Raw genomic sequence first — 55,088 nt, 5'->3', positions numbered from 1 at the left:
GGAACGTACGGGCTTACACAGTCGTGCAATCGACGACAAGCGCGTGGTGACGGCTGAATACGATCAGTACGTGACTGACTTGGTGAACTATATGGTGTACATGGGTGAGCCAGCATTATTGAAACGTAAACAGATCGGTTACGGTGTGTTGATGTTCTTGTTGGTGATCATGTTGCCTTTGGCGTACTTCCTGAAGAAAGAATACTGGAAAGACGTTCATTAATTAGATAAAGAGTATAAATGGAAGATCTGTTGCACAAAAGTTCGCTTTTGGCGCCGCAAGCTTCTGAAGCTTTAAAAACTCTGGTTCACACAAAACGCGAGCAAACGTCTGCTCGCGTTTTTTTACTGGATCATGAGGGGGAAACGCTCATTATTAAGCGCCTATCACGCGCTCGTTTCTTAAGGCTCAGACGCTGGCTGTCGCGCTTGATTTATCGACGTTTGGACCCGGCAGGGGCTGCGCCCACGCCGGCACCAAGAGGTGAAGAAGCGCATGAGGTTAATCGTTTGCTACAGCTGGCTGCGGCAGGGGTGAAGGTGCCCCGCGTGGTTGGGGTGGGCGATGATTGGGTGGCGATGACGCACGTTGGCGAACCCATCGAGCAGCAGCTATCAGAGGCAACGCCTGAAGTGCGGTGGGCAACTTTAGAGGCGCTGACTTTGGATTTGGCTCAATTTCATCAGCGTGGTTGTTGGCACGGTGGCGCCCAAATTCGCAATGTGACCCAGCAGCCTGATGGGTTTTATCGCTTTGACTTTGAAGAAGACCTTGATCGAGAACTGCCTTTAAGTGCGCTGCAGGCGATTGATGTATTGATGTTTTTTAGCTCGTTAATGAAGGTGAAAACCGACGCCGACGTGGCACCGCAGATAGAGCGCTTGCGTAGCCTGTTGGCGCTTTATCAGTCGGCTGCGCCCAATGATCAGGTATTGAACTTAACCGAAAAAGGGGCGGGTTGGCTCAAGACCATTTTGCCTTTGCTCAAGCGCATGCCGCGCCAAGGCGGTAAAGAGCGTTTACGCGTGCTGGTGCTGTTGGGGCTGTTTTTGCCACGCCGCTAAATTCGTCATAGTTTGTTTTAATACAGTCACTTATGTTCGATTTGTGGCTTTGTGTGGCCATTTTTGTTATAATGGTCGCTTCTGAAATTATTCTTAGGATGTTGATTATGATGACTTTGTATTCAGGGATTACCTGTCCTTTCAGTCACCGTTGCCGTTTTGTGTTGTTTGAGAAAGGCATGGATTTTGAGGTTAAAGATGTAGACATCTTTAATAAACCTGAAGACTTGGCCATTATGAACCCTTACAATCAAGTACCGGTATTGGTTGAACGTGAATTGGTATTGCATGAGTCCAACATCATCAATGAATACATTGATGAGCGTTTCCCTCATCCGCAGTTAATGCCTGGTGATCCGGTCATGCGCGCCCGTGGCCGCCTATTCTTGTATCGCTTTGAGCGCGAACTGTTCTCTCACGTGGTGACTCTGGAAAACCCAGCGGCCACTAATAAAGAGCTAAACAAAGCCCGTGAAGCGATTACGGAAGGCTTAACTGTGATTGCCCCCGTATTCGCGAAACAAAAATACATTTTGGGCGAAGAATTCTCGATGATTGATGTGGCTTTGGCGCCGCTGTTGTGGCGCTTAGACCATTACGGCATTGAGTTGGGTAAATCGGCTGCACCGATCTTGAAGTACGCAGAGCGTATTTTCCAACGTCAGGCCTTTATTGATTCTTTAACCGCTGCTGAAAAAGCGATGCGTCGTTAAACCCAAGGCCACGCATTAGCGTGGCTTTATTGTTTGGATGAGCTTTATGAAAACCAGTACCAAACCCTATTTGATTCGTGCCCTGTATGAATGGTGCGTCGACAACGAGCAAACGCCGCATATTGCGGTGTGGGTAGATGAGCAGACTAAGGTGCCGATGCAGTTCGTGAAGGATGGCGAAATTGTGTTGAATATTGGCCCCAACGCTTGCCAAGGCCTAAACATTGCCAACGATTGGGTGTCTTTTTCGGCACGCTTTGGTGGCGTGGCTCACGATGTGTGGTTGCCAACCGGCAATGTGTTGACGATCTTTGCTCGTGAGACGGGTGAGGGCATGGGCTTTGAGCTTGAGCAGTCTGTGCCTGAGGCAGCGTCAGAGCCTGAGGTGGCGGCCAAAGAAGAAGCGCCCACTTTACCCAGCCATTTGAAAATCATTAAGTAAGCCAATGATTGACGCCCCTGCATGACTTAGGTGATGCAGGGGCGTTTTGCGTGGTTAGGTGGGCTGTTTTAGCCAGCGCTTCAGTTCGCTGAGGGTGTGCCAGGCGCGGCGTTTGTCGGCAGTGTGGCGCAATAGTTTGGCCGGATGCGGCACAATGAACGTGGGTAAGTCTTGATAGGTCAGCCCTTGTGGTGTGATGGCGCAGTGCTTGGTCAGGTTTTCGCCTAGAAACAATAGGGCGCGGGGCCGACTGGCCTGAATTTGGGCATTTAAATAAGTGAGGCAGTTCTTTTGGTATTCTGGCTGTACCGGTACGGTGAGGCTGGGGCTACACTTAATGCTGCTGCTTAAAAATACCTCATCGATCGATAGGCCGATGCTGGCCAGCATATTGTCTAGCAGGGCGCCGACGGTGCCGTGTAGCAGCTGGTTGTGTAAGTCATCGTCTTGTGACGGTGCGGGCGACACCACCATCAGGGGGCTATTGTCTTGGCCGCGCCCTGGCAGTGCTTGTTTGCGGCTTTGGTGTAGTGGGCAGGCGGTGCAGACGCTGATGTGTTTGTGTAGGCTGCGCAAATCTAAGCCGTCGGCGAGCACGATTGGCTCAACTGTAGGAGTCTTGGCCTTTTCTGCCGCGGCGCTGGCTGCTTCTGCTGCGGCTAGTTCAGCCTCGCTAGGCTGCGGTTTGATGGCCAATGTTTTAAATAAAGAGGCGCGGGTAGCCGCGATGCGTCCTTGTGGTAGTGCAGTTTTGGTGGTGGCCGCCGGTTGGGATGTTGCGGTGGGTTGTTCTGAGCGGGCGCTGTGCTCTTGCGGCTGTGGCGTAGTAGGGGTGGGCAGTCTAACCGTCGCAGGGGTATCGATGTGGTTGTCTGCACTGGGTTCGTTAGGCACCAGCGTAGCCGCCTGGTTGACCCACAGGGGGCCTAAGCCTAAGGCATCATGCAAATGAACGTAGCGCGTGTCTAACATGTTTTTTCCATTAAAAGGGCGTCTTCTCTACCGGTGGCCGTTTGGTAATAACCTGTGCGTTGGCCATTCACCACAAAGCCATGCTTTAAGTATAACGCTTTTGCCGCCTGGTTGCCGGCACGCACGTCTAAGATGATGCGATGGATGCCGACGCTGCGACAATGAGTAACCAGTTGGCTCAAAAGTTGGCTGGCCAGTCCTCGGCGCAAGGCGGTGGTCGCCACGCCAAAATGATGGATTTCTGCTTCGTCTAATACGCTGTGCCACAGTAAAAAGGCTGCAACTTGATCGTTTTGGGTTAACACCCAGAGCGTGTCGTTGCCGTTGAGGGCGCTGGCAAACTGCCGCTCAGACCAGGTAGACTCCTGCCCAGCTTGGTTGATGGCGACAATGTCGGCTAAGTCGTCTCTGTGGGCGGGCCGAATGTTGATCTTAGCTGTTGTGGCCATTTTGTTTTCTCTGCGCCTGTTCTTTGGCGGTCAGGGCAATTTTATTACGCACATACAGTAAGTCTGCCGCTTGGGCGCCGGATGCCTGATAGCGACCGCTGAGGGCGAGCTTAAGGTAATCTTGAGCCGTGGGCATTTGGCTACTGCCTGTGGGTAAAATGTCGGCGTAGAGCTCGAGCGCATTGCCCACGGTGAGGGCATCAGGGGCTAGGGGCTTAATCTCAGTTGGTTTGGCGACGCTGTAGTCAGACAGGCGCGTCATATTGGTGGTGTCATACCAGGCGTAAAATACTTCACCCATGCGTGCGTCGATGGCGGCCAAAACGTGGGTATGGGCCGGTGCCATGCTGGCCACTACGTCTAGAGTAGGAATGCCCATTAGGGGAACGTCTAGCGCCATGCTTAAGCCTTGGGCCACGCCTGCACCAATGCGTAAGCCGGTAAAGGAGCCAGGGCCTTGGGCGTACACGATTAAATCCAGCTGGTCTAGGCCGTGGCCTTGGGTGTCTAATAGGCTTTGAATGGTGGGGAGGATGAGTGCCGACTGCTGGGCGCCAACCTGCTCATGATACAGCGCCGATTGCGTCTCGTTGCCTACAGCAACGGAGAGAAATTGAGTGGCGGTGTCCATTGCCAGACAGCGTGTATAAGGGGTGGGGGCAACCATGTTTTTGTGCTCTTCCAATAACGGCGTAAAATAGGTCTTTATTATAACTGATTCAACGATGAGATTCAGAAATGAGCATGGATTATATTGGGCGTTTTGCGCCTAGCCCAACTGGGCGTTTGCATTTAGGCTCACTCTTGGCTGCTGTTGCCAGCTATTTAGCGGCTCGGTCGGTAGGGGGGCAATGGTTGGTGCGGATGGAAGATTTAGATCCGCCGCGCGAGCAGCCTGGTGCCGCTGCCGATATTCTGGCCACGCTGAAAACGTTTGGGCTGGATTGGGATGGCGAGGTGGTGTATCAAAGTCAGCGCCATGCTCTGTACCAGGCGGCCTTGGATGATTTATATGCGCGAGACTTGGTTTATCCTTGCTACTGTAGCCGTAAAGAGGTGATGGCCGAGGGGCGTGAAGGCGCCGACGGCTGTGTCTATGCCGGCCATTGCCGCAGCGCTGTCAGCCCGCGTGATCCGCGCAAGGCACCGGCTTGGCGCTTGAAGGTGCCTAATCAAGACATAGGCTTCGTAGATGAATTGATGGGGCCGTATCGGCAAAATTTGGCTCAGGACATCGGTGACTTTGTGCTGAAGCGGGCCGATGGCGAGTGGGCCTACCAGCTTGCGGTGGTGGTGGATGATGCCGATCAGAGCGTGAGCCACATTGTGCGTGGCCGTGATTTGTTGGTGTGTACGCCGCGCCAGCAGTACTTGCAGCAGGTATTGGGCTATCCACAGCCGGCGTATGCACATTTGCCGCTGCTGACCAATGCACTGGGGCAAAAATTATCCAAGCAAACCTTGGCGCCAGCTCTGGATGGTCAGGCCGTCATGCAACAGCTACAGGCCGTCTTGGGTTACTTGGGGATTAGGTTGGTAGCGGCAGATTACGACACGCCGCAGGCGCTGTTGGCCGCGGCGGTGCCGTTGTGGTCACCTCAGAAGGTGGGGGCAGACAATATCGTGGTGATGCCTTAGCTGGGCTCGGCGGGTTTTTTCTTCTTGGCGCGTGGATGAGCCTGATCATAGACGCTGGCCAGATGTTCGAAATCCAGCTTGGTGTAGATTTGGGTGGTGCTGAGGCTGGCGTGGCCCAGCAGCTCCTGCACCACGCGTACGTCTTGGGCGCTTTGCAGCATATGGCTGGCAAAGCTGTGGCGCAGCATATGAGGGTGAATGTGCTGGTCGCTGCTGCTTTGATTGGCCCAGCGGTTGAGGCGGTTTTGGATTTGCCGCATGCTCAAGCGGTGGCCTTTATTGTTTAAAAAAACCGCCTGCTCTTCCGGGTTGCTGTGTTCGATGGGTGTACTGTCGATGTAGGCTCTGAGGGCGGCTTCGGCTTGGCTGCCAAAGGGAACGATGCGTTCATTGTGGCCTTTGCCTAAGACCCTCAATAAGTGTTGCTCGAAGTCGATGTCATAGCGGTTGAGTGCGGCCAGCTCTGATAGGCGCAGGCCCGATGCATACATGAGCTCAAACATGGCCTTGTCGCGCAGGCTTAAAACGTCGTTGGCCTCTGGTTCGTCTAAGAGGTGTTGCATGTTTTCTTGGGTTAAAGCCTTGGGGAGGCGCGCCGGTGCCTTCGGTGGCTTGAGCCCAAGGCAAGGATTGAGTTCTATGTGGCCTTCGGCTTCTAAATAGGCGAAAAACTGGCGCCAAGCGCTGAGGGCGCGGGCGAGGGTATGGGGGTGTTGGTTTTTACCTGACAGGCTTTTCAGTGCGGCAATCATGTGGCGCTTGATGGGCACGACGTCGTCGGCTAGGCCTTGTTGCTGCAAAAGTTCGAATAACCGCCGCACGTCTCGCTCATAGGCGGCGAGGGTGTGCGGTGATTTATTGGCTTGAGTGAGGGTGGTGAGATAGCGGCTTAGGTGTTGCGGTAGCTCACTCAACAATAGGGTGGTCATTATTGGCTAACGGCGATTTCTAGGTCGGTTAAGTCAATTTGCCATTGGTGCATGATGTGCTGGAACAGTGCCAGTTCGGCATTATTTAGGGCGTGGTCGCCTTTGCAGATGTTTAGGGCCGTCGCCAGAGCGATGAGGCGATATTTACGCTCGGTGACCTGGGCCAAAATGGCGTCGACGCGCTCTGGCGCTAATAGCGACACACGCTCTTCAGTCTCAGCAACCTTGGATAGATCTTCCAGATAATCTTTTAAAATAGTGGTGAAGGCTTCTTGCTGTAGGCCCAAAACATCATAGAGCTTAACTGCTTCCATGGCCTCAAATTCAGAGGCATCTAGGTCACTGTCGGCCAGCATGCACATGGCGATGACGTGGGCAACGGCTTCAGGGCTATTGGGTTGATATGTTTTCATTGTGTTTCCTTATGTTCTGCTGATTTGAGCAATAAAGCCAGCAGGGGTTTTTTGCACGCTTTGCGTGGTGTAATCGAAAAAAACCAGGCCGGTTTTGACGCGGGCCAGCTCTTTTTGCGTGTGCTTGTGTTGAATCAGGGTAAACAGGGCAAAGCCTGCGCGGCTGATGTCAGTGACTGCTATTTTTAATATTAGTTCGTCGCCGTGGAAGCCTTGGCTGATGAATTGTATGGCAGCATCGGCCATGATTAAGCCAGCGCCCTCAACGTTCATCTCAGTGTACCCTAAGTGGTGCAAGAAGCGTATGCGCGCTTCGTGGGCGAGGCTGAGGACTTTGTCGTTGGCCAGGTGGTTGCCATAGTTTAAGTCGCTGACTTGAATGGCTAACTCTGTTTCAAATAGAAAGGTTTCTGGCACATTTAGGTGTACGCGAGTCATAGTAAGAGGTAAGATAGTATTAACGGATGTCAATGATTCTAACATTATTTTTGCCATGGGTGCGTACACGTGCGAATATGCTAGTATGCACCGTAGTGTGACTCTTCAATCAGTCTGATAACAAAGGAGTTCGTATGTACAAGAAAATATTTGTCCCTGTCGACGACAGCGCAGCCTCATTAAAAGCCTTAGAAGAAGCCTGTAAAATTGCTGAATTTTCCAAAGCTGCTTTGCGTGCCGTACACGTAGTAGACTTGGCTCAATTTAGCTGGGGCGGTACCGGTTACTTGCAGTCTGCTGAGATTCATCAGGCGAGTAAAGAAGTGGGCGAAAAAGTATTGGCTCACGCTAATACCATTATTGCTGGCCATGGCTTAACCGCCGAAGTGGAAATTCTTGAAAGCGTGGGCGACAAGATTGCGACTTTGTTGGCTACTGATGCGAAAGACAATGGTTGTGATCTGATCGTGATGGGTACGCATGGCTGGACCGGCGTGATGCATTTGCTGATGGGTTCTGTGGCGGAAGGCGTGTTGCGCCAAGTAGACATGCCTGTGATGCTGGTGCGTAAAAAAGCCGAATAAGCCAGACTAGGCCGGCCTAGCCCTAAGCTTTGTCTTAGGGCTTTTTAGTGCTTAACGCAAACGGCAGGCATAAAAAAAGACTTGCTAAGCAAGTCATGATAATGGGGTGGATGATGGGGCTCGAACCCACGACAACTGGAATCACAATCCAGGACTCTACCAACTGAGCTACATCCACCATAAAGCTTTTGGCGCACCCGACAGGAATCGAACCTGTAACCCCCGGCTTAGAAGGCCGGTGCTCTATCCGGTTGAGCTACGGGCACTCAAACCAACTGTCGGTAACACTCATAATTGTGGTCGGGGCGGTGGGATTCGAACTCACGACCCTCTGCTCCCAAAGCAGATGCGCTAACCAGGCTGCGCTACGCCCCGACTGAGAATCGAACTATACCCAGCTCTGATTTTTCTGTCAAGCGTATGGTGTTAAAATAAGTCGACTTATTGCCTAGATGCTGGAATCATCAGGGAAAATAGGTTTTGAGTCAGGGCGTGTCTTGGGGCAGATGGGTCTGTTGCTTGTTTGTTTATTGCTTAGGGGGCAAGGCTTGGCTGCTGTTTTGGGTGGCTGGTTGCGGCAGGCAATATAAGTCGGATGCTTTTTGAAGCTCGGCTGTGGGGCTATCGTTATGATTTGAGTGCTTGCGCGTTTGATTGTGTTAAAGGGGATGGGTTGGCTAGAATCGACGGGCATAAAAAAAGACCTGCTTTAAGCAAGTCTTAGGATAACTGGGGTGGATGATGGGGCTCGAACCCACGACAACTGGAATCACAATCCAGGACTCTACCAACTGAGCTACATCCACCATAAAGCTTTTGGCGCACCCGACAGGAATCGAACCTGTAACCCCCGGCTTAGAAGGCCGGTGCTCTATCCGGTTGAGCTACGGGCACTCAAACCAACTGTCGGTCACACACTAGAATTTGTGGTCGGGGCGGTGGGATTCGAACTCACGACCCTCTGCTCCCAAAGCAGATGCGCTAACCAGGCTGCGCTACGCCCCGACTGAGTGACGAACTATACCGATGAGGGATTGGTCTGTCAATGATGATTTTGGCTTAAATTGAATTTAGTTATTTAAGGGGCTGTTATTGTGCGGTTTTTAATTTAGGCGTGACGGTTATTTTTATTTTTAACTGCGTTTGTTGGTCGCTGAAAGCCAGCTGCATTCAAGGGTGTGGCCTTTTGTATGGCCGCTTTATGTAGGCATTAAAGCATCACTGAATGGGATTTAAAGGTGCATTAACTGCTAAAAAATGAGAGAATACGGGGCTTCATATTGTTGTTTATTTAAAGTGAGTTTTAGGAAAATCATGGCTGCTCAATTAATGGATGGTAAGGCTGTTTCTCAATCTCGTATTGAATGGGTAAAGGAACAAGTGGCAAAACGTGCTGAACAAGGGTTACATCAGCCAACATTGGCGGTGGTTTTGGTGGGCGATGATCCTGCTAGCGCCGTGTACGTACGCAACAAAAAATTGGCCTGTGAAAAGGCCAACGTTCGTTCTTTATCATATGAGTATGATGCAAGCCTGACGGAAGAGGCTTTGCTGCAGCTGATTGATGAGTTAAATGACAATAGCGAAGTAGATGGTATTTTGGTGCAGCTGCCGCTGCCAAAGCACATTGACAGCCAAAAAGTATTAGAGCGTATTTTGCCGCATAAAGACGTGGATGGTTTTCATCCCTACAACGTTGGCCGCTTAGCGGTGAAAATGCCCTTAATGCGTCCGTGTACCCCACGAGGCGTGATGACGCTGTTGGATCATTACCAGATCGATCCTAAAGGCAAGAAAGTGGTGATTGTGGGCGCGTCCAATATTGTCGGCCGCCCTCAGGCTTTGGAAATGCTGTTGGCGCGCGCTACTGTGACCGTGTGCCATAGTGCGACACAAGATTTAGCGCACGAGGTACGCCAGGCTGACATCGTGGTGGCCGGCGTGGGCGTGCCAGAGATGGTTAAAGGCGAGTGGATTAAGCCAGGTGCCGTGGTGATTGATGTGGGCATTAACCGTTTGGAAAATGGTAAGCTGTGCGGTGACGTTGAGTTTACCGTGGCTAAAGAACGTGCGGCATGGATTACGCCTGTGCCAGGTGGGGTGGGGCCGATGACGATTGCGACCCTGTTGGAAAATACATTGGATGCCGCTAGGCTACATGATTAATTAAGACTTGAAGGGCCGAATGCTCTGGGAGTTTGTTGGGGCTGTCTTGGTGGTGTTGGGCTAAGGCAGCCTCTTGTGGATGACGTAATTAAAATGACAAATCAAGACACACAAAAAAAGACCGCCACTTTGTTTATGGCGGCGCCTGATCAAAAGGGCTTGGTGAATGCCGTAGCCCATTTTTTGTTGACCTATAATGCCAATATTTTGCATGCGGATCAGCACCAAGATGCGGTTGAATCTTTGTTTTTAATGCGCGTAGAGTGGGATTTAGCTGATTTTGAGCTGCCTATGGCGCAGTTTGACGAGGTTTTTGGGGCGATTGCGGCCCAGTTTAACCTAACCTATCGATTGACTTTGTCGCATGAGCTGCCGCGCATTGCGATTTTTGTGTCTCAGTATGAGCACTGCTTGGTGGATTTACTGCACCGTTACCGCATTGGTGAGCTGGGTTGTGAAATTCCTTTGGTGATTTCGAACCACAATACCTGCCGCCACATCGTGGAGTTTAACGGGATTCCTTTTCATAAAATTGAAGTCAATAAAGACAATAAAGCTTTGGCTGAAGCGGAACAGATGCGCTTATTAAAAGAAGCCAATGTCGATACCGTGGTTTTGGCACGCTATATGCAGGTGCTGTCGCCTGATTTTGTGTCGGCTTTTCCTGACCGCATCATTAATATTCACCACAGCTTTTTGCCGGCATTTGATGGTGCTCGGCCTTATCATCGTGCCTATGCGCGCGGTGTGAAGTTGATCGGCGCCACCAGCCATTATGTGACCAATGAGCTGGATGAAGGCCCGATTATTGAGCAAGAAGTGGTGCGTATCTCTCATCGCGATGAGGTGGATGATTTGGTGGCTAAAGGGCGTGATCTCGAGAAAGTGGTGTTGAGCCGTGCCGTACGTTGGCACGCCGATAACCGCGTATTGTCTTATTGCAACAGAACGGTGGTGTTCGATTGATGCTGAATTTTCTTAATGATGCGTGGCAGCTGCTGCGCTTACGCTTAAAGCCTGTGGCCGAGTATCGCTACCCTGGTTTTGTGGTGGTGGCCATCTTGCTGATCTTGGGCGTGGTGAATGCGCAAGCGTTTATGCCGATTTTGGGCTTGGATCAAAACGGTACGGTTGCGGTGTCTTTAGCCTTTACGGTGCTTAATTGGGCGGTCTTTAGCCAAACGATGCGCCTGTATTTTCGCTGGCGCGGCGCACCTGATTTGCCGTTGGCGCATTTTGTGCTGTTGACTCAGGCATTGATGATTCCAGCGATGGCGTTTCCTTATCTGCCTGCGGGCGTGGCTGTAGTCTTAAGCTTGGTGTGGCAGTTCTGGACGCTGTGGGTGCAGATTCATGGTTTTGCCCGCTTCAGTCAGCTGTCGGGCTTGAAGATTTTGCTGGGCTACGTGCTGTATGTGGTGACTTTGGTATTGGCGTCGACGCTGTTGATGCTGGCCTTGATCAGCTTTGGCGTTTTGGATGCGAATGTGATCGTGGATAATGTAGAGGCGATGCAGCAGGCAGTTGAGCCTTAATTGACGTCTGTTGTGAAAAAGCCGCCCCAGTTGTCTGGGGCGGCTTTTTTGTGCTTAGCCGAATAGCTTGTGCCAGCGTTTGCGGATGCTGTTTTGCCATTTGTGTATTTTACTGGGCTTCTTTTTTTGGCTGTGGTGTACGTCGACGAATCGATCGCCGTGGTAGCCGGTGAGCGATTCCTTGGGGACGTTGCCAAAGGGGGTGACGCGGTATTGCTCTAAGGTATAGCCGGCGGCCAGTGCCTCTTCGTAGTATTGAGCGAATAGGGCTACTAGATCTTCGCGCCAGTGCGGTTTGGTTTGGCCGTCGTACCAGTGTTGGCTGCCTTCGGCCTTTAGGCGAGGAATCGAATAGGGGTGAGAGAACTGGGTGTCGATGTCGGTGTAATGGAGGATTTTGATGTCTTTAAGGGCCAAGTCTTCCCCGTCTAGGCAGTTGTAGCTGTCGTTAAATGGGGTGATGAGGCTGGGTTGGGCTTTAATCTGGTCGACCATGCTGTAATGGTTATCTGGATTGCGTTTAAAGGCATCCATGCTGGGGATGACTTCACGAGCCTTGGCACAGTCCCATAGGGATACGCACAGACGGTTGATGAGCGGTGCGCCTTTGGCGGCCACCATGGATTCAGGGTTAATGGGGTGGTGCCAGAGTTCGCTGATGTCGCTGAGCACTAATACGTCGGCGTCCATGTAAATGGCCTTGCCGGCGTAACCGCAATAGGCGGGGATGCCCCAGCGAAAGCCAGAAAAAGTGGTTACCCATTTACTGCTGTTCCAGCCCTCCTGGGTTTCAGGGTTGGCATACCAAAAGCTATTGGGATCGCGCGACAGCTGCATCCAGACGATGTCGATGGTTGCTTGGGTGTGTTTGCGGATGCTGTATTCCAATACCATCATTTGTTCTAGGTCGCAGTTGTTGGGGTCGCAGCCAACGAATATTTTAATCACGTCTTGGTTCATGTGGGCTCCTTAGTGAGGTTAGGTGTTTGGGCTGTCGGGAGGTCGATAAGGTTAAAGCGATCATCGCAAATGTGTTCATAGAGGTGGCGAATTTTGGGGTGTAGCGAGGCTGAGGTGATGAGGTGGTTGGTGACTTGCTCGCGGTGGGCTAAGTTGAGCTGTACGGTGCTGGCGAAACCATACAGTTCGACATGTCGTCCGGCGGCGATTTGGGTTAAAACGTATTCTTCTGCCAGAATGTCGATGTGCTGGGCATTGGGTAGATGATGGGTGTGCTCGCGCGGATGGGGTAGGTAGGCGTCTATTTTTTGGTCATGGAAAAGCCTGTGTAGCTGCGCCATGAGTGAGGTTAAGTCGGTTGAGCGCGTGAACATGTCGCTGAAGTAGGCGCCAATGAAGAGCTTGATGACGGGGCGTGGTGTCAATGTCGAGTGGGCAGGGGTAGGAGTGAGTGCCTGTAGTTTTAGGGGGCGAACAGCACTGATGATGTTGGGGTGTTGCGGGAAAATAGTGTAGTGGCGCTTAATGTTTTTGAGGATTTTTTTAGGGTGGGCGCGTAGCTGGTATTTTAAACGGTAGCGTAAGCCATATTTTAAGGCGTAGCTAAGGCGTTGGCGTTGGGTTTGATGATGAAACTGGTGTAGCGGTGACAAGGGGTTGATGTTGTCGGCGCCATCATCGAAGGAGTATAAGGTCTCGAAGGGTAGGTACGACAGTAAGAAAGAGTAGAACAAAATGGTGTAGTTGGCGATGAAAACGTTATGTGGGTGGCCAAGCTGTTCGGCCAGTATTTTGGCTTTGCGGCTGATGGTGCGTTTCTTGAGATGCTGTAGCTCATGATCGATCCAAAAGCGGGTGATGCTGGTATTGGGCGCAAAGAGAGCAAGGTAGTGCTTGGCCTTGGGATGCTGAGGGTTGCCTAGATATAAGATGGCGGCATTGTGTATGCCTTCGGTGCGAATGATGTTTTGGGCCAGGAAAAGCTGAAAGGGGGTGCCGCAGATAAAGAGGGTATTTTTGAGCATAACTGCCTTGCTGAGTTTGGGTGTGTGGGTGCCTCGATAGGGGGATTGGTCATTGTAGCATATAAATGCCGCATAAATAATGCTGTTTCATTATTTAGAAGGTTGAGGCCGCTGTGCGCATTAGGCTGACGCGAGATGCCTGCATGAAATGATGGGGATGAGTGGATTTAGCGGTGAGAAAGTGAGGCGAAAGCTTGAATGTGGGGCAAAAGTGTAGGGCAAAATAAAAACCCTTCGCCGAGGCAAAGGGTTTGTCGAAATAAAATTAGTTTATTTTAATTTAGTTTCTTTATAAATCACATGTTTGCGAACAACAGGATCGAATTTTTTGATTTCGAGCTTGCCGGGCATAGTGCGTTTATTTTTAGTAGTGGTGTAGAAGTGACCAGTACCAGCAGATGATTCTAGTTTGATTTTATCGCGCATTATCGACTACCTTCTTAATTAAGATTTAAATTAAGCTTCGCCGCGAGCACGCAAATCAGCCAATACGACATCAATGCCTACTTTATCGATGGTACGTAAACCAGCGTTAGAAACGCGTAGACGAACCCAGCGGTTTTCACTCTCTACCCAAAAACGACGTGATTGCAAGTTAGGCAAAAAGCGACGTTTGGTTTTGTTGTTGGCATGTGACACATTGTTCCCTGCTACGGGACGCTTGCCAGTCACTTTACAAACTCGTGCCATTGTTAGACTCCAAAGACCAATTAGGAAAAGAGAGTTTATACCATAAAAAGACCTTCGAACTCAAGCTTTGTTTGCTTTTAGTTGTGTCTTTGGCCTAGGGTGATGTTGTATTCCTGTTGTGCCCTGTGGGTTGTAGCGATTTTAGTCGAAATTTAGAAAAAAAGCGTGGTTGTGGTTTTTTTGGGCTAATTGAGAATGGCGGCGGCATGCTGGGTTTTTATTTGCTCGGGAACGGTCCTAGGCCTTTAAATTTACCCTGTTTCAAGGTAAAATTACGAATTCTAATAGAGTAGTTATGCCATGACTAAGTTTATCTTTGTAACAGGCGGTGTTGTTTCTTCTTTAGGTAAAGGCATCGCTGCAGCTTCTATTGCTGCCATTCTCGAATCGCGTGGTCTGAAAGTGACCATGCTCAAATTAGACCCCTACATTAACGTTGACCCAGGCACCATGAGCCCATTTCAGCACGGTGAAGTATTCGTGACAGAAGACGGCGCCGAGACGGATCTGGATTTGGGTCACTACGAACGTTTTATTGACGCCACCATGTATAAGCGTAACAGCTTTACCGCGGGTCAAGTCTACGAAGCCGTCATTGCAAAAGAGCGTCGCGGCGACTATCTAGGCGGTACCGTGCAGGTGATTCCGCACATTACCGACGAAATCAAACGTAAAGTACATGCTGGCGCCAGTGGTTTTGACGTGGCCATCATTGAAATTGGCGGCACCGTGGGCGACATTGAGTCTTTGCCGTTCATGGAAGCCATTCGCCAAATGCGTAGCCAGCTAGGCCGTGCAAATTCTTTGTTTGTACATTTGTCTTACGTGCCTTACATTGCGGCGGCGGGCGAAATCAAAACCAAGCCGACCCAGCATTCGGTTAAAGAGCTGCGCGTCATCGGCATTCAGCCTGATATTTTGGTGTGCCGCATGGATCGTCCTTTGCCGGATGAAGAAAAGCGCAAAATTGCCTTATTCTGTAATGTGGAAGAGCGTGCAGTCATTGGTTGCTACGATTCAGACAGCATTTATAAAGTGCCTGAAATGCTGCATGGCCAAAAAATTGACACCATCATCTGTGAGCAATTGCAGCTGAATGTACAGGAAGCTGATTTGACTGAGTGGAAGAAAATCTCCATGGCCATCGAAGCGCCGAAACACCATGCCAAAGTGGCGATGGTGGGTAAATACGTTGATTTGACTGAATCGTACAAATCACTGTCAGAAGCCTTGAAACACGCCGGGATTCACACCGAAACCGACGTAGAGATTACCTACATCGACAGCGAACGCTTAGAAACCGAAGGCACTGATGCCCTTTACGGCATGGATGCGATCCTGGTGCCAGGCGGCTTTGGTGCGCGCGGTGTGGAAGGCAAAATTAAGGCGGTTCAATTTGCTCGTGAACACAATATTCCTTACCTAGGCATTTGCTTAGGCATGCAAATTGCGCTGATTGAGTACGCACGTCACGTAGCCAATATGCCTGCGGCGAACTCAACCGAATTTAATGCCCAAACGGAATTCCCCGTTGTGGCTTTGATTGACGAGTGGCTGAATGAAGATGGTCGCGTAGAAACCCGTGACGAAAACGCTGACTTGGGCGGCACCATGCGTCTAGGCGCACAGCGCTGTGAATTGAAAGAAGGCAGCTTAGCCGCCCGTATTTACGGCAGCACGGAGATTTCTGAGCGTCATCGCCATCGCTACGAAGTGAATAACCACTACGTTCCGCGCTTGGAAGACGCAGGTTTGGTCATCGGTGGCGTGTCTGCTGGGCATGAGCGCCTAGTGGAAACCATTGAGTTGCCAAACCATCCTTGGTTCTTTGCGTGTCAATTCCATCCAGAATTCACGTCGACCCCAAGAAAAGGTCATCCACTGTTTATTTCTTTTGTTAAAGCGGCTTTGAAAAACAAGAAATAATGGCTTTTAAGGTGATGGGTATGCATGTATCTGGCTTAGCGTTTAGACAAAGCCTCTCCTTGATGGAGCGGGCTGGGGTCAGTGCGAGCCAGGGCTGTATCCCGTTGCCTATTCAGCCTAGTGGCTATCTTTTGGGCGCCGTTTGTGTGCTCAAGCGTTTGCTGGAGCGCGCTTTAGCTGCGTGGCCATTAGGTAAAATGAGCTGTTTAATGAGTACACAGATTCAGCTGGGCCGTTTGGTACTGGCCCAAAGATGTGTGAAACAGTGTGTGTCGCTTAATCGTCTGCTTACCAACCTAAGCAGACGATTTTTCATGCTTAAGGGCTGACTATGGATGTGGCATTTATTAACCCAGAACACTTGGTGCATTTTTTGCAGCTATTGGCTTTTGATGATGAAAGCGTGGTGCCTGGGGAGTTTGAGCAAGTACGTGAACGCTTATTGAGTGACGACACGCCCTTGCATTTTGTCTTGACCGAGGTTTTGCCGCCAGAAAAAGCGTTTCGCGTCGATTGGAAAGATTTCGACGGTTTCATGGCTGGGATTGAGGAAATGACAAATCGGCTGGGCTTGAGCGAAGAATTGCTGGCCGAGCTGGTGTTTGATGATGATTACGTAGAGGCGGCCATGCCTCAGGTGCAAAGCGCATTTGAAGCCTATGGTTTAACCCTTTGGCGCATGGAGACGTCGATGGATGAATACATCGTCTTTTTAAGCCAAAGCGCAGATGATGCCCCATTGAGTGGGCTGTTGGCGGAGCTTGGCCTGATGGCCAGCGCCAGCGAAACGTTTTTTTGATTGTGATTTTTGTCGGGGCAGAGTGGGAAACGCTGCCCCACAAGCTTATTTAATGATTAGGAGATGAAATGAGTGCGATTATTGACATCGTGGCACGCGAGGTTTTGGATTCACGTGGTAACCCAACCGTAGAAGCGGATGTACTGCTTGAGTCTGGTGTGATGGGCCGTGCAGCGGTACCCTCAGGTGCCTCTACCGGCGCTAAAGAAGCCTTAGAATTGCGTGACGGTGATTCAGCTCGTTACTTAGGTAAAGGTGTGCTGCAAGCGGTTCAAAACGTGAACAATGAAATTGCGCAAGCCTTGATCGGCGTCGATGCTTCAGAACAAGCTTATATCGATCAAACCATGATTGAGCTAGACGGCACCGACACCAAAGGCCGCTTAGGCGCGAACGCCATGTTGGCCGTGTCTATGGCGGTTGCCCGCGCAGCGGCTGAAGATGCTGGCCTGCCTTTATACCGCTACTTGGGTGGTGCTGGTCCAATGGCCATGCCTGTGCCGATGATGAACGTCATCAATGGTGGCGCCCACGCCAATAACAGCTTGGACATCCAAGAGTTCATGATCATGCCTGTGGGCTCTGAATCTTTCCGCGAAGCCCTACGCTGCGGCGCTGAGATTTTTCATCACTTGAAAAACATCTGCAACGATAAAGGTTATGCCACGACTGTGGGTGATGAGGGTGGTTTTGCGCCTAACTTGCCTAGCCATGAAGATGCGATTAAACTAATTATTGAAGCAATTGAAGCTGCTGGTTATGTAGCAGGCCAAGACGTGATGTTGGCTTTAGACTGCGCGTCTAGCGAGTTCTATAAAGATGGTCAATACCACTTGAGCGCTGAAGGCATGGCCTTGACTTCTGAGCAGTTCACCAACTACTTGGAAAGCTTGGTGGATAACTATCCAATCATCTCTATTGAAGATGGCATGGCTGAAGACGACTGGGATGGCTGGAAGATTTTGACCGATCGCTTGGGTAAAAAAATCCAACTGGTGGGCGACGATTTATTTGTGACCAATCCTGCTATTTTGGCAGAAGGCATTGAGCAAGGTTTGGCCAACTCATTGTTGGTGAAGGTTAACCAAATCGGTACCTTGAGCGAAACCTTAAAAGCAGTTGATTTGGCCAAACGTTCACGCTATACCAGCGTGATGTCTCACCGCTCTGGCGAAACAGAAGACAGCACCATTGCTGACTTGGCCGTGGCCACCAACTGCATGCAAATCAAAACAGGCTCTCTGTCTCGTTCTGATCGTATGTCGAAATACAACCAACTATTGCGGATCGAAGAAGAGTTGGGCGAAGCCGCTTACTATCCAGGCCAAAAAGCTTTTTATCAATTAGGCTAAGCATTAGGATGACTTTATGAAATGGGTGACCGTTTTGCTATTGGTGGTTTTGGTGTGGTTCCAACAGCGCCTCTGGCTAGACAAAGGGGGGTGGCAGGACGTATGGCGTTTGCAAGAGAACGCCGTCATTCAAAACGAAAACGTGGAGAAACTCACCCAGCGTAATAAAGAAATCGAAGCAGACATTCAAGATTTTAAACAAGGTGAAGACGCCATTTCTGAAGTAGCCCGTGATGAAATGGGTTATATTGGTCAAGGTGAAGTATTTTACCGAATCAAAGAATAATAATGTTGTGAAAAAGTCACCCACACGTGGGTGACTTTTTTTACGAACGACACAAACAGGATAGAGGCATTAAAAACATGAAGGCCATAACGTTGGGTTCTGGATGGATGGTGGTGACGGCGATTTGTTTTTCGCTGATGGGGGCTTTTGTTAAAGCCGGTTCGGCTTATTTTGGCCCTTTTGAACTGACTTTTTGGCGTACGGCTTTTGGGGTGCTCTTCTTGGGTGGCCTGGCCTTGATGCGCGGCTATACCTTTTATACGCCGCATGTCAAAGCGCACATAGGCCGTGGCGTAGCCGGCAGTTTGGGTATTTTATGCTTTTTTTATGCCCTGGTGCATCTGCCCTTGGCTACGGCGGTAACGCTGAACTATACGTCGCCGATGGCTTTGGCCATTTTGTCGGTGATTGTACTGAAAGAGCGGCTGTCTCGCGGTGTGATTTTGGGTTTGGTCTTGGGCTTTATTGGCGTGGCTTTATTGTTACGCCCAACCATGGGCGAAGATCAGCTCTGGTATGGCTTAGTGGGTTTGGCGGCGGGCTTTTTTGCCGGCTGGGCTTATTTACAGGTACGCGAATTGGCCAAAATGGGCGAAGAAGAATGGCGCATTGTGTTCTATTTTTCGGTGGTGTGTACGGTTTTGGGCGCACTCTTGGCGACGTTTGATGGCTGGCATGCTGTGACTTGGGAAAACGTGTGGTATTTGTTGGGTCTGGGCGTGACGGCCACGGCGGGGCAGATGTCGATGACGCGTGCTTATAAGGTGGGGCGTAAGTATTTGGTGGCGGCGCTGTCTTATTTGAACGTGGTGTTCTCAACGCTGCTGGGTGTTTTGTGGTTAGGCGATGGGATCAGTGTGCCAGAAGTGGTGGCGATGGTGATTATTGTGCTCAGCGGCATCATTACCGGACGCAGTCGCGGCTAACGGTGATTTATTGACACCATAAAAAACCCAATCGAAAACGATTGGGTTTTTTTGCTTAACCAGCGATCTTAGATTTTGCTGCTTTTTTTAGAGTTTTATAAAGATCTGGGTTTTGTTCTTTCAGCAAGTGAGAGATTTCTAAGTCTTCACGGCTGGCTTTTGCCAAGTCAATGCGCTCAATGTGCACCAAACGTAGCAATTCGCGAACGGGTTTAGGGATATTCCGGCCTGACTCATAACGAGAACCACCTGATTGAGTCACACCGATTTGGCTCCAGAACTCTTGTTGGTTCATGCCAAGACGTTTGCGTATGTCTCTTGGGTTTTCGATTTTATCAAAAGCTTTCATGCTTGTTTTCCTTTATCATATTAATAGAAAGTATGTGTGTAGTTTTCAAATATACGCAATATATATTCAAAAATGAGAGAGTAATAATATAATATTATTTATTGTTAATTTAGGAAAGAACTTTTATCAAACAATTGGCAATTAAGGTTGCTGTGTCATTGGGCTTATGGTTAAGATTTCATAGCCTGTTTCTGTCACTAAAACCATGTGTTCCCACTGTGCTGATAAAGAGCGATCTTTCGTTACTACTGTCCAGCCATCCGCTAAAATACGCAAGTGTCTCTTGCCCTGGTTGATCATTGGTTCAATCGTGAAGATCATGCCAGGTTCTAGCACCATGCCCGTCCCTTTTTGGCCATAATGTACCACTTGTGGTGCTTCGTGGAAATTAAGACCAATGCCGTGGCCACAAAACTCTTGAACAACTGAGTAGCCACTGCTTTCCGCGTGTTGCTGAATCGCGAAACCTATGTCCCCAAGCGTTGCGCCAGGCTTAACCTGTTCAATCCCCAGCATCATGCATTCGTGCGTAATGCGGGCGAGGCGTTCAACGTGAGGGGCAACTTTGCCCACCAAAAACATGCGGCTTGAGTCGCCGTGCCAGCCTTCTTTGGTAATGATGGTAACGTCAATATTCATGGCGTCGCCATTTTTTAATGCCTTGTCATCGGGAATGCCGTGACAAATAACGTGATTGACCGAAGTGCACATTGATTTTGGAAAAGGTGTACAGCCTTCGGGCGTGTAGTTCAACGTTGCAGGCGTCACGCCTTGTACGTTAACTTGATAATCGTGGGCCAGCTGATTTAATTCATTGGTGGTGACGCCCACCTTCACAAAAGGGGTGATGTAATCTAGCAGCTGCGCGGCAAGCTGGCCGGCCTCGCGCATTTTTTCAATTTCAGCCGCTGTTTTTATGTGTACAGACATTGATGAAGTACCTATTTCCTATTTGGCTTGACCATGAGGTGCATGATCAAGCCATAAATTCGGTGCTGGCCATTCATGACGACGCAATAATTAAATGTGGCGTAATTATGAAATATGGCAATAAACACCTGCAAAAATTTGATTTAAGTCAATTTTGCGCCAATTAAAGCAGTTGTGCAACTGCTTCTCTTATATATGGAGATTTCATGAAAGTCTCACCGATCAAGAAGGTCTCCACGCCATGACGTCGCATTAAATCAACATCGGACTTAGAGCTGATGCCGCTTTCGGTCACCACAATGCGATTTTGAATGTGCGGTAAAAGCGCTAAAGTGTTGTCTAAACTAACGTCAAATGTACGTAAATCTCGGTTATTAATACCCAATAAAGGTGTGGTTAAAGGGGTACACTTTTGCAATTCTGTCATATTGTGTACCTCAACCAGCACGCTCATATTTAAGGCGTGAGCAGTGGCCTCAAAAGCCTGCATTTGTTCTGTGCTGAGGGCGGCGGCAATCAAGAGGATGGCATCGGCGCCCCAGTAACGTGCTTGATAGATTTGATATTCATCTATAATAAAGTCTTTACGCAGCACTGGCAAACTGCAGGCTTGGCGTGCCGCCTGTAGGTATTCAAACGAGCCTTGAAAATATTGCTCGTCGGTCAACACCGACAGGCAGGCTGCGCCAGCCGCTTCGTATTCTTGGGCAATCCAAACGGGATCAAAATCAGCGCGAATCAAGCCTTTAGATGGGCTGGCTTTTTTGATCTCGGCAATAATCGCGGGTTGGTCTGCTGCATGCTTGGCCAAAATGGCCGCGGTAAAGTCACGCGGTGCCGGTTGGGCTAGGGCTTTGGCCTTTAGCTCGGCTAAGGGCAGAGATTCTTGGTCGCGGGCGACCTCTAAGGCTTTGGTGGCTAAGATCTTTTCTAAAATATCTGACACAGCAGACTCCTCGTTGGTTATTGTTATTAATTAGGCCAAATGGAAAAATTTCAAGATGGTTTGGGGCAACCAATTGACATTTCCGGGGAAGGGGCCGCTGGCAAAGCCCACATGGCCCCCTTCTGGTGGCTGCAATAAAGTGACGCTGTTTGAGACCATGGCCGCCGTGGGTAGGGCGGATGCGGGTAAAAACGGGTCATTTAAGGCATTTAAAACCAGAGTGGGTTTTTGGATGTGTTTTAAATAGGGTTTGGCGCTCGACTGAGTCCAGTAGTCCACGGCGTTTTTAAAGCCATGCATCGGTGCTGTGACCAGATTATCAAAGGCACTGAGGGTTTTAACTTTCAAGACGCTGTCTAACTCAAAGAGGTCGGGATGGGCCGACCATTGAATTTTGGCATTGCTTTTAAGCGTGTTCAAAAAGTAAGGGATGTACACCCGTTTAGCAAACCCTTTACTTAAGGCCTCGCTGGCCGCTACTAAGTCTAAGGGGGCGCTGATGATGGCGGCGGCTTCACACAGAGCCGCTTCACGGGTTTCGCCCATGTATTTGGCCAACATATTGCCGCCAAGAGACACGCCGGCAGCATAAATTTTTTGATAAGTTTGTTTCAGATGGGCAAAAACCCAGCGGGCTTCGTCGGTGTCGCCTGAATGATAGGCGCGGCGGCCTAGGTTAATGTTGTTGCCGCAGCCCCGAAAATGCACTACCACGCCGTTTAGATTAGCGGCGGCTACGTGGTTCATGAGGGCTTTGGCATAGTGACTGTGGCTACTGCCTTCTAAACCATGAAACAGCACCACTAACGGCGCATCTGCTTGGCTGCTGTCGATGAAATCACAGGCCAATGTGGTGCTTTGGTCTGGCGTAGGCAAATACATGCGCCGATAGTTTGGCGCAGGGGTAGGGATGCATTTTGACGACCAAATGGTTTGGCTGTGTCCGCCTTTCAACCACTTTGGTGCGCGATATTCGGTAGCGTTCATGGTACAGATTCATTCACTTAGGTGAGCTAACCTTGAGACGATTGCTGTTGGTCATAGGTTTCTTTAAGGGCTTGGAACAAAGCTTTAAAGGCTTTAGGCGATTTTTCTTGCGCCTGTTCCTTGCGGGCGTTACGGACGAGGGTTCGTAAATACGAAATATCCGCATCAGGGCAGTCGGCAATCACGGTGTTTAAGGCCTGATCATCAGCAACCAACTGCGTACGTAAGAGCTCTAAGCGCTGTAGGTAGGCGTTGTGGGCTGCGTTGTCGCCTTTGAGACGGGCCAAAAAGGCTTCGATGGGCTCAGGATCTACATCGCGCATGAGCCGACCAATAAACTGTAGCTGACGTTTCAGGGCGCCGTTGGCGGTGATTTTCTTGTGTTGCTTTAAGGCATCCAAGAGGTCTTCCGGCAGCGGCATTTTTTTTAAGGTGTCAACCGATAGCTTGGTTAACTGAACGCCTAAGTCTTGTAGATCGTCCATTTCTTTCTTTTTTTGGGTCTTGCTGACCCATTCATCATGTTCACTCATCGCCGGTGTCGCTAACTAACAATTAATAAGCTTAGATGATACCGAAATTGGGCCTACTTTACATCTTAATTCGACGGCATTTTTGGATTAACGGTACAATAAGGCTTATTTAAAACAAAAGAGCGCTATGTTTCATTACACAGAGAATCAATTACACGACTTGACCCAAAGTGTTTTGGATCAAGCCCGGGCGGGTGGGGCGACGGCGGCCGATGTCGACGTCAGCGAAGGACACGGTCAGTCGGTCAGCGTACGGCTACAGTCGGTCGATCAAATCGAGTATCAGCAAGATAAGGGTTTGGGGGTGACGGTCTACATCGGCCAGAAGAAAGGCTTCGCCAGCACGGCTGACTTTTCGGATGCGGCGGTGACGGCCACGGTCAAGGCGGCGTTGAATATTGCTAAATACACGGCCGAAGATGAGTTTGCTGGTCTAGCCGATGCGGCACTGATGGCGACCCACGTGCCTGATCTGGATTTATACCATCCGTGGGATGTGTCGGTGGAAGAGGCGATCACGCTGGCTCAGGGCTGTGAAGCGGCCGCACAAGCGTTTGATGAGCGGGTGAGCAATTCTGATGGTGCGGCAGTCAACGCCAACCATTATCAATATGTGTACGGTAATAGCCATGGCTTTATGGCCGGCGCCCGCACCAGCCGCCACAGCGTTTCTTGTTCGGTGGTGGCTAAGGAAACCAGCGGCGGCATGCAGCGCGACTATTGGTATGACGTGGCGCGTAGTGCGGCTGATTTGGATTCGATTGAGGCCATTGGTGCCAAGGCCGCTCAGCGGACGGTACGTCGTTTGGATGCGCGTAAAATAAAAACGGGTCATTACCCCGTGGTGTTTGAGTCCACCGTGGCTTTGAGCTTAATCAGCCATTTGGTCGGAGCCTTAAGCGGTGGCGCGCTGTATCGCGAAGCCAGTTTTTTATTGGACAGCTTGGGCAAGCGGGTATTGGCTGACTGGGTTAATATTCAAGAACAACCGCATGAGCAAAAAGGCTTTGGTAGCACCTATTTTGATGCGGAAGGTGTGGCCACTCAGCCTCGTGATGTGGTGAAAAACGGCGAAATCATGGGCTATTTCTTGAGTAGCTATTCAGGCCGTAAGCTGGGCATGCCGACCACGGCGAATGCGGGCGGCGCCCACAGCCTTCATTTAAACCATACCCACCCTGATTTAGCTAGTTTACTTAAAGAAATGGGCACCGGCCTGTTGGTGACCGAGTTGATGGGCCAGGGCGTGAACATGTTGACCGGCGACTATTCTCGCGGGGCGGCGGGCTTTTGGGTCGAGAACGGCATGATTGTGCATCCGGTTGAAGAGATTACGATTGCCGGCCAGCTGCAAGAAATGTATGCCAACCTAGTCGGTGTGGCCGATGATGTGTTGCGTCGTGGTGCCCATAGAGTCGGTTCTATGCTGATTGACAATATGACGGTGGCCGCCGGGGAATAAGGACTGACGGAATTATTTTTCGGGCAATGACAACTAAATGCCTTGGCCGTGGTCAATCTTAACCAGTACGGGCCCAAATGGTTTGGGCCGATGACGAGCGAAAGAATCAATATGAACAGAGTTTTTGCACAATCAACCGTTTGGTGGAGTATTTTCCTACTCAGCGCCATCGTGATGGGCAGCGCCTTATACGCACAATACGTGTTGTATATGGAGCCGTGCCCATTGTGTATTTTTCAACGGGTGGCGGTAATGGCCGTTGGGGCCTTGGCGCTCTTGTTTGCGCTGATTGGGTTTGTGACGCCTAAGCGTTGCGTGGCTTTATTGGGTAATGGCTTGATCAGCATTGCTGCCTTGGTGGGCTTAGGCATTGCGGCCCAGCATATTTACATTCAAAATCTGCCGCCGGCGGAAGTGCCTGCCTGCGGGCCGGGCTTAGACTTTATGGTACAGACCATGCCGTTTAACGACATGGTGGCCAAAGTTTTAGGCGGTTCGGGTGAGTGTGCTTCGGTTGAGCCCATTATGGGCGTACCCTTGCCGATTTGGAGTGCCTTATTCTTTACCGCGGTCTTGGTATGGCTTTGGGCCAGCTGGTTTAAAAGCCGTCCGGCAAAGTAAGCTTGAATGGATTGACTGTCTGGCCCGCTTGATGCGGGCCATTTTATTGGGCGCTGCGTGAATGTAGCGTAGGCATCAGGCGTAAAAATGCCCACCGAAGTGGGCAGGTATGAGGCGATTAGACCGGCTTTAATCGTTGCCCATTAAGGCAGTCAAAATGTGGATCAAGTTGGCAAATAGGTTGTACAACGAGATAAATAAAGTCAGGGCTGCGCTGATGTAGCTGTCTTCGCCGCCGTCAATGATGGCGCGAGTTTGCCACATAATGAGCAGCGAGCTGATGATCACAAAGCCCACAGATAGGGTGAGGCTTAAGGCGGGCAGCTGTAAGAAAAGGTTGGCGACCACGCCGACCATGACCACGATGATGCCAACGGTCATGAAGTTGCCCACGGCCGACATATTGATTTTGCTGCTGCGGGCCAAGAATGTCATGGCGAAGAAGGTAACGGCGGTGAGGCCGGCCGCCAGCATGATGATTTCACTGCCGTTAGACATGCCCAATGTGACCTGCAGCGTGGGGGCTAAGAGGGCGCCCATGCCAAAGGTAAGGACAAAGAACAAGGCGATGCCGACATTGCTGTAGCGGTTTTTTTCAATCATGAACACCATGCCGTAGAAAAAGGCAAAAAAGGCGATGATGAACACCCAGCGGCTGTTAAAGACGTTGAGTAGGGAATATAAAAAGCCGGTGCTGGCGCTCAGATAGGCCCCTAGTAGGCAAGGCACAAAGGCCACTGCGAGTAGGGCGTAGGTTTTGCTGAGCAATACCTGAGACGCAGATTTTTGGCTTTGGCCGCCAACCTGTGTGTAGTCTCTCATTTGTGGTTCTTGCATGAGTCATCCTTAATGAGTGTGAATAATATGAAGGTTTATTATAACCTGAGTTTGATCCTTGTGTGACCCGCCGTGGGCAATTTAGTGCGCCAGAGTGGCCAGAATAAAAAAGCCCTTCGTTGGAAGGGCTTTTTTGGAGCTTACATGTTTTTCGGTAAGGTGTATTGGTCTAAATAATTAATGCGTTTCAAGACCTGATTGGTTTCACAGTTGAGGCGATTTTGTTCTTGGGCTTCGGCCGTACTGCCTTGCTGGGCCGCTGATTGACAGGCGCGCTCCTTAGATTGAGTCCAGGTTTTTTGCTCGGTGTTGAGGGTCTCTTTGACTTCGTTGGGCAAGGCTTTCCATAAAGCATCTAAGTTGTCGCGCGCATTGGCGTTTTGGCGAATGGCGTTGTTTAAGTCGACGCTGTCGTTCGAGGCTTCGGTGCTGCTGCCTTCAGGCGCATCGGCGGCTCCGGTGTCCATATCGGTTTTTTCTTTGAGTAAGTCCAAGAGCGGATCGTCAGATTCGGTTTTGGGTTTGTGCAGGGCGTCGTTGTTGACGCTGGCAAACAGTAAGGAAGACGACAGCATGGAAGACAGCTCGGCCACGCCGTTGACCTTCACTTCAGGGGCCGCATCGGTTTTGGTGAGGCTGTAGCTGATGTCTTTGTTTAAGGTGCCGCCGGATTGGCTGAAGCCGGTGTCTTGCATCGTGGTGTTGAGGTATTGCTCGTAGTCGGTGCGGCCCATGGCTTCGTAGTTGGCTTTGGCCAACTGCATAACGGAGGCGGCAAAACTGTAGCCGATTTGTGCCTTACACGTGGTGATGTTGGCATCGGTGCTGGCTTCGGAAGTGATGTTATTCAATTCAAAACGGGTTGAGGCTAGGTTTTCTTTGACTTTGTTGAGGTCGTATAGGCCGGCGGTGGCTTGGTTATTGGCCAAACCGTCTAGAATTTCTTGCTCGACGGCCTGCTGAATGCCTAGGCGGGCGGCTTCAGAATCACAGCTGAGGTTGAGCGTAGCGGGTTCTTTTTGATCACCACAGGCGGCCAACAGAACGGTGGCGCTTAAGGCGGCCACTAAGTAATTTAGTTTCATAACGACCCTTTATCAAGAGTAAGTAAATAGATAAGCCTAATGCGTAAAATCATAGCATAGACACGGTAGGCTTGACTGCTTCCTTGACAGATTAGTCTTCAAATAGCGGATAAGGTTCAGGCGGATGGTCGCTATCGGCAAACAGGCTGATGCCTAAGCCGATGAGGCGGTAGCGCTGATCGGCGGGGAGGTCGAGGCGCGCCAATAATTGTGTGGTGCCTTGGCTAAGCTCTGAGGCTTGGGTGATGTAGTCATCAAAGGTAAGTGAGCGGGTGATGTTTTGAAACTGATGGGTCTTGAGCTTGAGGGTGAGGCTGCGCCCAAAAATGGCCTTGCTTTCACAGCTGCGCCACAGGTCTTGGCTAAGGGCTGGCAGGTGTTGAACGGCTTCGGCCAGGGTCAGATCACCGTTAAACGTGGTTTCTTTGGAGATCTGTTGGCGGATTTGATTGGCCTCAACGGGCCGATGGTCGATGCCTTGAGCCAGTTGATGGAGGCGAAAACCATAGCGGCCAAAATAGTGCATGAGCTGGGCGACGTCGACGTCGTGTAGGTCGCTGACCATTTTAAAGCCGAGCTGGTGTAGCTTAGTGAGGGTGACCTTGCCCACGCCAGGGACTTTATCTAAGGGCAGCGTGTGTAAAAAAGCCTGAATTTGATGCGGTTTGATGACAAATTGGCCGTTGGGCTTACGCCAATCTGAGGCAATCTTAGCCAAGAATTTATTTGGCGCAATACCGGCCGAGGCGGTGAGGCCTGTCGCAGTAAAAATCTGTTGGCGAATCACGGTGGCCAGTTCAGTGGCCACGGCGTAGCCCTGCTTGTTCTGGGTGACGTCGAGATAGGCCTCATCCAAGGATAAAGGCTCAATTAAGTCGGTGTGTTGCTTAAAAATAGCCTGTACCTGCTGCGACACTTCGCGGTATTTGTGAAAGTTTGGCGGGATGTAGATGGCCTGGGGGCAGAGTTTTTTGGCTTGGCCAACCGACATCGCCGAGCGTAGGCCAAACTGGCGCGCTTCGTAAGAGGCGGCGCAAATCACCGAGCGTGACGCATCCCAAGCCACGACCACTGGCTTGCCGCGAAGGTGGGGCGCATCGCGTAGCTCGACCGAGGCATAAAAAGCATCCATGTCGATGTGGATGATTTTTCGGGTCAGGCTCATGTCAGCGACAGTTTTAAATAAATCATGTCTAGGGCCTGTAGGCCTGCTTCAAAAATGGGTTCAGGGTAATGATCTAAAAAATAATTGGGCAAAATGTGGCTGAGGCGAAAGCCGCCTTTTTGATAAAACCCCAGCTGGTCTAGGCTAGAGTTGGCCGTGCCGACAAACAATGTGTGCGCGCCCTGCTGTTGTGCGTTGTCGATTAAGCCTTGCAGCAGTATTTTACCCCAGCCTTGGCCTTGACGTTCTGGTGCGATGGCAATGGCCTTGATTTCCAGAGTGTCGGTGGCCACTCGCTGTAAGATGGCGGCGCCAATGAGGGCGCCTTGATCATCGTGTAACACGTAGCAATGACCATCGACTAAGTCAGCTTCAATGAGCGCAACAGAAGGGTTGGCCAACAGCAATAAGGCTAGGGGCAGCGGTTCGTGCGCTGGAATCATACGAAGGGTAGACGTCATGGCGGATCAGCAAGCGGGCTAAAAGCCTATGATAACAAAATCGGCTTCTGGTGGCTAAATGTCTGATGTGGACGGGCTTTGGGACAAGAGGCGCGGGTGAGGTATCTATTGAATGGGTATTTAGACGATTGAATCTACGCGTGATTCGGTTGGCAAACCGTTATTTATTATGTATTATGTTATACCATAACGTTTTGAAAGGTTTAATGATGAAACCTAATACACATCCTGAAAATTACCGCACCGTTTTATTCTACGACACCGGTGTGGGTGAAGGCTGGCTGATTCGGTCGTGCGCCCGTACGACGGAAACCATGCGCTGGCGCGATGGCCAGGATTATCCCGTATATAAGTTGGACACCTCATCGGCGTCGCACCCTGCCTATACCGGGAAGCAGCGTGAATATGTGAATGAAGGCCGCGTTAGCCAATTTAATCAGCGTTATAAAGCCATATTAAACAAATTAAAAAGGGATTAAGTGATGCAAGTATTGTCTTCGTTAAAAAGCGCCAAGCTGCGCCATCGTGACTGTCGTCTGGTGCGCCGTAAAGGTAAAGTGTATGTGATCTGTAAAAGCAATCCGCGCTTTAAGGCCCGTCAGGGTTAAGGGTGATGAAAAACAACAGGCCTCTGGTAATCCAGAGGCCTGTTTGGGGTTGGTGTGGTGTTATAGACGTTCGGTTAATACCCGTACGCGGCAGGTTTTGCCTTTAATCTTGCCGGCGCGGATGCGCTTGATGGCGCGGTCGGCGCTGCTGCGGGTGACGGCGACGTAAACGTGCATCGGGTAGACGTCGATCTTGCCGACTTCGTCACCGCTTAAGGCCTCTTCGCCGTTGGTCAGTGCTCCCAAAATATCGCCGGCGCGGATTTTGTCTTTTTTGCCGCCATCAATACACAATGTGGCCATGGGCGCTCTGAGCTGGGCGCGTTTGACGTCGGCAAAAGTGTATTTGTCGACCCACTGGGTGGGGCGTTCCATATAGGCTTCAACCGCTAGGGCGCGATTCATCTCGGCCGGGGTCACAAACGAGACGGCCAGGCCTTTTTCACCTGCGCGGCCAGTACGGCCAATGCGGTGCACGTAAATTTCTGGGTCGTGGGCCAGCTCATAGTTGATCACCATCGCGAGGTTGGGAATGTCCAAACCGCGGGCGGCCACGTCGGTGGCGACCAAAACGCGGCAGCTGTGGTTGGCAAAGCGCAGCAATACTTGGTCACGGTCACGCTGCTCTAGGTCACCGTGTAGGGCGAGGGCATCCATATTACGTTGGTTCAGGTGGGCCTCTACTTTTTGGCAGTCGCTTTTGGTGTTGCAAAACACCACGCAGGATTCGGGCTGGTGTTTCGATAAGAGCTGTGCCACCAGTTCTAAGCGTTGATTTTTTTCAAGCTCGACCATGTATTGTTCGATGTGCAGGCGTTGGCTGCGTTCATCAATGGTGATCATCAGCGGGTCGGTTTGGATTAACTGGCTAATTGCTTCGATGTCTTCAGGGTAGGTGGCCGAGAACATCAAGGTTTGGCGTGGGCTGGGTAAAAAAGGAATGATGGCGTCCATTTCGTCGGCAAAGCCCATGTCTAACATGCGGTCGCCTTCGTCTAAAACCACGACTTTGGTGTCGCTTAGCGACAGGCTGTCTCGTTCTAAGTGATCCAAGATGCGCCCAGGCGTGCCCACGGCAATGTGCGGGGCATGTGCTAAAGAAGTGACCTGAGCCGCAATCGGTTGGCCGCCGCACAGGCTTAAAATTTTCACATTGGGCATGTAGCGTGCTAAGCGGCGTAGTTCTTTACTCACTTGGTCGGCCAACTCACGGGTAGGGCATAGCACCAAGGCTTGGGTGCTGAAGAGTTCAGGGTTGATTTTGCTTAAGAGGCCAATGCCGAAGGCGGCGGTCTTACCGCTGCCGGTTTGGGCGCGGCCTAAAACGTCTTTGCCTTTTAAAATGTGGGGCAATGCTTGCGCCTGAATCGGCGTCATTTCAAGGTAGCCAAGTTCGGTGAGGTTGGCCAATTGGGCGGCAGGGATGGGAAGTTCAGAAAATAAAGTAGCCACAGCAGATTCTTCTTTGGTGATCAGATAGATAAGGGGGTGAATATACTGAATTTCATCTTAAAAAGCCAATGATGATCCAGTTAATTCTTGTTTTTACAACAGAAAAAGCCAATCGCTGGCGACGATTGGCTGATTTTTGTGGCGGTAACGCTTATCTTGACCGCAGTCGCGCCATGAGGCCGATGGCGATGAGGGCGCAGACAATGCCGACCATGAAGCTGCCGCCGTAGCCGAAGCTGGCGGCGAGAGCCATCAGTGATGAGGACATGGTGATTTCACCTAGGTCGCGCGTGCTTTGGACGGCGGTCATGTCGGTACCGGCCTGCTGGCCTTGTTGGGCAAACTGCATGGCTCGAGTCATCAGGGCCACGGACGCGGAGCCTGCGCCAAAGCAGCTCAACAAGGTCGCGCTCCATACTAGAGTGGTAGGGATGTTGGCGCCGAGTCGAATGCCGTAGAGCCATAAGCAGCAGGCGATGATGGCCGCGCTCAGGCCAAGGGTGAAAATCTTGATCGAGCCGTAGCGCCCAACCAGCCAGGCGCCACCGCCGCAACCTAGCAGCACCGTCATCATGCCGCCGAGCATACCGACCTGACCAATGCGCTCAACCGCCCAGCCCGCATCGACCAACAGCAGTTTAGACAGGCCGTAGCCAGCCACCATGGCCACGGCTGACAGACCGGCCACGCCGAGTAAGGCGGGTGCGCCAGGGCGTTTGATGAAGCCCGCTAGGCTAGCCGGTTGGGCTGGGCTGTTTGCGGGGTGTGTGACGGAGGTTTCACGCCAGCGTAACAGCAACACTAAGCTGACGGCAACGATGAGGGCCGGTGTCATGAGGCCGATGTGTTGGCCGAAATGACCCATCAGCATGAGGGTGCCCGGACCGCCCAAGAAAAATCCCACCATGGTGCCGCCCACCTGCAATGCGTTGGCGCGGGCTAAATTTTTGCCGCTGAAAAGCTCGGCGCTGAGGCCATCGGTAGCAATGTCTTGGGTGGCGCTGGCAAACGAGCCCACGGCAGCCAAAGCCATGATCCACAGCGTGGTTTCAGCCCGAATGCCAACCAATGCCGCCAAGCTAAAGCACACCAGCACAATGCTTTGCATGGGGATGAGCCAGCTGCGGCGACGGCCTATTTGTGGGTGGTAATGATTGTCGATGCGGCTGGCCCAAAGAAATTTTAGCACCCAGGGCAGGCCAACTAAGGGCAGCCACACCAGCTGGGCCAATGAAGCACCTTGGCTGCGTAATAGGGTGGGGAGGGCGTCCATGGCCAGGCCCAGCGGCATGCCTTGAGTGAGGTAGAGGAGGCCGATCATCAGCCAGAGTTTGGGGGAGTGGATTTGGGTCATGATTGGGCCTGCTGTGGTTGATGGGGTTCGATGCTGCCGACTTTGGCGTGTTCGCTGCCGACCACGGGGGTGATGAACAAGAGGCGGCCTGGCGTTTGTACGCTGAGCCTATGCCAAGTGCCTTGCGGCACAATAAAGGCATGGCCGGCGGCTAGGGGGACGGTGTGTTCCGTAGCGGTTTGGGCATTGAATAAAATCAGATTCAATGCACCTTCTAATAAGCATAAGGTTTCATCGCCTTTAGGGTGTCGCTCCCAATAGTCACCGTGGACGGATAGCGTGGTTTTAAAGGCTTTTATGCCAATTAACCAGTCCGCATCGCTGCGGCTTTTTTGGGCCATGTCTTGCTGGCGGGCGCTAAAGTCTTGAGCGTTGAGCGCGACTAAATGGTCGGTGAGGCTAAATGATGTTGAGGGGGTAAGGGCAGTCATAACAATCCTAGTTAAGAACGCGGATGAGGGCGTTTAGAAAAAATCAGGGCGGCGCAGGCGCAAGCCAGACTACCGGCCAAGAGCAGTAAAGCATCTAGCCATAGCGTGGGGACGAGGCCATAGACATAGGCCATTAGTGCATGTGCCAAGCTTGCGGCGATGAGCATGAGCCCGCCGAAGAGCGGCAGCAGCCAGAGGCAAAGGCGGCGCATAGTGGGCCAAGCGGCCAGTAGGCAAATGCTAAGCCAGCAGCCCCAAAACAGAGCGCTGTGGGCGCGTCCACTTAGATGCAGATAGGGTGCAGGCGCCGCACTGAGCAATAACAGACACATGGCCATGAATAGCCCACCGCCAAGGCTGAGAGTGAGCCATTGCAGGCCATGGGTGGGCCGCCCGCGGCGATGTTGTCGCGCTAGCCACATAACGGTACCGGTGAGCGTCAGGACAACGGTGGCCAAGCCGCCGAATAGATGTAGGCCTTTGCTGAAATCACCGCCATATTGCGCATAGTGCAGTGGCTGAATGGCCACAAAAGCTTGCGTCCATAGGCCTTGCTGAGCGGCGCTGTCGTGGCGCATGAGTTGGCCATCACGACGATAGTGGTCTTGTTCAAATAAGGGAGTGCTGAAGGACCAAGCTTGGCTAGTGGTCACGCTTAAACGGGCGTTGGGCCCGTGCCAATCACTGAGGGTGAGGCTGTGTACCGAACGGTGTGGCCAAGCTTGCTGGTGTTGTTGCCATAGCTGCGACAGAGGTAGCGGCTTGGTTTCGGGGGTGGGCGGTGGCAGCAGTGGCGCTTGAGGCATGAGTGCGGCCATGGCGGCCGGCATGCCCCCTTGAAACGCTTGGCCAGAGAGCGTCATCGTGCCCAGAGCGCCTAGGCCTGAGAATAGGCCAGATAAGGCGATGACCAGCAAGAGGGGGAAAAGGCCAAAACCCACCAGCTTATGCACGTCAGCGCTAAGGGTGGCGGCGGGTTTATGGCGCCGTAGGGGTAAGGTTTGGCGCCAACGATGCAGATGCATGGCGAAACCACCGATCAGTAAAATGCTGAGGACCAGCCCGAATAGGCTGACCAGTACCCGCCCAGGAAAGCCGAGAAAAAGGTGCTTGTGTAGATCGGTCACTAGGTTGATGGCGGTGTGTGACGGCGTTGCTACTGGGGTGAGCGTGTGTGGCTGCAAGATCACCGTAGGCATGGTTTGGCCTCGCCCTGCGGTGCTCAGACGTAAAGTGGGCTGGCTAGAGCTGGGTAAGGTGATGGTGAGATGGTTTGGGTCTAGGCCATGAGCCTGTGCCAAAGCGGGCAGCCGATCGAGGTCGGCGGCCTGAACGGTTTGGGCCGCCACTCGGTTGGGGTTGGCCCAGTGGGTGAGTTCATCGTTCAAAACCGCCCAGCAGCCGCTTAGGCAGATCAGCAGCAATAGGCTGCTGAACAGAATAGCGGCCCAAGAGTGGCTGGTGAACAAGAAACGGCGAATATGGGATTGCATGAGGTGTCCTTATGCCAAAATAGGGCCGCAGGCCAAAGCCAAAAGGGCTAGGCCCAGCGGCCACAGCACACGGCGCCAGGCTTGGGCACCGTTGTGGGCCAAGAGGCAGGCAAACCACAGCGCGCCAGCCAGAAAAACGCCGCCAAAAAGGCCGGCGTACAGCCGATTGAGGGCATCGAGGTCGGGATAGTGGCGCACCAAAGCGACGGCAGTGGCGATGCTGGCGGCACTGCCGCCTATAAGGGCGGCTGAGAGTTTACCGAGCCACAGCATCAGTATTTGGCTCTGAGGGTGAGCATGGCGCTTAAAGGTTCACCGTAGCGATTGTTCCAAGCAGGGCCAGACAGGCTTTGGTAATAATGCTTGTCAAAGACGTTGTTGACGTTGAGAGCGGCCGAAAGCTGTTTGTTGATCTGATAGCCGATGCGCGCATTGACTAAGGTATAGCCTGCTTGGCGTAGGGTTACGCCGCCAGACTCTACCGAGAAGTCACTTTGTGCCTGTAGGCCTAGGCCTACGCTGATGCGGCGCTCATGCCAAGGCAGGGTGTAATTACCCCACAGGCGGGCAATGTGCTTGGGCGCAAATTTGGCAAACGGCTGGCCGCTGGCCTTGGCGTCGGTCACGTATTTGGTGCTGTTGTAGCTGTAGCTGGCCGATACGCTGAGGTCGCGGTTGATTTGGCCGTTGGCTTCGGCTTCAAAGCCCTGGCTTTTCACTTCGCCGCTGGCAACGTAATAGCAAACAGGGCCGGCGCAAGGATGGTCAGGGTCTTGTTGCGCTCGGTTTTGTTGGCGAATTTGGTAGAGCGCTGCCGACACGTTTAGCTGGCCGTCAAACAGCTCCCCTTTTAGTCCAGCCTCGTGGTTTTTGCCTTTAACTGGGGAGAGAATATCGCCGCCCCAAGTCATTTGGGTTTGCGGTTGGAACACTTCGGCATAGCTGACGTAGGCCGACCATTGTGGCGTTAGCTGATACACCAAGCCTGCATAGGGGGTGAATTCATTATTAAGCTTGGCGGTGGCGCTGGCGGTCTCTTGTTGCCAGCGGCTGAAGCGTCCGCCCACGATCAGTTTCAGCGGATCGGTGACGCTAAAACGGCCCATGGCGTATAGGCCAGATTGGGTGGTTTTAGTGGGGCCGCGCGAGCTGTAGGCGCCGATTTCTGGTTTGGCTATGCTGTGTGGGTTCCAGTGCCAAGGGTCAACGGGCACGCTGATGTCGCTCAGGAACGGAGCTGAAAACTGTTCGGTTTCGGTGCGCTGATATTGCCCACCCAGCATGAGTTCGTGTTGGCGGCCAAATAGGCTGAACGGTCCTGTGGCATATGCATCAAGGCTGTTTTGCTTGTTTTCAAACTCGTAGGCACCGCCGGTGAGCTTCATGCCTTTTCCCGTTTCTTTGTCTACTGCCCCCATCGCACCCGCATAGTCTAGGGCCCAGTCGCCTTTCATATGATTGGCGTTTACCTGTAGGCGCCAGTCGTTGTCAAACTGATGCTCTACACCTGCGAACACGCGGGTGGTGTCCCAATCAAAGCGATCCCAAGCGGCATCTAGATAAGTATGGCGCGGCAAGCCTATGTCGCTGCCGTCGCTATAAAAAGGTACGCCAGCCATATTGGTGACCGAACGGATGCGCTGCTGGCTGGCACCGACATTGAGGGTGGTTTGCTCGCCCACATCGACTTCGGTGATGGCGTAGAAGTGGGTGGACTTTTGCTTGGCCACATCGTAGAAAAAATCTTGGTCGTTGTGGCTGATGACGGCTCGGCCGCGCCAGCTTTTGCTGGCGTTCAGCGGACCGCCGACGTCGATGTCGCCACCGTAGTGTTGCCATCGCCCAGCGCTTAAGGAGCCGCTGAGGGCGAATTGATGCGGTGGTTTTTTGGGGACTAAGTTTACCGTTGCGGCGGGGTTGCCCGTGCCTTGCAGCAAGCCGTTGGCGCCGCGCAGAATTTCCACTTGCTCATACATGGCCATGTCTTGTGGCGGTGCGCCGGTATTGCCCATCAGCACGGGCACGCCGTCTTGCGAGAACGAGTCAATTTTAAAGCCGCGGGCGTAATAGCCTGTGGTCAGTAGCTGAAACGGCTGCACCGTAACCCCGGCCGATTGCTGCATGACGTCTTCGAGGGTGCGTAGGTTTTGTTCCTGCATTTGCTTTTGGGTGGTGATGCTGACCGATTGTGGCGTGTCTTTGAGCGCCTGCGGCATTTTTAATAGCTTAGCGGCCTTGCTGTGGCTGCCAGTTACCACGATTGGCGCCAGTTCCGCGCTGTCGGCATCGGCGGCTGCTTGTGCGATACCGTGGCTGAACAGTAGTGGGATGAGGTAGGCTAGATGAGTTTGACGACGAGCCCAATAGGCTATAGCCGCAGCCTTCGCTGAAGATGATGTGTGTGACATGTAACGCCCCGTGTGTGTTGTAATGATAATTAATCTCATTACATTCTAAGCGGGGTGGGTCAGAGGGGATTAGCGATTGCGGCAGTTTTTTTGGCGATTGCGTGTGTCTTGATCAGCGAATTTGGCTGGGTAGGCAACCAAATCGTTGTTTGAATACCTTGCTGAAATGCGAATCGGTGTAGCCGCAGGCATGGGCTACGTCGCCAATGCTCATTTGTTGGGTCACCAGCATGTGGTAGGCCATCTCGAGGCGCTGTTGGCGAATAAAATCGTACACGCTTAGGCCAAACAATTGCTTAAAGCCAAAGGTGAGCTTGCTGACGTTCATGCCCGCAAATTGAGCCAGTTCACTCAGTTTAGGTGGGTGGCTAAGCCGTTCTTGGAGTAAGGCCTTAACTTCGTGAAAACGCTTGGTGTCGGCCGTATTGAGACTGATATGTGCGTCGTGATGACTGTGGCTTTTAAAGCTGCTGAAGGCGTTGGCCATTAATTCTAAGGCTTTGCCGTATAAGAATAGCCGCTGTAAAGGCGATTCGTTTGGGCACAGCAGCATTTGGCGGCCAATGCTCAGCACGGCTTTAGAGGCTGGATTGTCTAAAATCAGCGGGTGTTTACTGCTGTGCTGGTGCTGCTGTAATAGGGGGGAGACCAAGTCGTCAAACAGAGCCTGATTGTCTTCATGTGGGAGCCGTATGGAGACATAATTAAGCCGATGGGTTTCGCCGTACTGATGGGCGACGGTGAATGGGGTTTCGGAATGGCTGAGGTGGCAGGAAGGCCCCTGCATGCTGACCTGTTGGTTGCCACCGAGTTGATAGCTAACCTGTCCTTCTAACAGCAAGATCAGCTTAAGGCCAGGGTGCTCTTCTTCATAATGGGTTTGGCTATGGGGCAGGCTTAGGGTGCCACCGCTGAGCTGCATGCTGGTGGGCATGTCGTTAAGCTGCCAGTGGGATTGATGGGTTTGGGTCATGGCGTTAAGGCGGATGTGGGCATCGACATCGATAAGGTTGGTTAAGTTATGATTGTTAATGATAATCATTACTGAATGATTGGCAAAGCTTTTTTTGGCATCGGCTTTTGAGGCGTGATTAAACGTTGGGCAGATTGTGGCCTGTCGTTGGGATTAAAGCAGGCTTATTTGACAGGGTGAGCTCACTGTTCAGCCAGACCTTGGTTGAGGCCTATTTACAACATATTTTGGGCAAACATTCGTTGATTTTAAGGTGAAACGAATAGTTCGAATTAGCTTTTGTTTTTTATGAAGCTGTTACTGGTTTGGAAGGTTTGTAAACCCTTAAGGGCGGGGAGGTTGAGCCAGCTCAAACAGAGCCTTGTCGGTGATTGACGAGGGCATTTTTTTGAGCCAATCTAACAGTGTTAGATTCAGTAAACGAGTGCCTTATTCACGAGCTTGTTCTGTGAGCCCTCTGTCTGCCGTGGCGATTAATCATCTTGTGTACGCTAAATCAGGATGGGTTTTGATAGCGGTTATTTTTTAAATATTTACTTTAAAAAACAGCCGTGTTACGGTTTGCGAGATGCGAATGGCTTATGCGGGGTGGGCCGAAGGTTGGGCTGTTCCGCAACAGCAGCGCTTGTTTTGATTAGTGAATCATTATTTATAAAGAGCCCATTTATGCGACTTAAGGAAACAGGCGCCATTGCGATGGCTTTGTTGCTGGTTGGTTGTGCGTCGATGGCGCCAGAATATCGGGCGCCAGAACTTCCCGTGCCCGACCAATACGCTGGTGTTAAAGCCGGTGCGGCCGAGATCGACCCACAGCTGATGGCGTGGCAAAACTATTTTACCGACCCAGCGTTACAAACGTTAATTCAGGCCGGCTTAAGCCATAACCGTGACTTACGGTTAGCGGTATTGCGTGTGGCTGAAGCCCGAGCGGCTTATGGCATCCAGCGTGCTGAGTCGCTGCCGCAGTTTGATTTGGCTGGCGGTGGCCAACGCCAGCGTGTGCCTGGCGATTTGAATTTAAGCGGCCAGACGCAGTACAGCAGTCAATACAATGCCGGCGTTGGCCTGAGTAGCTGGGAAGTGGATTTTTGGGGGCGTATTCGCAGCCTCAATCAGGCCGCTTTAGCGCAGTACTTGGCCTCAGAGGCTAATCAGCAGGCGGTCACCATCAGCCTCATTGGCCAAGTGGCAGAGGCTTATTATGGTTTGAGTGCGCTGAATGAGCGCATTGATCTGGCCGCCAAGGCCATCGCCACCCATCAAGAGTCGGTGCGTATTTTTACCCGACGCTATCAGGTTGGGTCTGGCTCGAAGATGGACTTAACCCAGGTGCAAACCTTGTTGGCTCAGGCGCAAGCCTTACATAGCCAGCTACAGCAGCAGCGCGATGCGCACATTCAGGCGCTGCATGTGCTGGTGGGGGCGGATACCGCTTTGCCAACTCAAGCTCGTTTCAGCATGACGGGGGTGCCCAGCGCGGTGCCGGTGGGCTTGCCGTCAAATCTACTCACGCGTCGTCCCGACATCATTGCGGCTGAATATCGGCTACAGGGCGCCAATGCCAATATTGGCGCTGCGCGCGCGGCTTTCTTCCCTCGCTTGGCTTTAACCGGTCAGTTTGGCAGCGCCAGTGCTGATCTAAATGGTCTGTTTGACTCGGGTAGCCAGGCGTGGTCGTTCATGCCGTCATTATCGATTCCGATTTTCCACGGTGGGCGACTGCGCGCCAACGTTGATTTGGCTGAAGTGCGCAAAGACATGGCCGTGGCCGAGTATGAAAAAACCATCCAACAGGCGTTTAGAGAGGTGTCGGACGGTCTCAATAATATTAAATGGCAGCAAAACCAAATCACCATTCAGGGTCAGGCCTTAGCGGCTCAAGCTGAAACGGCTCGTTTGGCGCAAATGAGCTACGACTATGGTGCGGTGAATTTTCTGTCGGTGCTGGACGCACAGCGTAATCTGCTGTCGGCCGAGCAGCAGCTGGTGCAGGTCAAGCGTGACCTGATGTCGGCAAAAATTGCTCTGTATTTGGCGCTGGGTGGCGGTTAAACCCGTTCTAGCCCATCCCTTTATTATTACTTAATGGTCGAACACTATGAAAAAAATCAGTAAAAAAGCCAAAATCGCCTTGAGCATTGCCGCCCTTGTCATTGCTGGCGGGATTTATGGGGTGGTGTCCTACATCAATGCCCATGAAATGGATGGCTTTGTCAGCGGCAATGGCCGCATTGAAGCCACCGACATCAACATCGCCACCAAGGCACCAGGCCAGGTGGTGGATATTTTTGTGCAAGAAGGTGAGTTTGTGAAGGCAGGCCAACTGTTGGCCAGCATGCAGGTCACGTCGCTAGAAGCACAGCTCAGTGAAGCTCAAGCTCAGTTTAAGCAGGCCCAACATGCCGTCGCCAGCGCTCAGGCTCAGGTGCAAATGCGCCAAAGCGATAAGGCCGCGATGCAGGCCATAGTGGTGCAGCGCGAAGCCGAACGTCAGGCCGCTGAGCATCGCTTAAGCCGTTCGGCGGTGTTGTCTAAAGAAGGTGCGACCTCGAAGCAGCAATACGATGATGATCGTGCCGGCATGCAAAGCACGATTGCTGCGGTTGCGGCAGCGAAAGCCCAAGTGGCGACGGCTGAAGCATCAATTAATGCTGCCAAGGCGCAAGAAGTGGGCGCTCGCTCGGCCGTTGATGCGGCGGCCGCCACGATTGAGCGGATTGAATCTGACATCGCCGACAGCCAGTTGAAGGCCCCGCGCGACGGCCGCGTCCAGTATAAAGTGGCCCAGCCCGGTGAGATTCTGGGCAGCGGCGGCAATGTGTTGAATATGATTGACGTGTCTGACGTGTACATGAGCTTTTTCCTACCCGAGATGGCCGCCGGTAAAGTGGCGCTAGGCACAGAAGTACGCCTGGTGTTAGACGCCGCGCCCGACATGGTGATCCCTGCCAAAGTGTCTTTTGTGGCCAGTGCCGCTCAGTTCACGCCCAAAACCGTTGAAACCGAAAGTGAACGCCAAAAGCTGATGTTCCGCGTGAAGGCGCATATTCCTAAAGAGTTGTTGGGCCGCTATTTGGATCAAGTGAAAACTGGCCTGCCTGGGGTGGCGTGGATTCGCCTAGACGACAGCAAAGCTTGGCCTGAAAAATTAGACAATAAGGTTAAATGATGACAGCCGTAACCCATGTGCCTACTGCGGTGACTCAATTAAGTCAGGTCAGCCTGTATTACGGTGACACCCGCGCGCTGAATGAGATCAGCCTAGACATTCCCGCTCAGTGTATGGTGGGTTTGATTGGGCCAGACGGCGTGGGTAAGTCTAGCCTGCTGTCGCTGGTGGCAGGCGCGCGCGCGGTGCAGTCGGGCGAAGTATGGGTGTTGGGGGGCGACATTGGGTTGAAAAGCCATCGCGATCAGGTGTGCCCTAAGATTGCCTACATGCCGCAAGGCTTGGGTAAAAACCTATATCCCACGCTGTCGGTAGAAGAAAACCTACAGTTTTTTGGCCGCCTCTTTGGTCATGATGAGGCCGAGCGGCGCGCTCGGATTGACGACTTAACCTACAGCACTGGGCTGCATGCCTTCTTGGATCGGCCTGCCGGTAAGCTGTCTGGCGGGATGAAGCAAAAGCTCAGCCTTTGCTGTGCTTTGATTCACGATCCTGATCTCTTGATTTTGGATGAGCCCACGACCGGCGTTGACCCTTTAGCCCGGGCCCAGTTTTGGGATTTGATTGCCCGCATTCGGCGTCAGCGCAGCAGCATGAGCGTGGTGGTGGCGACGGCCTATATGGACGAAGCGCAGCGCTTTGATTGGCTCATCATGATGGATGATGGCCAAGTTTTGGCCACGGACACGCCAGAGGCTTTGTTGGCGCAAACCCAAAGTGACTCTTTGGAGACGGCGTTTATTAAGCTATTGCCTGAGGATAAAAAACAGGGCTATGAAGCAGTGGTGATCCCGCCTTTAACAGGGGTGGCCGATGACGACATTGCCATTGAGGCCGAAGGCCTGACCGTTCGTTTTGGCACGTTTACGGCCGTTAATCAGGTGAACTTCAAGATCAAACGTGGCGAGATTTTTGGTTTTTTGGGCTCGAACGGCTGCGGTAAATCCACCACCATGAAGGTGTTGACGGGCCTCTTGCCCGCCAGCGAAGGGCGCGCTTGGCTGTTTGGTAAAGAAGTGGATTCTCACGATTTAGAAACCCGCCGCCGCGTCGGCTATATGTCGCAGGCCTTCTCCCTCTATGGTGAGCTCACGGTGGCGCAAAACTTGCTGTTGCATGCGCGTTTATTTCACGTGCCTCAGGCCGAGCAGGCTGAGCGTATTGCCGAAATGGTGGCGCGTTTTGATTTGGGCGGCGTGTTAGACAGCCTGCCAGAAAACATTCCTTTGGGCATGCGTCAGCGCCTGTCTTTGGCCGTGGCCATGGTGCATCGCCCAGAAATCTTGATTTTGGACGAGCCCACCTCAGGGGTAGATCCGGTGGCGCGAGATAACTTTTGGCGTCTGCTGATTGATTTGTCGCGGCAAGACAAAGTCACCATTTTCATCTCTACCCACTTCATGAACGAAGCCTTACGCTGCGACAGAATGTCGATGATGCATGCCGGTGAGGTGTTGGACAGCGATACGCCTCAGGCCTTGGTAGACAAGCGCGGCGCGAGCACGCTGGAAGAAGCCTTTATTGGCTATTTGATTGAAGCGGGGGCGGGCACAGAAGATGCCCCACCGGCAGAAGAAGCGCCCGAAGCGCAAATGGGCTTGGCGCATGAGCCAGAACCTGCGCCTAGGCGCTTTAGCCTACAGCGATTGCTCAGCTATTCCTGGCGTGAATCCTTAGAGCTACAGCGTGACCCTGTGCGCGCAGTGATGGCACTGTTGGGGTCGATTATTTTGATGTTTGTGATGGGCTTTGGCATCAGCATGGACGTGGAGGATTTAACCTACGCCATTTTGGACAACGATCAGTCGGTGTTCAGCCAAAACTACGCCTTAAACTTAGCCGGCTCGCGTTACTTTGTGGAAAAAGCCCCCCTGCGTAGCTATGAGGAGCTAGATCAGCGTATGCGCAGCGGCGAGCTGTCGCTGGCGATTGAAATCCCGCCAGGGTTTGGTCGTGACGTGCTGCGCGGCAATACCGCCCAAGTAGGGGCCTGGATTGATGGCGCCATGCCTTCGCGCGCAGAAACCGTGCAAGGCTATGTGCAAGGCATGCATCAATCGTGGCTCGCTGAGCAGGTTCAGGCCCGTACCGGCCATAGCGCCACGGGCAACGTAGCCATCGAAACCCGTTACCGCTACAACCCTGATGTAAAAAGCTTGCCGGCCATGGTGCCCGCAGTGATGCCGCTGTTGCTGTTGATGCTGCCGGCGATGCTGACGGCCTTAGCCGTGGTCAGGGAAAAAGAAATGGGCTCGATCGTGAATTTATACGTGACGCCGGTGACCAAGTTAGAGTTTTTATTGGGTAAGCAGCTGCCGTATGTGGTGCTGGCTATGGTGAACTTCTTATTGATGTGTCTGCTGGCGGTGACGTTGTTTGACGTGCCGATGACGGGCAGCTTCTTGACCCTTAGTCTCGCTGCCTTCTTGTTCTGCTTGATTTCGACCGGCATGGGCCTAGTGGCCTCGACCATCACCAATAGCCAGATTGCGGCCATGTTCTTTGCCATGATCGGTACCCTAATCCCTGCGACTCAGTTTGCCGGCCTATTGGACCCAGTGACGTCGCTGGAGGGGGCAGGTTATTGGATTGGTAAAATTTACCCAGCCACGCACATGTTCACCATCAGCCGCGGTGTCTTCAATAAAGCCTTAGGCCTAGGCGATCTGTATGGGTCTATCTGGCCGCTGTTGGTGGCTGTTCCCGTGATTTTGGGAGCGGCGGTGGCCTTACTTAAGAAACAGGAAAGTTAAATATGCTGCGCAACCTTGCCAATATTTATCGCCTAGGGGTCAAAGAATTATGGAGCTTATTACGCGACCCTATGATGCTGATCCTGATTGTGTATACCTTCAGTATGTCGGTGTATACCGCGGCTACGGCGATGCCGGAAACCCTACATAAGGCGCCGATTGCCATCGTCAACGAAGACCATTCGCCGCTCTCCGAGCGTATTGCGGCGGCGTTTTATCCGCCTCAATTCCTGCCGCCGGCGCTGTTGACCCCTAGCGAGGTCGACCCAAGCATGGATGAAGGGCGCTATACTTTTGTATTGAATATTCCACCTAACTTTCAGCGTGATTTATTGGCCGGTAAGCATGTGGAAATTCAGCTTAACGTCGACGCCACGCGGATGAGTCAAGCATTTACAGGTAATGGCTATATCCAGCAGATTGTGATGGCAGAGGTAAATGAGTTCGTGGCCCGCAACCGTGAAAGCATGGCACTGCCGGTGGATTTAGCCCTGCGCGCGCGCTTTAACCCGACCTTAAACAAAACCTGGTTTGGCGCCCTGATGCAAATCATCAATAACGTGACCATGCTGTCGATTATTTTAACCGGTGCAGCCCTCATTAGAGAGCGCGAGCATGGTACGGTGGAACACCTGCTGGTGATGCCCGTGACGGTGACTGAAATCATGTTGGCCAAGGTGTGGTCTATGGGTTTAGTGGTGCTGATGGCGGCCGCGCTGTCGCTACAGTTTGTGGTGCAAGGCTTATTAAACGTACCGATTGAAGGTTCGGTGGCGTTATTTTTAGTGGGGGCTGCGCTGAGCCTGTTTGCAACCACGTCGATGGGGATTTACATGGCCACGCTGGCGCGCAGCATGCCGCAGTTTGGCTTATTGCTGATGCTGACGCTGTTGCCGCTGCAAATGCTGTCGGGCGGCTCGACGCCGCGTGAAAGCATGCCAGAGTTTGTCCAAAACGTGATGTTGGCCGCGCCCACCACCCATTTTGTCAACCTAGGTCAGGCGATTTTGTATCGCGGTGCCGGTATCGACGTGGTGTGGAAGCCGTTCTTGGCGCTGTTTGTGATTGGTTCGGTGTTGTTTATCTTGGCGTTGCGGCGCTTTAGAAACACCATTAACCAAATGGCCTAGTAAAGAGCAGGGGTGAGCAATGGTTTGATGATGATTCAAACCATTGCTTTATAGGGCGCTGTTGCGGGTAGTGATTGATGTGCATCAAGAAGCTCATCATTTTCTTTTATAAGATTCATTTTATATGAATGTTTTTGAAAGTATTGCGGTATGATCAATCACAAATGGCGCCTAGATCCAGATGAAACGGTTTGTGGCGCATCCATCGATGAGCCGACGATGCCGCATCAGGCGCTCAATAACCAAAGGAATCAGCCCATGAACCAACCCCATTTAGTTGAGCACAATGCTCATTTTCATGCCGATTTAAGCCTAGAGGCCATGGTCGATTATATGGTGGCTACCCACCATCGTTACATTAAAGAACAGGCGCCGCTGATCAGGGAAAAGCTACAGCGCGTGGTCATGGTGCATGGGGCTGCCCATCCTGAATTGGCCGAAATTGAAGCCCTGTTCGCCGGTGCCGCTGCTGATTTATTACAGCATTTGCGTAAGGAGGAAATGATTCTCTTCCCCTATATTGTGGCGCTCAGTCGAGCAGAAGCAGCAGGTGAACGGTTATCGCCACCGCCGTTTGGTCAAGTGGCCAACCCCATTAATATGATGCTGCACGAACACGATGGGGAGTTAAACCGTTTTGAGCGATTGGCTCAGCTGACTGGGCAATACACGCCACCAGAGGGCGCATGCAATACTTATCGCTTAAGCTACGATTTGCTGGCCCAGTTTGCGCAGGATTTACACACCCACATTGGTTTGGAAAACGAGGTGTTGTTTCCTAAAGCTGTTGAGGTTGAAGCATTGATCGTGGCATAGGGCGAATCAACCATAAAGTTAAAGTTTGGATTATCGGTTCAAGCAGAGGCTGTTGTGTTCAACAGCCTCTGCTTTTTTTGGATTGTAGGGCACTACTATAATGCCCATAGGCGGCGATCCTATGCTGGTCAGGTAAAAACAGGGTAGGATGGGGGAGCGTTTGGCCGCCTTGGGGCGATTCAAACCTGCGGACATAAAAATAAAGGCCTTGTTTAAAAGGCGCAAAAGCTAGTGGAGAAACCATGTCAAACCCAATCGATCAGCGGCCGTCGCCGTCTTCTTTAACCCCAGCACTGCTGGTTTTTGGTGCCGGCGTCAGCGCTGCCTTACATATTTGGAAGCTGCCGCCGGCTTTACCAGCCTTGCAGCTCAGCCTTGGTCTAAGCCTCACCGAGGCGGGCTGGCTGATTGGTGTGTTTCAGCTGGCGGGCATGCTGCTAGGGCTGTTGTTTGGCTTATTTGTGCAGCGCTTGGGGCTTAAGCCCAGTCTCTTGCTGGGGCTGCTACTGTTGGCGCTGGCCTCATTTTGTGGGGCTTTTATGCAAGGCCTGTTTGGGCTATTGGCGTTTCGCATCATTGAAGGCTTTGCGCTGCTGTTGGTGACGATGGCTGCACCCAGCCTGATGCGCCAACTGGCACCGACAGGGCGGCAAAGCTTTTTAATGGCCTTATGGAGTTCCTACATTCCGCTGGCCTCTATGGTGGCACTCCTAGGCGGCAGCGTGTGGCTGCAATATTGGGGCTGGTCGAGTCTGTGGCTGCTGTGCGGCGGCCTGTCCTTATTGATGGCCATGCTGCTGTGGCATCGCTTAGACCCTTTGCTATTGGGCGTTGGAACAGAGCCTCAGCCGTGGGCCCACACCAGGCAGGCCATAAGGCAAACCTTGGGCGCTAAGGCACCGTGGCTGCTGTCGCTGACGTTTGCCTTATACAGCAGCCAGTGGGTGGCCATCATCAGTTTTTTACCCTTGATTTATCATCAAGCCGGCGTCTCTGGTGCCTTGATGGGCACGCTGACGGCGTTGACGGCGGGCGCCAATCTGAGCGGCAACCTCATGGCAGGGCGGCTGTTGCAGCAGCAGGTGGCGCCCTTGCGGTTATTGCGACTGGCGTTTATCACCATGCTGCTGATGGCGTTTGTCGGGTTCGGCCTCAATCTAGGCCCGTGGATACAGTTTGCTGCTATTTGCGTGTTTTCTGCCGTCGGTGGACTGGTGCCGGCTACCTTATTTAATCTGGCAGTGCGGGTAGCGCCCACTATGGGGGCTTTGCCGATGGTGATTGGCCTACAGCAGCAGTGGATTAGCCTAGGCCAGTTCCTAGGCCCATTGTTGGCGGCGATTGTGGTGAACGCTTATGGCTGGGGTAGCTTATGGTATTTGACTGGGTTGTGGGCAGTGTTGGGGCTGCTGAGCAGCCGTGGGCTGTGTCGGCAGCTATAAAGGACGGGTAGTAAACATCGGTCGGGTGGGTAAAGCGCAGCGTGCCCACCGAGTTAAAGCATTAGAGGTGATTTTAACATCGGCAGAGATGTCGAAAATGGTATAAAACAAACCATGGTTTATCGTATCGTTCCTTATGCTTTTTTTACGTCTACAGCGTAGACCCTTAAGCGTAGGGTGGGTCGTGACCCACGCGGGTTTTAAATGGGGGCACTTGAGCACGTTAGGAGTGGTGGGCACGCTACGCTTTACCCACCCTACGCGACGGTCAATAATCCAGGGTTTGGCGGCGTCTGCCGTCGTCGTGACTGAACACGACGCTTACGTCTTGATGGGTAACGGTAACGTGTACATCCTCATCGGTTAAGCGAGATTGTCTTTAATGTTTGCCGCCATGGCCATAAGGTCGTGGCGGCATTATTTTTGTGGGCAATGGCTGTCTATCTGTGAGGCGCTCTGGTTGATGTATTACTTAAGCTAATATTCATTATTAAATATTATCGTTTGGTTTATTAAATTTTATTGGTTAGTCTGAATACTCAAATGCCCACACCTATGAATGGGCGAATACAAAAGTAAGCTACATAACGAGATAATAGAGGATGATAAATCATGCAGAAATTTAGCAGCCTTAGCAAAGTCATGACGAATGCGGGCGTATACATTGGTGCGGTGATTGGTGCTGGCTACGCCAGTGGTCAAGAAGTCTTACAGTTTTTTGTGAGTTATGGCTACGTCGGGCTCTTAGGCGCCGTGGTGGTCATGCTGTTTTTAGCCTGGTATGGCACCGTCTTTATGGAGCTGGGCCATCGGCTTCAAACCAGCAGCCATAAGGTGGTGATGAATTATTTATGCGGCCCCAAAATTGGTTTTATTGCCGATTACGTGCTGTTGTTTTTCATGTTTGGTTTTGTCAGCATCATGATTTCGGGCGGTGGTGCCGCCATGCACCAATATTACGGCTGGCCGCCCATTGTTGGTAAGCTTTTAATTGCGGTAGCGACGTTTGCCACCGTGTATTTAGGCTTCTCATCTGCGCTACGTGCTTTAGGCGTGCTGTCGCCGATCATGATTGTGGGCGTGATTTTGGTGTCGGTGATCACCATTAGTAAAAATTATGATCAATTGGCCCAGGTCAGCACCGTCATCGAAACGGTTAAGCCTGAAAAAGCCACGTCATTCTGGTGGCTGTCGGCGATTATTTATGTGTCTTACAACGTCATTACCGGTACGTCTATCTTTGCCGCCATCGGCCACAAGGAAAAAAACGTTTGGATCGTGCGCCAAGGTGGCATTTGGGGCGGTATTGCCCTAGGCGTGTGCATCATATTCATTTCAATGGCGCTGTTTTCTGATTTGGCCCAAGTGGCCCAGTACGAAATTCCATTTTTAGAGTTGGCGCGCCAACTTAGCTATACCGCCGGTCTCTTGTTTAGCTTTATTTTATTGATCGCAGTGTACACCACTGCGGTGTCCAATCTTTATGGTTTGGCCGTGCGCTTTTACCCTTCTGGCACCGCTGGCTTTAAACGCATTGTCAGCGTGACCGTGGTTTTGGCTCTGTTTGCATCGATGGTGCCGTTTAGTCAACTAGTGGGCGTGCTGTATCCGATTCTAGGCGTCTTGGGCCTGTTTGTGATGATTTGCGCGCTGTATAAGACGTTTACCGGTCAGGTCTTTGGGCCTGCTGGCGCCGCGGCTGAGCCAAAGCCTGCTCTGACTAAGGGTCGTACCCATAAAAGTCGGGTTTAAGCAGTTGCGCGTGCAGGCGTTTCATGAAACAGTTTGAGCCTGTCAAACATCAATGAATAACAGAGAGGGATGTAATGGGTGAGCAAATCATCGTGATTGGAGCCGGTATGGTTGGGGTCGGTGTGGCGTGGCATTTACAGCAGCGAGGCCATCAAGTGACGCTCATCGATGCTAAAGGGCCGGGTCAAGAAACCTCTTACGGGAACGCTGGGCTGATTCAGCGCGAAGCCATCTGGCCGCATCCGTTTCCCCGTAAGCTGACCGAAGTCATGGCTGTTTTGCCGAATAAGCGTTTGGACATCCGCTATCGCTTAGCAGGCTTAAGCGCCTACGCTGGGCCTTTACTACAGTATTGGCGGCATTCAACCCCAGCTAGGGTGGCGGCGATTGCCAAAGAGTGGGCGACCTTAATCGAACACTGTACCGAAGAGCATGGCCATATGATGGCCGCGGCGGGTGCATCGGCTGAAGGTTTGGTGCGGCAGGTGGGCTGGTTGCAGCTGCATCGAGATGCAGCGGGCCTAGAGGCGCAGATTGCCGTGGCCGAAGATCTAGCCTTGGCACATGGCGTGCGCTATCAGGTTTTGGATCAGGCACAGCTACAGGCGCTAGAGCCTGATTTGGCCGCCGAACTGTTTTGCGGCGCCATTCACTGGCTGAATTCTTGGCAGGTGGTGAATCCCGGCGCCTTGGTGGCTGCCTATGCCGATCACTTTGTGGCCCAGCAAGGTCAGCTTAAAGTGGCGAAGGTAACCGCGATTGAACCCACAGTGTCTGGTTGGCAGGTAGGCACCGATGCGGGGGAGGTGAATGGTGCCAAAGTGGTGGTGGCAGCAGGGCCTTGGAGCGCGGCGTTATTAGCCCCCTTGGGCTATCGCTTTCCCTTATTCCCGATGCGTGGCTACCACATGCACTACGGCTTAGCGGCCGGTAAGTCTTTACGCCACAGCGTGGTGGACATGGATAAAGGGTTTGTGTTGAGCCCCATGCAGCAGGGGATCCGTATGACCACTGGAGCGGAAATGACCACCTTAACCGGGCCAGCTCGTTTTGAGCAGCTGGCCGCCAATGAGGCCGTCGCCAAAACCGTCTTGCCCCTAACCGATTGGCAGCAGGATGAGCCTTGGTTTGGCGCCCGCCCTTGTCTACCAGACATGAAGCCGATTATTGGCCCCGCACCGAATCATCAGGGCCTGTGGCTGGCTTTTGGACATGGCCATCAAGGCTTTACGCTGGGGCCTGCGACCGGGCGACTTTTGGGGCAAATGATGGCGGGCGAACCCACTATGGTAGACCCACAGCCGTTTCGCGCCACGCGCTTTTAATCTGAATCAATCACGCAGTATTCATACTTAATAAACAAAGGACGTACAATGAGCATTCAAAAAATTGACATCGGCCCACGCATGAGCCAAGCCGTCGTGCATCAAAACGTGGTGTATTTGTCAGGTCAAGTAGGCCACCCGGAATCTGACGTGGCCACCCAAAGCCGTGAAACCTTAGCCAAAATTGAGACCTTATTGGCCGCCGCCGGCAGCGACAAAACACAGTTGCTCAGCGCCACTATTTGGCTACGTGACATGGCTGATTTTGCCGCCATGAATGAGGTTTGGGATGAATGGGTGGGCTCGATTAACCCGCCAGCGCGTGCGTGTGTACAAGGTGCTTTAGCTTTAGACACGCTGCTGGTGGAGATTATGGTGACCGCGGCCGTAACCCCCGCTTAAAGACAAAGACGCCCGCCCAGTAGAGGCTCCACCAGAGGGCATCAGTCGCGGACAGAGGCCGGACTGATGCGGGCATCGCCTAGCTTAGGTCTAGGCGTTTCAAGAGAACAGGAGAAAGACATGACGCAGTTACGACACGCCGGCAAAGCCATTGCCGACAGTTTGGCCCTACACGGTGTAGATCGGGCTTATGTAGTACCGGGTGAGAGCTATTTGGCCTTGCTGGATGGGCTGTATGATGTGCCCAGTATTGACGTGGTGGTGACCCGTCATGAAGCGGCAGCAGCCTATATGGCCGATGCCCACGGTAAGTTTACCGGCAAGCCGGGTGTGGCCATGGTCACGCGTGGCCCTGGGGCTGCACAAGCGTTTACAGGCATTCACACGGCTTGGCAAGATGGTGTGCCTCTGGTGCTGTTTGTGGGCCTCATTCCCATCGCCGACCGTGGCCGTGAGTCGTTTCAAGAATTTGATCCACACGCTTGGTTTGGTACCCAGTGCAAACGGGTGCTGGTGTTGGATGAACCCGAAAGAGCCTCAGAAATCGTGGCCGAAGCCTTCTTTGCTGCACAAGAGGGTCGACCTGGCCCGGTCGTGGTGGGCCTACCTGAAGACGTGATCAAACTGCCGTTTACGGGTGCGCTGCATCCGGTGATTCCCGTGGCTGAAGGCGCCGTGGCGGCGGCTGATTTAGCTCAGATTGAAACTGCCTTAGCAGGTGCTGAAAAGCCCCTATTGTTTGTAGGCGGCCAACGCTGGGATGAACGCGCTTGTGCGCAAATCACGGCTTTTGCCGAAGCCAATCAGATTCCTGTCTTGCATGATTGGCGTGCGGCCGATCGGGTGCCGTTTCATTCGCCTAGCCATGCGGGTTATTTGGGTTATGGCCGCAGCGATGGCGCCGTGGCCATGTTTGAAGCCGCTGATGTGGTGGTGTCGATAGGGGCTGTGCCCACTGATGTGGCGACTGAAGGATTCCGTGCCCGCCAATCGTGGCAGCAGGTGAATTATTTGGTCAACATCGACACCAGTTTACGAGGCAGAAGCGGCGCCGTCACCCAGCATGTATTGGCCAGCCCTAAAGCCTTTGCCCAGGCCATCAGCAATGTCCGACTGGCGCCTTCTGCTGCGCGTGCTGCTTGGTGCGCCCAAGGGCATCAGATTCAGCAGGCAGACGCCCGTTTGCCTGCGGCGAATGCTCTGCCTGAAACGGCCGCTGGTACGGCCCACATGAGTGCCGTCTTGGCTGAGGTGCTCACGCGTTTGCCCAAGGATGCGGTGTACAGCTTTGGCGCCGGTAACCATTGCCTGTGGGCGCAGCGTTATTTACCCACGAATGTATTCCCTAGTCAGCTCAGCACCCGCAACGGCGCCATGGGCTACGCCTTGCCAGCCGGTATTGTCGCGGCATTGGCCGCGCCTAAGCGCCAGGCCGTGGTGGTGACAGGCGACGGTGAGTTCATGATGAACGATGCCGAACTCTCGACCGCAGTTCGTTACGGTGCGCCCGTATTGATCATTTTGATGGACAACCAGCAGTATGGCACCATTCGCGACCATCAAGAGCAGCATTTTCCTGATCGCGTATCGGGCACGCAATTGCACAATCCTGATTTTGCCGCTTTGATTAAGGCTCACGGTGGGTTTGGCGTAAAAATTGATTCGGACGATCAAATTGAAGAGGCCGTACGTTTGGCTTTTGACGCCATTGAAAAAGAAGGTAAGCCTGCGCTATTGCATGTACGTACCGATCAACGCTTGTCGGTTCCCTAGCCTGGCTCGATGATGAAAAAGCCTCGCGTTAAGCGAGGCTTTTTTGTGGCTGGATCGTGGCCTAATCCATTGTTTGGTAAGGCGCACAGCCGTAGCGCTCGGTCATTGCCGCTACCATGCCGAAGCCCTCAGGGCTTGGGTGCAGGCGCATAAAGGCATCGGTTTTGGCTGAGTACGCTTGCCATTGAGGTAGGCCTGCGCTATTGGGTGAGCCGGTTTTGGCAAAGTTACTGAAATAGGTCACCATCGCATGGGACAGCTGTTTTTGTGGAGTCGTGAGTGGGCGCAATAGGCCGCTGTCACCACGGAAATCTTTAAACACATATTGCAAGTCGTTGATGTGGGCAGCGCCATAGCGAAAGGTGGTGTCCGGAATCATGGTGGAGGATTGCTCGTCGGCAAACTCATAGCCGTAGACGGGTACGTGCTGCGCTAATAGGGCGTTGGTGGTGGGCATGGTGCAAATAAAGCGGGCGCGCCCAAAAACATCGGCAAAGTCCTGGCCCACATTGCCGCTGCTGGGGCGGGTTTTGAGGACATCTAAGACTTGGCGGGTTTTTGTCGCGCTTAAGTACATGGGGAGTTTTTGCGCAAAGCTGGCCATATTAATCGGTTGATCCATCTCCAGCGCCATCATGCCCACAAAAAAGCTGCCCTCGTCGGCATTAAAACCGTTAATGACGGGTACTTGGTTGTACTGACCGCTGCTAAATGCGGTTTTAAATGAGGCAGGTAAAATCGTGCCGTCGATGGTTGGGGTGTCTGAGTTTAGGCCCAAACTAGGCGTTAGAGCTAGGTTTTGATCTAACAGCGTGGTGGTGCTTTGGCTGCGTAAACAGGCGGCCACTTTACCCGGATTAGTGTCTTCGCAGCCTAAGTTTTTGGCCAGTTGCTCACCAGCTAAATTGTGCGCCGCCACCGTGCGCTGGGTGAGAGAATAGGCGCCACTAGAGACAATGCCTTGGTGAAATAGGCCGGCGGAGGCTGGCGCCGCAAGGTGGGTTAAAACCGATTGGCCACCGGCGGATTCGCCATAAAGGGTGACGTTATTCGGGTCGCCGCCAAACTGAGCGATATTGTCTTTCACCCAGCGTAGCGCGGCCTGTTGGTCCATGATGCCGTAGTTAATGGCGGGATGGCCTTCTGAATTGAGGGCGGGGTGGGAGAAAAAGCCGAACACCCCCACGCGATAGTTGAGCGACACCACGATCAAGTCTTGATCGATGAAATAGCTCGGATCATAGTCGTTGCCAGAGCCCGTCATCAAGCCACCGCCTGGGATCACCACCATCACTGGGCGTTTGTCGTTGGCCTTGCTGGTTTGAGGTGTGTACACATTAAGATAGAGGCAATCCTCACTTTCGCTGGTGGCGCTAAAGCCGCCGAGGCTAATGCGCGTGGCGCAGGTGGGCGCAAAGGCATCAGCACTTCGGGTGTCCGACCAAGACTTGGCCGGCAGTGGGGGCTGCCAACGTAAGTCGGCTAGCGGCGGCTGGGCATAGGGAATGCCTTTATACTGTTGCATTTCATCCTGCACAAGGCCTTGGATGGGCCCTTGTTGGATGTGTTTTACCGACGTTCTTTGGGCCGGGGCTGCATGGGTGAGCGACATCGCCATTAGGGCGCTCAAAGCCAATAAGTGGGTCATGGTGTATTTGTTTTTGATCATGTTCTGTTCCTATTTTAAGTTGATCAACCAACCGGTTTCCATCAGCCGCCATATTTTTAAACGTAAAACTAACTACCGTAAGGTAGGTTAATAAGCGCTAAAAAAATCTAAATCAGGCTATTTAGATTCATCTGGGCGACGACCAAGGCTTGTTTTAGGCTAAGCGCAGTGTGTGGTTCAAGCGCCATGGCTCAGTTGGTTAATGGTTGGTCACCCATTTAGTATACCCATTATTTCGCTCAGATTGGGTGTTTTTCGATTTTTAGGCGAGGTTTAACCGTGTTTTAGGGGCGATTGTCAGGCGTGATTTTAATCAATAGACGTTTCTAATATAGGTCTTTAGGCCAATTAAAGCCTTGGATAACGGTATTTTAACGATATGTGACGGTACCAAAAGTGGATGCCTATGAGGGGGCTTCTGAATTGAATCATATTTGGTACATTTTAATCTCAGGCCGTTGATTTGTGCTGTCGACGCTGATTGATTTTTGTGATGTATGGGGCTTGTTTACTGTGGGTTATTAGACACCTGATTTGAGTGTAGTTGATTGGCTTGGTTTTGGGCCTAGGTATCTTGTTTCTTCTACCGTTACGGCTTGCTTAGGCAGCTTATTTTTGGGTTTTGAGCTGAGCTGTCCTAATGTGTTTTGAGGCCAGATAATGCGCTAAAAAGTTGTTGTGATGTTTTTATTGTTGGTTCAATAGTTATTTTTTAATTAGTATAAATTAACAATAGAAGTTTTTTATTAACACTGTGTTTGGTGATGTTCTGCTTGATGGCTTTTGTATTATATTATTTAAAATCAATCAGCTGGTTTGTATTCTCATGGGATTTTTAATTTATTATTATTTATGTTTATTTATTATTTTGCTAAAATTTTTATTAAATTAACTAAAAATAATGAAATTTTACATAAATTATTAGTTATTTAACATTACTTAACCATTATTGCGATTAGAATGCTCTACATCAATCACCATGTCATGGGGCGGTAGTCATAAAACGCTGATTGCCCGATGTTTGTGTGGTTTTCTTTATACGATTTATATATGACAAATGGGTTTACGTAAAATAATATAATATGATCTTAAGGTGTAAGTATGGATTGTTTTACGGGTAAATGGATACTCGTTTCTGGGAGTGGGTGGTGGCTAAAATTGTCTCTATTGTGGGGATTGATTCTTCAATCGTGGCTTTGCGTGAAGATGGCAGCGTGTGGCAAATGGCGCTTGAGGACCGTGAGTGGCAACCATTTCCCAAAATAGTTGAGCAAAAAGATCCAGGGGTTCAGATTTTTTTACAGCAAAGCATTGGTGATTTGGCGATTTCCGGTCGTGCTAAATGTGCTTTGCGTCGCTCAAACATTTATCAGGTTCAAGAACTTGCTGCGCTGTCCGAGTCAGAATTAAGGGCTTTGCCTTCTATTGGGGATAAGTCGATTTACGAAATCAAG

At 52.0% G+C, this 55,088-nt stretch carries 57 protein-coding genes and 6 tRNA genes (2 of these 63 only partly in view); 30 read left to right on the top strand and 33 right to left on the bottom strand.

Annotated features, from left to right (window positions below; genetic code table 11):
* From AB8Q18_11720 to AB8Q18_11705, 4 genes are all read left to right on the top strand, one after another.
* Positions 1-223, top strand: the 3' end of a protein-coding gene (locus tag AB8Q18_11720) for a cytochrome c1 (GenBank protein XDZ52929.1). It extends 524 nt beyond the left edge of the window; 223 of the gene's 747 nt are visible here — the last part of the coding sequence; its start codon lies off the left edge, out of view; the stop codon is at positions 221-223.
* 17 nt (positions 224-240) lie between these two features.
* Complete coding sequence (locus AB8Q18_11715; GenBank protein XDZ50843.1) at positions 241-1,065, top strand: hypothetical protein; 825 nt, start codon at positions 241-243, stop codon at positions 1,063-1,065.
* A 107-nt stretch (positions 1,066-1,172) separates the two neighbouring features.
* The gene (locus tag AB8Q18_11710) at positions 1,173-1,778 is read left to right on the top strand and encodes a glutathione S-transferase N-terminal domain-containing protein (GenBank protein XDZ50842.1); all 606 of its coding nucleotides are present in this window, start codon (positions 1,173-1,175) and stop codon (positions 1,776-1,778) included.
* 46 nt (positions 1,779-1,824) lie between these two features.
* Positions 1,825-2,220: a ClpXP protease specificity-enhancing factor gene (locus AB8Q18_11705; protein ID XDZ50841.1), complete on the top strand. Its 396-nt coding sequence runs from the start codon at positions 1,825-1,827 to the stop codon at positions 2,218-2,220.
* 54 nt (positions 2,221-2,274) lie between these two features.
* On the opposite strand, the gene AB8Q18_11700 is transcribed toward AB8Q18_11705, so the two are convergent.
* From AB8Q18_11700 to tsaB, 3 genes are read right to left on the bottom strand one after another with little or no spacing between them, the layout of a single operon-like run.
* Positions 2,275-3,192 carry a uracil-DNA glycosylase gene (locus AB8Q18_11700; GenBank protein ID XDZ50840.1) on the bottom strand — a complete coding sequence of 306 codons (918 nt, stop codon included), beginning with the start codon at positions 3,190-3,192 and terminating at the stop codon, positions 2,275-2,277.
* On the bottom strand, positions 3,186-3,641 hold the full coding sequence (rimI, locus tag AB8Q18_11695; protein XDZ50839.1) for a ribosomal protein S18-alanine N-acetyltransferase: 456 nt from the start codon (positions 3,639-3,641) through the stop codon (positions 3,186-3,188). The genes AB8Q18_11700 and rimI overlap by 7 nt, the downstream gene beginning before the upstream one ends.
* Positions 3,625-4,308, bottom strand: a complete 684-nt coding sequence (gene tsaB / locus AB8Q18_11690; protein ID XDZ50838.1) for a tRNA (adenosine(37)-N6)-threonylcarbamoyltransferase complex dimerization subunit type 1 TsaB — start codon at positions 4,306-4,308, stop codon at positions 3,625-3,627. Before tsaB ends, rimI begins: the two co-directional genes overlap by 17 nt.
* Positions 4,309-4,385: 77 nt before the next feature.
* Here tsaB and gluQRS point away from each other — a divergent pair, with 77 nt between their 5' ends.
* The gene (gluQRS, locus tag AB8Q18_11685) at positions 4,386-5,279 is read left to right on the top strand and encodes a tRNA glutamyl-Q(34) synthetase GluQRS (GenBank protein ID XDZ52928.1); all 894 of its coding nucleotides are present in this window, start codon (positions 4,386-4,388) and stop codon (positions 5,277-5,279) included.
* Here gluQRS and xerC read toward each other — a convergent pair.
* The 3 genes from xerC to AB8Q18_11670 are packed head-to-tail and all read right to left on the bottom strand — an operon-like array spanning position 5,276 to position 7,059.
* Positions 5,276-6,208 (bottom strand): tyrosine recombinase XerC, encoded by a 933-nt coding sequence (gene xerC, locus AB8Q18_11680; GenBank protein XDZ50837.1) that lies wholly within the window; start codon positions 6,206-6,208, stop codon positions 5,276-5,278. The genes gluQRS and xerC overlap by 4 nt on opposite strands.
* Complete coding sequence (locus AB8Q18_11675; protein ID XDZ50836.1) at positions 6,208-6,621, bottom strand: hypothetical protein; 414 nt, start codon at positions 6,619-6,621, stop codon at positions 6,208-6,210. Before AB8Q18_11675 ends, xerC begins: the two co-directional genes overlap by 1 nt.
* A gap of 9 nt (positions 6,622-6,630) precedes the next feature.
* Entirely contained in the window at positions 6,631-7,059 is a 429-nt protein-coding gene (locus AB8Q18_11670; GenBank protein XDZ50835.1) for an acyl-CoA thioesterase, read from the bottom strand.
* Between the two features lie 134 nt (positions 7,060-7,193).
* On the opposite strand from AB8Q18_11670, the gene AB8Q18_11665 reads away from it, so the two are divergent.
* Positions 7,194-7,643 (top strand): universal stress protein, encoded by a 450-nt coding sequence (locus tag AB8Q18_11665; GenBank protein XDZ50834.1) that lies wholly within the window; start codon positions 7,194-7,196, stop codon positions 7,641-7,643.
* 102 nt (positions 7,644-7,745) lie between these two features.
* On the opposite strand, the gene AB8Q18_11660 is transcribed toward AB8Q18_11665, so the two are convergent.
* The 6 genes from AB8Q18_11660 to AB8Q18_11635 form a co-directional block, all read right to left on the bottom strand.
* Positions 7,746-7,821: transfer RNA gene (locus tag AB8Q18_11660), tRNA-His, on the bottom strand.
* Between the two features lie 11 nt (positions 7,822-7,832).
* Positions 7,833-7,909, bottom strand: a tRNA-Arg gene (locus tag AB8Q18_11655).
* 31 nt (positions 7,910-7,940) lie between these two features.
* Positions 7,941-8,018, bottom strand: a tRNA-Pro gene (locus AB8Q18_11650).
* A gap of 355 nt (positions 8,019-8,373) precedes the next feature.
* A tRNA-His gene (locus tag AB8Q18_11645) sits at positions 8,374-8,449 on the bottom strand.
* Positions 8,450-8,460: 11 nt separating this feature from the next.
* Positions 8,461-8,537: transfer RNA gene (locus tag AB8Q18_11640), tRNA-Arg, on the bottom strand.
* A 33-nt stretch (positions 8,538-8,570) separates the two neighbouring features.
* Positions 8,571-8,648: transfer RNA gene (locus AB8Q18_11635), tRNA-Pro, on the bottom strand.
* A 309-nt stretch (positions 8,649-8,957) separates the two neighbouring features.
* Here AB8Q18_11635 and folD point away from each other — a divergent pair.
* The 3 genes from folD to AB8Q18_11620 all read left to right on the top strand — a co-directional run bounded on the left by folD (position 8,958) and on the right by AB8Q18_11620 (position 11,344).
* A complete protein-coding gene (folD, locus tag AB8Q18_11630; protein XDZ50833.1) occupies positions 8,958-9,809 on the top strand; it encodes a bifunctional methylenetetrahydrofolate dehydrogenase/methenyltetrahydrofolate cyclohydrolase FolD in 852 nt (283 codons plus the stop codon).
* A 75-nt stretch (positions 9,810-9,884) separates the two neighbouring features.
* Positions 9,885-10,775, top strand: a complete 891-nt coding sequence (purU, locus tag AB8Q18_11625; protein XDZ50832.1) for a formyltetrahydrofolate deformylase — start codon at positions 9,885-9,887, stop codon at positions 10,773-10,775.
* Positions 10,775-11,344, top strand: a complete 570-nt coding sequence (locus AB8Q18_11620) for a hypothetical protein (protein XDZ50831.1) — start codon at positions 10,775-10,777, stop codon at positions 11,342-11,344. The genes purU and AB8Q18_11620 overlap by 1 nt, the downstream gene beginning before the upstream one ends.
* A 54-nt stretch (positions 11,345-11,398) precedes the next feature.
* On the opposite strand, the gene AB8Q18_11615 is transcribed toward AB8Q18_11620, so the two are convergent.
* The 4 genes from AB8Q18_11615 to rpmB all read right to left on the bottom strand — a co-directional run bounded on the left by AB8Q18_11615 (position 11,399) and on the right by rpmB (position 14,019).
* Positions 11,399-12,304: a glycosyltransferase gene (locus AB8Q18_11615; protein ID XDZ50830.1), complete on the bottom strand. Its 906-nt coding sequence runs from the start codon at positions 12,302-12,304 to the stop codon at positions 11,399-11,401.
* Positions 12,301-13,329, bottom strand: coding sequence for a glycosyltransferase family 52 (locus AB8Q18_11610; GenBank protein ID XDZ50829.1), 1,029 nt, complete (start codon positions 13,327-13,329; stop codon positions 12,301-12,303). Before AB8Q18_11610 ends, AB8Q18_11615 begins: the two co-directional genes overlap by 4 nt.
* 270 nt (positions 13,330-13,599) lie before the next feature.
* Positions 13,600-13,755 (bottom strand): 50S ribosomal protein L33, encoded by a 156-nt coding sequence (gene rpmG / locus AB8Q18_11605; GenBank protein ID XDZ50828.1) that lies wholly within the window; start codon positions 13,753-13,755, stop codon positions 13,600-13,602.
* Between the two features lie 30 nt (positions 13,756-13,785).
* Entirely contained in the window at positions 13,786-14,019 is a 234-nt protein-coding gene (rpmB, locus tag AB8Q18_11600) for a 50S ribosomal protein L28 (GenBank protein ID XDZ50827.1), read from the bottom strand.
* Between the two features lie 300 nt (positions 14,020-14,319).
* Here rpmB and AB8Q18_11595 point away from each other — a divergent pair, with 300 nt between their 5' ends.
* The 5 genes from AB8Q18_11595 (at position 14,320) to AB8Q18_11575 (ending at position 19,308) form a co-directional block, all read left to right on the top strand.
* Complete coding sequence (locus AB8Q18_11595; protein XDZ50826.1) at positions 14,320-15,945, top strand: CTP synthase; 1,626 nt, start codon at positions 14,320-14,322, stop codon at positions 15,943-15,945.
* Between the two features lie 331 nt (positions 15,946-16,276).
* Positions 16,277-16,744, top strand: coding sequence for a hypothetical protein (locus AB8Q18_11590; protein XDZ50825.1), 468 nt, complete (start codon positions 16,277-16,279; stop codon positions 16,742-16,744).
* A gap of 68 nt (positions 16,745-16,812) precedes the next feature.
* Positions 16,813-18,096, top strand: coding sequence for a phosphopyruvate hydratase (gene eno, locus AB8Q18_11585; protein ID XDZ50824.1), 1,284 nt, complete (start codon positions 16,813-16,815; stop codon positions 18,094-18,096).
* 16 nt (positions 18,097-18,112) lie between these two features.
* Positions 18,113-18,382: a septum formation initiator family protein gene (locus tag AB8Q18_11580; GenBank protein XDZ50823.1), complete on the top strand. Its 270-nt coding sequence runs from the start codon at positions 18,113-18,115 to the stop codon at positions 18,380-18,382.
* A gap of 77 nt (positions 18,383-18,459) precedes the next feature.
* A complete protein-coding gene (locus tag AB8Q18_11575; protein XDZ50822.1) occupies positions 18,460-19,308 on the top strand; it encodes a DMT family transporter in 849 nt (282 codons plus the stop codon).
* A gap of 55 nt (positions 19,309-19,363) precedes the next feature.
* On the opposite strand, the gene AB8Q18_11570 is transcribed toward AB8Q18_11575, so the two are convergent.
* The 5 genes from AB8Q18_11570 to yjgA all read right to left on the bottom strand — a co-directional run bounded on the left by AB8Q18_11570 (position 19,364) and on the right by yjgA (position 23,053).
* Positions 19,364-19,657: a helix-turn-helix domain-containing protein gene (locus AB8Q18_11570; protein ID XDZ50821.1), complete on the bottom strand. Its 294-nt coding sequence runs from the start codon at positions 19,655-19,657 to the stop codon at positions 19,364-19,366.
* A gap of 141 nt (positions 19,658-19,798) precedes the next feature.
* Entirely contained in the window at positions 19,799-20,587 is a 789-nt protein-coding gene (gene map, locus AB8Q18_11565; GenBank protein XDZ50820.1) for a type I methionyl aminopeptidase, read from the bottom strand.
* Positions 20,588-20,750: 163 nt separating this feature from the next.
* Positions 20,751-21,533, bottom strand: coding sequence for an indole-3-glycerol phosphate synthase TrpC (trpC, locus tag AB8Q18_11560; protein ID XDZ50819.1), 783 nt, complete (start codon positions 21,531-21,533; stop codon positions 20,751-20,753).
* A gap of 30 nt (positions 21,534-21,563) precedes the next feature.
* Complete coding sequence (locus AB8Q18_11555; protein XDZ50818.1) at positions 21,564-22,520, bottom strand: YheT family hydrolase; 957 nt, start codon at positions 22,518-22,520, stop codon at positions 21,564-21,566.
* 26 nt (positions 22,521-22,546) lie between these two features.
* Entirely contained in the window at positions 22,547-23,053 is a 507-nt protein-coding gene (yjgA, locus tag AB8Q18_11550) for a ribosome biogenesis factor YjgA (protein ID XDZ50817.1), read from the bottom strand.
* A gap of 127 nt (positions 23,054-23,180) precedes the next feature.
* Here yjgA and pmbA point away from each other — a divergent pair, with 127 nt between their 5' ends.
* Positions 23,181-24,515, top strand: a complete 1,335-nt coding sequence (pmbA, locus tag AB8Q18_11545; GenBank protein ID XDZ50816.1) for a metalloprotease PmbA — start codon at positions 23,181-23,183, stop codon at positions 24,513-24,515.
* Positions 24,516-24,626: 111 nt separating this feature from the next.
* Positions 24,627-25,136 (top strand): disulfide bond formation protein B, encoded by a 510-nt coding sequence (locus tag AB8Q18_11540; protein XDZ50815.1) that lies wholly within the window; start codon positions 24,627-24,629, stop codon positions 25,134-25,136.
* 129 nt (positions 25,137-25,265) lie between these two features.
* Here AB8Q18_11540 and AB8Q18_11535 read toward each other — a convergent pair whose 3' ends face one another.
* From AB8Q18_11535 to AB8Q18_11520, 4 genes are all read right to left on the bottom strand, one after another.
* On the bottom strand, positions 25,266-25,958 hold the full coding sequence (locus AB8Q18_11535) for a Bax inhibitor-1 family protein (protein ID XDZ52927.1): 693 nt from the start codon (positions 25,956-25,958) through the stop codon (positions 25,266-25,268).
* Between the two features lie 155 nt (positions 25,959-26,113).
* Positions 26,114-27,058, bottom strand: coding sequence for a hypothetical protein (locus AB8Q18_11530; protein XDZ50814.1), 945 nt, complete (start codon positions 27,056-27,058; stop codon positions 26,114-26,116).
* 91 nt (positions 27,059-27,149) lie between these two features.
* A complete protein-coding gene (dinB, locus tag AB8Q18_11525; GenBank protein XDZ50813.1) occupies positions 27,150-28,223 on the bottom strand; it encodes a DNA polymerase IV in 1,074 nt (357 codons plus the stop codon).
* Positions 28,220-28,684 carry a GNAT family N-acetyltransferase gene (locus AB8Q18_11520; protein XDZ50812.1) on the bottom strand — a complete coding sequence of 155 codons (465 nt, stop codon included), beginning with the start codon at positions 28,682-28,684 and terminating at the stop codon, positions 28,220-28,222. The genes dinB and AB8Q18_11520 overlap by 4 nt, the downstream gene beginning before the upstream one ends.
* Before the next feature lie 209 nt (positions 28,685-28,893).
* Here AB8Q18_11520 and AB8Q18_11515 point away from each other — a divergent pair, with 209 nt between their 5' ends.
* On the top strand, positions 28,894-29,163 hold the full coding sequence (locus AB8Q18_11515) for a type B 50S ribosomal protein L31 (protein XDZ50811.1): 270 nt from the start codon (positions 28,894-28,896) through the stop codon (positions 29,161-29,163).
* A 3-nt stretch (positions 29,164-29,166) separates the two neighbouring features.
* On the top strand, positions 29,167-29,292 hold the full coding sequence (gene ykgO / locus AB8Q18_11510; GenBank protein XDZ50810.1) for a type B 50S ribosomal protein L36: 126 nt from the start codon (positions 29,167-29,169) through the stop codon (positions 29,290-29,292).
* Between the two features lie 60 nt (positions 29,293-29,352).
* Here ykgO and dbpA read toward each other — a convergent pair whose 3' ends face one another.
* From dbpA to AB8Q18_11475, 7 genes are all read right to left on the bottom strand, one after another.
* The gene (dbpA, locus tag AB8Q18_11505; protein ID XDZ50809.1) at positions 29,353-30,744 is read right to left on the bottom strand and encodes an ATP-dependent RNA helicase DbpA; all 1,392 of its coding nucleotides are present in this window, start codon (positions 30,742-30,744) and stop codon (positions 29,353-29,355) included.
* 151 nt (positions 30,745-30,895) lie between these two features.
* Entirely contained in the window at positions 30,896-32,098 is a 1,203-nt protein-coding gene (locus tag AB8Q18_11500; GenBank protein XDZ50808.1) for a RhtX/FptX family siderophore transporter, read from the bottom strand.
* Positions 32,095-32,529: a cupin domain-containing protein gene (locus AB8Q18_11495; GenBank protein ID XDZ50807.1), complete on the bottom strand. Its 435-nt coding sequence runs from the start codon at positions 32,527-32,529 to the stop codon at positions 32,095-32,097. Before AB8Q18_11495 ends, AB8Q18_11500 begins: the two co-directional genes overlap by 4 nt.
* Before the next feature lie 11 nt (positions 32,530-32,540).
* A complete protein-coding gene (locus tag AB8Q18_11490) occupies positions 32,541-34,022 on the bottom strand; it encodes a PepSY-associated TM helix domain-containing protein (protein ID XDZ50806.1) in 1,482 nt (493 codons plus the stop codon).
* A 9-nt stretch (positions 34,023-34,031) separates the two neighbouring features.
* Positions 34,032-34,295: a hypothetical protein gene (locus AB8Q18_11485; protein XDZ50805.1), complete on the bottom strand. Its 264-nt coding sequence runs from the start codon at positions 34,293-34,295 to the stop codon at positions 34,032-34,034.
* On the bottom strand, positions 34,295-36,430 hold the full coding sequence (locus tag AB8Q18_11480) for a TonB-dependent siderophore receptor (GenBank protein ID XDZ50804.1): 2,136 nt from the start codon (positions 36,428-36,430) through the stop codon (positions 34,295-34,297). Before AB8Q18_11480 ends, AB8Q18_11485 begins: the two co-directional genes overlap by 1 nt.
* Positions 36,431-36,542: 112 nt before the next feature.
* Positions 36,543-37,472, bottom strand: a complete 930-nt coding sequence (locus AB8Q18_11475) for a helix-turn-helix transcriptional regulator (protein ID XDZ50803.1) — start codon at positions 37,470-37,472, stop codon at positions 36,543-36,545.
* 597 nt (positions 37,473-38,069) lie between these two features.
* On the opposite strand from AB8Q18_11475, the gene AB8Q18_11470 reads away from it, so the two are divergent.
* From AB8Q18_11470 to AB8Q18_11420, 11 genes are all read left to right on the top strand, one after another.
* Complete coding sequence (locus AB8Q18_11470; GenBank protein ID XDZ50802.1) at positions 38,070-39,455, top strand: efflux transporter outer membrane subunit; 1,386 nt, start codon at positions 38,070-38,072, stop codon at positions 39,453-39,455.
* A 46-nt stretch (positions 39,456-39,501) separates the two neighbouring features.
* Positions 39,502-40,572, top strand: coding sequence for an HlyD family secretion protein (locus AB8Q18_11465; protein XDZ50801.1), 1,071 nt, complete (start codon positions 39,502-39,504; stop codon positions 40,570-40,572).
* A complete protein-coding gene (rbbA, locus tag AB8Q18_11460) occupies positions 40,569-43,325 on the top strand; it encodes a ribosome-associated ATPase/putative transporter RbbA (GenBank protein XDZ50800.1) in 2,757 nt (918 codons plus the stop codon). Before AB8Q18_11465 ends, rbbA begins: the two co-directional genes overlap by 4 nt.
* 2 nt (positions 43,326-43,327) lie before the next feature.
* Positions 43,328-44,455: an ABC transporter permease gene (locus AB8Q18_11455; GenBank protein ID XDZ50799.1), complete on the top strand. Its 1,128-nt coding sequence runs from the start codon at positions 43,328-43,330 to the stop codon at positions 44,453-44,455.
* A 150-nt stretch (positions 44,456-44,605) separates the two neighbouring features.
* Positions 44,606-45,271 carry a hemerythrin domain-containing protein gene (locus AB8Q18_11450; GenBank protein XDZ50798.1) on the top strand — a complete coding sequence of 222 codons (666 nt, stop codon included), beginning with the start codon at positions 44,606-44,608 and terminating at the stop codon, positions 45,269-45,271.
* A gap of 242 nt (positions 45,272-45,513) precedes the next feature.
* Positions 45,514-46,713: a CynX/NimT family MFS transporter gene (locus AB8Q18_11445; GenBank protein XDZ50797.1), complete on the top strand. Its 1,200-nt coding sequence runs from the start codon at positions 45,514-45,516 to the stop codon at positions 46,711-46,713.
* 214 nt (positions 46,714-46,927) lie between these two features.
* Positions 46,928-47,080, top strand: a complete 153-nt coding sequence (locus AB8Q18_11440) for a hypothetical protein (protein XDZ50796.1) — start codon at positions 46,928-46,930, stop codon at positions 47,078-47,080.
* Between the two features lie 245 nt (positions 47,081-47,325).
* Complete coding sequence (locus AB8Q18_11435) at positions 47,326-48,465, top strand: hypothetical protein (protein XDZ50795.1); 1,140 nt, start codon at positions 47,326-47,328, stop codon at positions 48,463-48,465.
* 74 nt (positions 48,466-48,539) lie between these two features.
* Positions 48,540-49,790, top strand: a complete 1,251-nt coding sequence (locus tag AB8Q18_11430) for an NAD(P)/FAD-dependent oxidoreductase (protein XDZ50794.1) — start codon at positions 48,540-48,542, stop codon at positions 49,788-49,790.
* A 48-nt stretch (positions 49,791-49,838) separates the two neighbouring features.
* The gene (locus AB8Q18_11425; GenBank protein XDZ50793.1) at positions 49,839-50,192 is read left to right on the top strand and encodes a RidA family protein; all 354 of its coding nucleotides are present in this window, start codon (positions 49,839-49,841) and stop codon (positions 50,190-50,192) included.
* 120 nt (positions 50,193-50,312) lie between these two features.
* A complete protein-coding gene (locus tag AB8Q18_11420) occupies positions 50,313-51,965 on the top strand; it encodes a thiamine pyrophosphate-dependent enzyme (GenBank protein ID XDZ50792.1) in 1,653 nt (550 codons plus the stop codon).
* Positions 51,966-52,026: 61 nt separating this feature from the next.
* Here AB8Q18_11420 and AB8Q18_11415 read toward each other — a convergent pair whose 3' ends face one another.
* On the bottom strand, positions 52,027-53,634 hold the full coding sequence (locus AB8Q18_11415; protein XDZ50791.1) for a carboxylesterase/lipase family protein: 1,608 nt from the start codon (positions 53,632-53,634) through the stop codon (positions 52,027-52,029).
* Positions 53,635-54,755: 1,121 nt separating this feature from the next.
* Between AB8Q18_11415 and AB8Q18_11410 the strand changes: the two genes are divergently transcribed.
* Positions 54,756-55,088: the 5' portion of a DNA-directed RNA polymerase subunit alpha C-terminal domain-containing protein gene (locus AB8Q18_11410; protein XDZ50790.1), read on the top strand. It continues 42 nt past the right edge of the window; 333 of the gene's 375 nt are visible here — the first part of the coding sequence; its start codon is at positions 54,756-54,758; the stop codon falls past the right edge of the window.

It is taken from the genome of Neisseriaceae bacterium CLB008 (assembly GCA_041228285.1).
Taxonomy (GTDB): domain Bacteria; phylum Pseudomonadota; class Gammaproteobacteria; order Burkholderiales; family Neisseriaceae; genus JAGNPU01.
Note: the sequence above shows the minus strand (reverse complement) of the source record. Positions and strands in the feature narration are given on the sequence as shown.

What these genes read in the sequence shown, in the direction of transcription:
- AB8Q18_11715 (XDZ50843.1), top strand. Translation starts at nt 241, where the DNA reads ATGGAAGATCTGTTGCACAAAAGTTCGCTTTTGGCGCCGCAAGCTTCT.
- AB8Q18_11710 (XDZ50842.1), top strand. Translation starts at nt 1,173, where the DNA reads ATGATGACTTTGTATTCAGGGATTACCTGTCCTTTCAGTCACCGTTGC.
- AB8Q18_11705 (XDZ50841.1), top strand. Translation starts at nt 1,825, where the DNA reads ATGAAAACCAGTACCAAACCCTATTTGATTCGTGCCCTGTATGAATGG.
- AB8Q18_11700 (XDZ50840.1), bottom strand. Translation starts at nt 3,192, where the DNA reads ATGTTAGACACGCGCTACGTTCATTTGCATGATGCCTTAGGCTTAGGC.
- rimI (XDZ50839.1), bottom strand. Translation starts at nt 3,641, where the DNA reads ATGGCCACAACAGCTAAGATCAACATTCGGCCCGCCCACAGAGACGAC.
- tsaB (XDZ50838.1), bottom strand. Translation starts at nt 4,308, where the DNA reads ATGGTTGCCCCCACCCCTTATACACGCTGTCTGGCAATGGACACCGCC.
- gluQRS (XDZ52928.1), top strand. Translation starts at nt 4,386, where the DNA reads ATGGATTATATTGGGCGTTTTGCGCCTAGCCCAACTGGGCGTTTGCAT.
- xerC (XDZ50837.1), bottom strand. Translation starts at nt 6,208, where the DNA reads ATGACCACCCTATTGTTGAGTGAGCTACCGCAACACCTAAGCCGCTAT.
- AB8Q18_11675 (XDZ50836.1), bottom strand. Translation starts at nt 6,621, where the DNA reads ATGAAAACATATCAACCCAATAGCCCTGAAGCCGTTGCCCACGTCATC.
- AB8Q18_11670 (XDZ50835.1), bottom strand. Translation starts at nt 7,059, where the DNA reads ATGACTCGCGTACACCTAAATGTGCCAGAAACCTTTCTATTTGAAACA.
- AB8Q18_11665 (XDZ50834.1), top strand. Translation starts at nt 7,194, where the DNA reads ATGTACAAGAAAATATTTGTCCCTGTCGACGACAGCGCAGCCTCATTA.
- folD (XDZ50833.1), top strand. Translation starts at nt 8,958, where the DNA reads ATGGCTGCTCAATTAATGGATGGTAAGGCTGTTTCTCAATCTCGTATT.
- AB8Q18_11620 (XDZ50831.1), top strand. Translation starts at nt 10,775, where the DNA reads ATGCTGAATTTTCTTAATGATGCGTGGCAGCTGCTGCGCTTACGCTTA.
- AB8Q18_11615 (XDZ50830.1), bottom strand. Translation starts at nt 12,304, where the DNA reads ATGAACCAAGACGTGATTAAAATATTCGTTGGCTGCGACCCCAACAAC.
- AB8Q18_11610 (XDZ50829.1), bottom strand. Translation starts at nt 13,329, where the DNA reads ATGCTCAAAAATACCCTCTTTATCTGCGGCACCCCCTTTCAGCTTTTC.
- rpmG (XDZ50828.1), bottom strand. Translation starts at nt 13,755, where the DNA reads ATGCGCGATAAAATCAAACTAGAATCATCTGCTGGTACTGGTCACTTC.
- rpmB (XDZ50827.1), bottom strand. Translation starts at nt 14,019, where the DNA reads ATGGCACGAGTTTGTAAAGTGACTGGCAAGCGTCCCGTAGCAGGGAAC.
- AB8Q18_11595 (XDZ50826.1), top strand. Translation starts at nt 14,320, where the DNA reads ATGACTAAGTTTATCTTTGTAACAGGCGGTGTTGTTTCTTCTTTAGGT.
- AB8Q18_11590 (XDZ50825.1), top strand. Translation starts at nt 16,277, where the DNA reads ATGGATGTGGCATTTATTAACCCAGAACACTTGGTGCATTTTTTGCAG.
- eno (XDZ50824.1), top strand. Translation starts at nt 16,813, where the DNA reads ATGAGTGCGATTATTGACATCGTGGCACGCGAGGTTTTGGATTCACGT.
- AB8Q18_11580 (XDZ50823.1), top strand. Translation starts at nt 18,113, where the DNA reads ATGAAATGGGTGACCGTTTTGCTATTGGTGGTTTTGGTGTGGTTCCAA.
- AB8Q18_11575 (XDZ50822.1), top strand. Translation starts at nt 18,460, where the DNA reads ATGAAGGCCATAACGTTGGGTTCTGGATGGATGGTGGTGACGGCGATT.
- AB8Q18_11570 (XDZ50821.1), bottom strand. Translation starts at nt 19,657, where the DNA reads ATGAAAGCTTTTGATAAAATCGAAAACCCAAGAGACATACGCAAACGT.
- map (XDZ50820.1), bottom strand. Translation starts at nt 20,587, where the DNA reads ATGTCTGTACACATAAAAACAGCGGCTGAAATTGAAAAAATGCGCGAG.
- AB8Q18_11555 (XDZ50818.1), bottom strand. Translation starts at nt 22,520, where the DNA reads ATGAACGCTACCGAATATCGCGCACCAAAGTGGTTGAAAGGCGGACAC.
- yjgA (XDZ50817.1), bottom strand. Translation starts at nt 23,053, where the DNA reads ATGAGTGAACATGATGAATGGGTCAGCAAGACCCAAAAAAAGAAAGAA.
- pmbA (XDZ50816.1), top strand. Translation starts at nt 23,181, where the DNA reads ATGTTTCATTACACAGAGAATCAATTACACGACTTGACCCAAAGTGTT.
- AB8Q18_11540 (XDZ50815.1), top strand. Translation starts at nt 24,627, where the DNA reads ATGAACAGAGTTTTTGCACAATCAACCGTTTGGTGGAGTATTTTCCTA.
- AB8Q18_11535 (XDZ52927.1), bottom strand. Translation starts at nt 25,958, where the DNA reads ATGAGAGACTACACACAGGTTGGCGGCCAAAGCCAAAAATCTGCGTCT.
- AB8Q18_11530 (XDZ50814.1), bottom strand. Translation starts at nt 27,058, where the DNA reads ATGAAACTAAATTACTTAGTGGCCGCCTTAAGCGCCACCGTTCTGTTG.
- dinB (XDZ50813.1), bottom strand. Translation starts at nt 28,223, where the DNA reads ATGAGCCTGACCCGAAAAATCATCCACATCGACATGGATGCTTTTTAT.
- AB8Q18_11520 (XDZ50812.1), bottom strand. Translation starts at nt 28,684, where the DNA reads ATGACGTCTACCCTTCGTATGATTCCAGCGCACGAACCGCTGCCCCTA.
- AB8Q18_11515 (XDZ50811.1), top strand. Translation starts at nt 28,894, where the DNA reads ATGAAACCTAATACACATCCTGAAAATTACCGCACCGTTTTATTCTAC.
- ykgO (XDZ50810.1), top strand. Translation starts at nt 29,167, where the DNA reads ATGCAAGTATTGTCTTCGTTAAAAAGCGCCAAGCTGCGCCATCGTGAC.
- AB8Q18_11500 (XDZ50808.1), bottom strand. Translation starts at nt 32,098, where the DNA reads ATGACCCAAATCCACTCCCCCAAACTCTGGCTGATGATCGGCCTCCTC.
- AB8Q18_11495 (XDZ50807.1), bottom strand. Translation starts at nt 32,529, where the DNA reads ATGACTGCCCTTACCCCCTCAACATCATTTAGCCTCACCGACCATTTA.
- AB8Q18_11490 (XDZ50806.1), bottom strand. Translation starts at nt 34,022, where the DNA reads ATGCAATCCCATATTCGCCGTTTCTTGTTCACCAGCCACTCTTGGGCC.
- AB8Q18_11485 (XDZ50805.1), bottom strand. Translation starts at nt 34,295, where the DNA reads ATGCTGTGGCTCGGTAAACTCTCAGCCGCCCTTATAGGCGGCAGTGCC.
- AB8Q18_11480 (XDZ50804.1), bottom strand. Translation starts at nt 36,430, where the DNA reads ATGTCACACACATCATCTTCAGCGAAGGCTGCGGCTATAGCCTATTGG.
- AB8Q18_11475 (XDZ50803.1), bottom strand. Translation starts at nt 37,472, where the DNA reads ATGATTATCATTAACAATCATAACTTAACCAACCTTATCGATGTCGAT.
- AB8Q18_11470 (XDZ50802.1), top strand. Translation starts at nt 38,070, where the DNA reads ATGCGACTTAAGGAAACAGGCGCCATTGCGATGGCTTTGTTGCTGGTT.
- AB8Q18_11465 (XDZ50801.1), top strand. Translation starts at nt 39,502, where the DNA reads ATGAAAAAAATCAGTAAAAAAGCCAAAATCGCCTTGAGCATTGCCGCC.
- rbbA (XDZ50800.1), top strand. Translation starts at nt 40,569, where the DNA reads ATGATGACAGCCGTAACCCATGTGCCTACTGCGGTGACTCAATTAAGT.
- AB8Q18_11455 (XDZ50799.1), top strand. Translation starts at nt 43,328, where the DNA reads ATGCTGCGCAACCTTGCCAATATTTATCGCCTAGGGGTCAAAGAATTA.
- AB8Q18_11450 (XDZ50798.1), top strand. Translation starts at nt 44,606, where the DNA reads ATGATCAATCACAAATGGCGCCTAGATCCAGATGAAACGGTTTGTGGC.
- AB8Q18_11445 (XDZ50797.1), top strand. Translation starts at nt 45,514, where the DNA reads ATGTCAAACCCAATCGATCAGCGGCCGTCGCCGTCTTCTTTAACCCCA.
- AB8Q18_11435 (XDZ50795.1), top strand. Translation starts at nt 47,326, where the DNA reads ATGCAGAAATTTAGCAGCCTTAGCAAAGTCATGACGAATGCGGGCGTA.
- AB8Q18_11430 (XDZ50794.1), top strand. Translation starts at nt 48,540, where the DNA reads ATGGGTGAGCAAATCATCGTGATTGGAGCCGGTATGGTTGGGGTCGGT.
- AB8Q18_11425 (XDZ50793.1), top strand. Translation starts at nt 49,839, where the DNA reads ATGAGCATTCAAAAAATTGACATCGGCCCACGCATGAGCCAAGCCGTC.
- AB8Q18_11420 (XDZ50792.1), top strand. Translation starts at nt 50,313, where the DNA reads ATGACGCAGTTACGACACGCCGGCAAAGCCATTGCCGACAGTTTGGCC.
- AB8Q18_11415 (XDZ50791.1), bottom strand. Translation starts at nt 53,634, where the DNA reads ATGATCAAAAACAAATACACCATGACCCACTTATTGGCTTTGAGCGCC.